This is a genomic window from Adlercreutzia sp. ZJ141 (assembly GCF_011038965.1).
Classification (GTDB): Bacteria; Actinomycetota; Coriobacteriia; order Coriobacteriales; family Eggerthellaceae; genus ZJ141.
Window position 1 is genome coordinate 1 of record NZ_JAAKEB010000010.1, and the last position, 57,671, is coordinate 57,671.

At 55.4% G+C, this 57,671-nt stretch carries 54 protein-coding genes and 1 riboswitch (1 of these 55 running past the window's edge); of the genes, 3 read left to right on the forward strand and 51 right to left on the reverse strand.

Features of this window, described 5'->3' with window-relative positions; all coding sequences use genetic code 11:
* Window positions 1–576 precede the first annotated feature (576 nt).
* The 8 genes from G7Y44_RS06160 to rpsB form a co-directional block, all read right to left on the reverse strand.
* Entirely contained in the window at window positions 577–957 is a 381-nt protein-coding gene (locus tag G7Y44_RS06160) for a desulfoferrodoxin family protein (protein WP_165248375.1), read from the reverse strand.
* 38 nt (window positions 958–995) lie between these two features.
* A complete protein-coding gene (gene lgt, locus G7Y44_RS06165) occupies window positions 996–1,829 on the reverse strand; it encodes a prolipoprotein diacylglyceryl transferase (protein ID WP_165043437.1) in 834 nt (277 codons plus the stop codon).
* An 11-nt stretch (window positions 1,830–1,840) separates the two neighbouring features.
* The gene (locus G7Y44_RS06170; RefSeq protein ID WP_165043439.1) at window positions 1,841–2,131 is read right to left on the reverse strand and encodes a hypothetical protein; all 291 of its coding nucleotides are present in this window, start codon (window positions 2,129–2,131) and stop codon (window positions 1,841–1,843) included.
* Window positions 2,132–2,198: 67 nt separating this feature from the next.
* On the reverse strand, window positions 2,199–2,429 hold the full coding sequence (locus G7Y44_RS06175) for a NifU family protein (protein WP_165043441.1): 231 nt from the start codon (window positions 2,427–2,429) through the stop codon (window positions 2,199–2,201).
* A 57-nt stretch (window positions 2,430–2,486) separates the two neighbouring features.
* Entirely contained in the window at window positions 2,487–3,854 is a 1,368-nt protein-coding gene (locus tag G7Y44_RS06180) for an LCP family protein (RefSeq protein WP_241158104.1), read from the reverse strand.
* A 141-nt stretch (window positions 3,855–3,995) separates the two neighbouring features.
* Window positions 3,996–5,276 (reverse strand): UDP-N-acetylglucosamine 1-carboxyvinyltransferase, encoded by a 1,281-nt coding sequence (gene murA / locus G7Y44_RS06185; protein ID WP_165248377.1) that lies wholly within the window; start codon window positions 5,274–5,276, stop codon window positions 3,996–3,998.
* 184 nt (window positions 5,277–5,460) lie between these two features.
* The gene (tsf, locus tag G7Y44_RS06190) at window positions 5,461–6,321 is read right to left on the reverse strand and encodes a translation elongation factor Ts (RefSeq protein ID WP_165043447.1); all 861 of its coding nucleotides are present in this window, start codon (window positions 6,319–6,321) and stop codon (window positions 5,461–5,463) included.
* 46 nt (window positions 6,322–6,367) lie between these two features.
* Complete coding sequence (gene rpsB, locus G7Y44_RS06195) at window positions 6,368–7,147, reverse strand: 30S ribosomal protein S2 (protein ID WP_165248379.1); 780 nt, start codon at window positions 7,145–7,147, stop codon at window positions 6,368–6,370.
* A gap of 407 nt (window positions 7,148–7,554) precedes the next feature.
* Between rpsB and yihA the strand changes: the two genes are divergently transcribed.
* Window positions 7,555–8,142 (forward strand): ribosome biogenesis GTP-binding protein YihA/YsxC, encoded by a 588-nt coding sequence (gene yihA / locus G7Y44_RS06200; RefSeq protein ID WP_165043451.1) that lies wholly within the window; start codon window positions 7,555–7,557, stop codon window positions 8,140–8,142.
* Window positions 8,143–8,304: 162 nt separating this feature from the next.
* Here yihA and G7Y44_RS06205 read toward each other — a convergent pair whose 3' ends face one another.
* From G7Y44_RS06205 to G7Y44_RS06325, 25 genes are all read right to left on the reverse strand, one after another.
* Complete coding sequence (locus G7Y44_RS06205) at window positions 8,305–9,471, reverse strand: C40 family peptidase (RefSeq protein WP_165043453.1); 1,167 nt, start codon at window positions 9,469–9,471, stop codon at window positions 8,305–8,307.
* 370 nt (window positions 9,472–9,841) lie between these two features.
* Window positions 9,842–10,996 carry a coiled-coil domain-containing protein gene (locus G7Y44_RS06210; RefSeq protein ID WP_165248381.1) on the reverse strand — a complete coding sequence of 385 codons (1,155 nt, stop codon included), beginning with the start codon at window positions 10,994–10,996 and terminating at the stop codon, window positions 9,842–9,844.
* 98 nt (window positions 10,997–11,094) lie between these two features.
* The gene (rnhA, locus tag G7Y44_RS06215) at window positions 11,095–11,574 is read right to left on the reverse strand and encodes a ribonuclease HI (RefSeq protein WP_165248383.1); all 480 of its coding nucleotides are present in this window, start codon (window positions 11,572–11,574) and stop codon (window positions 11,095–11,097) included.
* Window positions 11,575–11,576: 2 nt separating this feature from the next.
* The gene (locus G7Y44_RS06220; RefSeq protein WP_165248385.1) at window positions 11,577–13,628 is read right to left on the reverse strand and encodes a class I tRNA ligase family protein; all 2,052 of its coding nucleotides are present in this window, start codon (window positions 13,626–13,628) and stop codon (window positions 11,577–11,579) included.
* Window positions 13,609–14,721, reverse strand: a complete 1,113-nt coding sequence (sppA, locus tag G7Y44_RS06225) for a signal peptide peptidase SppA (protein ID WP_241159210.1) — start codon at window positions 14,719–14,721, stop codon at window positions 13,609–13,611. Before sppA ends, G7Y44_RS06220 begins: the two co-directional genes overlap by 20 nt.
* Window positions 14,722–14,729: 8 nt before the next feature.
* Window positions 14,730–16,772 carry a transcription termination factor Rho gene (gene rho, locus G7Y44_RS06230; protein ID WP_165248387.1) on the reverse strand — a complete coding sequence of 681 codons (2,043 nt, stop codon included), beginning with the start codon at window positions 16,770–16,772 and terminating at the stop codon, window positions 14,730–14,732.
* A gap of 49 nt (window positions 16,773–16,821) precedes the next feature.
* On the reverse strand, window positions 16,822–17,508 hold the full coding sequence (locus G7Y44_RS06235; protein WP_165043460.1) for a transaldolase family protein: 687 nt from the start codon (window positions 17,506–17,508) through the stop codon (window positions 16,822–16,824).
* A gap of 339 nt (window positions 17,509–17,847) precedes the next feature.
* Window positions 17,848–18,222, reverse strand: coding sequence for a phosphoribosyl-AMP cyclohydrolase (gene hisI / locus G7Y44_RS06240; protein ID WP_165248389.1), 375 nt, complete (start codon window positions 18,220–18,222; stop codon window positions 17,848–17,850).
* A 112-nt stretch (window positions 18,223–18,334) separates the two neighbouring features.
* Complete coding sequence (hisF, locus tag G7Y44_RS06245; RefSeq protein ID WP_165248391.1) at window positions 18,335–19,099, reverse strand: imidazole glycerol phosphate synthase subunit HisF; 765 nt, start codon at window positions 19,097–19,099, stop codon at window positions 18,335–18,337.
* The gene (gene hisA, locus G7Y44_RS06250) at window positions 19,093–19,836 is read right to left on the reverse strand and encodes a 1-(5-phosphoribosyl)-5-[(5-phosphoribosylamino)methylideneamino]imidazole-4-carboxamide isomerase (protein ID WP_165248393.1); all 744 of its coding nucleotides are present in this window, start codon (window positions 19,834–19,836) and stop codon (window positions 19,093–19,095) included. The genes hisF and hisA overlap by 7 nt, the downstream gene beginning before the upstream one ends.
* 5 nt (window positions 19,837–19,841) lie before the next feature.
* Window positions 19,842–20,501: an imidazole glycerol phosphate synthase subunit HisH gene (gene hisH / locus G7Y44_RS06255; RefSeq protein ID WP_165248395.1), complete on the reverse strand. Its 660-nt coding sequence runs from the start codon at window positions 20,499–20,501 to the stop codon at window positions 19,842–19,844.
* Window positions 20,502–20,648: 147 nt separating this feature from the next.
* Window positions 20,649–21,236 (reverse strand): imidazoleglycerol-phosphate dehydratase HisB, encoded by a 588-nt coding sequence (gene hisB, locus G7Y44_RS06260; RefSeq protein ID WP_165248397.1) that lies wholly within the window; start codon window positions 21,234–21,236, stop codon window positions 20,649–20,651.
* Complete coding sequence (hisC, locus tag G7Y44_RS06265) at window positions 21,233–22,345, reverse strand: histidinol-phosphate transaminase (protein WP_165248399.1); 1,113 nt, start codon at window positions 22,343–22,345, stop codon at window positions 21,233–21,235. The genes hisB and hisC overlap by 4 nt, the downstream gene beginning before the upstream one ends.
* 3 nt (window positions 22,346–22,348) lie before the next feature.
* Entirely contained in the window at window positions 22,349–23,674 is a 1,326-nt protein-coding gene (gene hisD, locus G7Y44_RS06270) for a histidinol dehydrogenase (protein ID WP_165248401.1), read from the reverse strand.
* Window positions 23,675–23,678: 4 nt separating this feature from the next.
* Window positions 23,679–25,394, reverse strand: a complete 1,716-nt coding sequence (gene hisZ, locus G7Y44_RS06275) for an ATP phosphoribosyltransferase regulatory subunit (RefSeq protein ID WP_241159211.1) — start codon at window positions 25,392–25,394, stop codon at window positions 23,679–23,681.
* Between the two features lie 322 nt (window positions 25,395–25,716).
* Entirely contained in the window at window positions 25,717–27,222 is a 1,506-nt protein-coding gene (locus tag G7Y44_RS06280) for an alanine/glycine:cation symporter family protein (RefSeq protein ID WP_165043476.1), read from the reverse strand.
* A gap of 81 nt (window positions 27,223–27,303) precedes the next feature.
* Window positions 27,304–28,881 (reverse strand): Asp-tRNA(Asn)/Glu-tRNA(Gln) amidotransferase subunit GatB, encoded by a 1,578-nt coding sequence (gatB, locus tag G7Y44_RS06285; RefSeq protein WP_165248403.1) that lies wholly within the window; start codon window positions 28,879–28,881, stop codon window positions 27,304–27,306.
* Window positions 28,878–30,422, reverse strand: a complete 1,545-nt coding sequence (gene gatA / locus G7Y44_RS06290) for an Asp-tRNA(Asn)/Glu-tRNA(Gln) amidotransferase subunit GatA (protein ID WP_165248405.1) — start codon at window positions 30,420–30,422, stop codon at window positions 28,878–28,880. Before gatA ends, gatB begins: the two co-directional genes overlap by 4 nt.
* Window positions 30,422–30,733 carry an Asp-tRNA(Asn)/Glu-tRNA(Gln) amidotransferase subunit GatC gene (gene gatC / locus G7Y44_RS06295; protein WP_165043777.1) on the reverse strand — a complete coding sequence of 104 codons (312 nt, stop codon included), beginning with the start codon at window positions 30,731–30,733 and terminating at the stop codon, window positions 30,422–30,424. Before gatC ends, gatA begins: the two co-directional genes overlap by 1 nt.
* A gap of 159 nt (window positions 30,734–30,892) precedes the next feature.
* Complete coding sequence (locus G7Y44_RS06300; protein ID WP_165248407.1) at window positions 30,893–31,147, reverse strand: Txe/YoeB family addiction module toxin; 255 nt, start codon at window positions 31,145–31,147, stop codon at window positions 30,893–30,895.
* Window positions 31,140–31,424, reverse strand: coding sequence for a type II toxin-antitoxin system Phd/YefM family antitoxin (locus G7Y44_RS06305; protein ID WP_371807465.1), 285 nt, complete (start codon window positions 31,422–31,424; stop codon window positions 31,140–31,142). Before G7Y44_RS06305 ends, G7Y44_RS06300 begins: the two co-directional genes overlap by 8 nt.
* A 753-nt stretch (window positions 31,425–32,177) precedes the next feature.
* Entirely contained in the window at window positions 32,178–33,389 is a 1,212-nt protein-coding gene (locus G7Y44_RS06310; RefSeq protein WP_371807466.1) for a DUF6591 domain-containing protein, read from the reverse strand.
* A 91-nt stretch (window positions 33,390–33,480) separates the two neighbouring features.
* Window positions 33,481–34,596 carry an SPFH domain-containing protein gene (locus tag G7Y44_RS06315; RefSeq protein ID WP_165248413.1) on the reverse strand — a complete coding sequence of 372 codons (1,116 nt, stop codon included), beginning with the start codon at window positions 34,594–34,596 and terminating at the stop codon, window positions 33,481–33,483.
* 21 nt (window positions 34,597–34,617) lie between these two features.
* The gene (locus G7Y44_RS06320) at window positions 34,618–35,256 is read right to left on the reverse strand and encodes a hypothetical protein (RefSeq protein WP_165248415.1); all 639 of its coding nucleotides are present in this window, start codon (window positions 35,254–35,256) and stop codon (window positions 34,618–34,620) included.
* Window positions 35,257–35,384: 128 nt separating this feature from the next.
* Window positions 35,385–35,600, reverse strand: coding sequence for a helix-turn-helix domain-containing protein (locus tag G7Y44_RS06325; protein WP_165248417.1), 216 nt, complete (start codon window positions 35,598–35,600; stop codon window positions 35,385–35,387).
* 123 nt (window positions 35,601–35,723) lie between these two features.
* Between G7Y44_RS06325 and G7Y44_RS06330 the strand changes: the two genes are divergently transcribed.
* Window positions 35,724–35,978: a helix-turn-helix domain-containing protein gene (locus G7Y44_RS06330; protein ID WP_165248419.1), complete on the forward strand. Its 255-nt coding sequence runs from the start codon at window positions 35,724–35,726 to the stop codon at window positions 35,976–35,978.
* A gap of 272 nt (window positions 35,979–36,250) precedes the next feature.
* Here the strand turns inward: G7Y44_RS06330 and G7Y44_RS06335 are convergent, their stop codons facing one another.
* From G7Y44_RS06335 to G7Y44_RS06350, 4 genes are all read right to left on the reverse strand, one after another.
* Window positions 36,251–36,691, reverse strand: a complete 441-nt coding sequence (locus G7Y44_RS06335; RefSeq protein ID WP_165248421.1) for a PaaI family thioesterase — start codon at window positions 36,689–36,691, stop codon at window positions 36,251–36,253.
* 35 nt (window positions 36,692–36,726) lie between these two features.
* The gene (locus G7Y44_RS06340; RefSeq protein ID WP_165248423.1) at window positions 36,727–37,875 is read right to left on the reverse strand and encodes an ATP-grasp domain-containing protein; all 1,149 of its coding nucleotides are present in this window, start codon (window positions 37,873–37,875) and stop codon (window positions 36,727–36,729) included.
* 14 nt (window positions 37,876–37,889) lie between these two features.
* Entirely contained in the window at window positions 37,890–39,068 is a 1,179-nt protein-coding gene (locus G7Y44_RS06345) for a phosphoribosylaminoimidazolecarboxamide formyltransferase (RefSeq protein WP_165248425.1), read from the reverse strand.
* A 173-nt stretch (window positions 39,069–39,241) separates the two neighbouring features.
* Entirely contained in the window at window positions 39,242–39,874 is a 633-nt protein-coding gene (locus tag G7Y44_RS06350) for an IMP cyclohydrolase (RefSeq protein ID WP_165248427.1), read from the reverse strand.
* Between the two features lie 87 nt (window positions 39,875–39,961).
* Window positions 39,962–40,047, reverse strand: a riboswitch (ZMP/ZTP riboswitch).
* Window positions 40,048–40,299: 252 nt separating this feature from the next.
* On the opposite strand from G7Y44_RS06350, the gene G7Y44_RS06355 reads away from it, so the two are divergent.
* Complete coding sequence (locus G7Y44_RS06355) at window positions 40,300–41,946, forward strand: aminotransferase class I/II-fold pyridoxal phosphate-dependent enzyme (protein WP_305793583.1); 1,647 nt, start codon at window positions 40,300–40,302, stop codon at window positions 41,944–41,946.
* A 29-nt stretch (window positions 41,947–41,975) separates the two neighbouring features.
* Here G7Y44_RS06355 and G7Y44_RS06360 read toward each other — a convergent pair whose 3' ends face one another.
* From G7Y44_RS06360 to atpB, 14 genes are all read right to left on the reverse strand, one after another.
* A complete protein-coding gene (locus G7Y44_RS06360) occupies window positions 41,976–42,965 on the reverse strand; it encodes an XdhC family protein (protein ID WP_165248428.1) in 990 nt (329 codons plus the stop codon).
* A gap of 125 nt (window positions 42,966–43,090) precedes the next feature.
* Window positions 43,091–43,705, reverse strand: coding sequence for a phosphoribosylglycinamide formyltransferase (gene purN, locus G7Y44_RS06365; protein ID WP_165248430.1), 615 nt, complete (start codon window positions 43,703–43,705; stop codon window positions 43,091–43,093).
* A complete protein-coding gene (purM, locus tag G7Y44_RS06370; protein ID WP_165248432.1) occupies window positions 43,689–44,777 on the reverse strand; it encodes a phosphoribosylformylglycinamidine cyclo-ligase in 1,089 nt (362 codons plus the stop codon). The genes purN and purM overlap by 17 nt, the downstream gene beginning before the upstream one ends.
* A 43-nt stretch (window positions 44,778–44,820) precedes the next feature.
* Entirely contained in the window at window positions 44,821–45,864 is a 1,044-nt protein-coding gene (srtB, locus tag G7Y44_RS06375) for a class B sortase (RefSeq protein WP_165248434.1), read from the reverse strand.
* A 655-nt stretch (window positions 45,865–46,519) separates the two neighbouring features.
* Window positions 46,520–47,464 (reverse strand): tRNA pseudouridine(38-40) synthase TruA, encoded by a 945-nt coding sequence (gene truA / locus G7Y44_RS06380; RefSeq protein ID WP_241159212.1) that lies wholly within the window; start codon window positions 47,462–47,464, stop codon window positions 46,520–46,522.
* Window positions 47,465–47,481: 17 nt separating this feature from the next.
* Window positions 47,482–50,937 carry a DNA polymerase III subunit alpha gene (gene dnaE, locus G7Y44_RS06385; protein WP_165248436.1) on the reverse strand — a complete coding sequence of 1,152 codons (3,456 nt, stop codon included), beginning with the start codon at window positions 50,935–50,937 and terminating at the stop codon, window positions 47,482–47,484.
* 245 nt (window positions 50,938–51,182) lie between these two features.
* On the reverse strand, window positions 51,183–51,593 hold the full coding sequence (atpC, locus tag G7Y44_RS06390; RefSeq protein WP_165248438.1) for an ATP synthase F1 subunit epsilon: 411 nt from the start codon (window positions 51,591–51,593) through the stop codon (window positions 51,183–51,185).
* Entirely contained in the window at window positions 51,593–53,038 is a 1,446-nt protein-coding gene (gene atpD / locus G7Y44_RS06395) for a F0F1 ATP synthase subunit beta (protein WP_165043502.1), read from the reverse strand. The genes atpC and atpD overlap by 1 nt, the downstream gene beginning before the upstream one ends.
* Window positions 53,039–53,932 (reverse strand): ATP synthase F1 subunit gamma, encoded by an 894-nt coding sequence (atpG, locus tag G7Y44_RS06400; RefSeq protein WP_165248440.1) that lies wholly within the window; start codon window positions 53,930–53,932, stop codon window positions 53,039–53,041.
* Between the two features lie 12 nt (window positions 53,933–53,944).
* A complete protein-coding gene (gene atpA, locus G7Y44_RS06405; RefSeq protein WP_165043506.1) occupies window positions 53,945–55,510 on the reverse strand; it encodes a F0F1 ATP synthase subunit alpha in 1,566 nt (521 codons plus the stop codon).
* Complete coding sequence (gene atpH / locus G7Y44_RS06410; RefSeq protein ID WP_165248442.1) at window positions 55,507–56,088, reverse strand: ATP synthase F1 subunit delta; 582 nt, start codon at window positions 56,086–56,088, stop codon at window positions 55,507–55,509. Before atpH ends, atpA begins: the two co-directional genes overlap by 4 nt.
* On the reverse strand, window positions 56,078–56,698 hold the full coding sequence (atpF, locus tag G7Y44_RS06415; protein WP_370514627.1) for a F0F1 ATP synthase subunit B: 621 nt from the start codon (window positions 56,696–56,698) through the stop codon (window positions 56,078–56,080). Before atpF ends, atpH begins: the two co-directional genes overlap by 11 nt.
* A gap of 47 nt (window positions 56,699–56,745) precedes the next feature.
* The gene (locus G7Y44_RS06420) at window positions 56,746–56,967 is read right to left on the reverse strand and encodes a F0F1 ATP synthase subunit C (RefSeq protein WP_165043510.1); all 222 of its coding nucleotides are present in this window, start codon (window positions 56,965–56,967) and stop codon (window positions 56,746–56,748) included.
* Between the two features lie 142 nt (window positions 56,968–57,109).
* On the reverse strand, window positions 57,110–57,671 hold the 3' portion of the coding sequence (gene atpB, locus G7Y44_RS06425) for a F0F1 ATP synthase subunit A (RefSeq protein WP_165043512.1). 236 nt of this gene lie beyond the right edge of the window; 562 of the gene's 798 nt are visible here — the last part of the coding sequence; the start codon falls outside the window, past its right edge — the gene reads right to left on this strand; its stop codon occupies window positions 57,110–57,112.

A 57,671-nucleotide genomic window follows, 5' to 3' on the forward strand; every position in this document is an offset into this window, starting at 1 on the left:
TCTTTGGTCTTATCAGGGCTTGTGTTTGCTTTCGAGGTCTCCCCCGAAGCGCAAGATAGAACTTTACCCTCCCTGCACCTCCCCGTCAAGGAAAAGTTTTGAAAGAACGCTACCACTCGCACACTTTATCTTGATTTGAGCGTTATACGGCCGTATTACCTGGGGATACGCTGCTCTTTGAAATGTTGGAGGAAATGTGAAGAATCGAATGCAATAGAACTGTGACTGACATGTACAACCAGAATTCCTGAATGCACACACGTATTCATCTCTACGCTTAATACTCTTATGAGTGCATGAATACGTGAGCCTGAATCTCTCGGATTTTAGAACCTGATAAAACACTCATGAGGGCCGACCACATAGCACGCGGTCGGCCCTCATATTCTCTTTAGACGGGGTGAGAAGTTTACGTTAGCTGGGTGCTACGTTTCCTTTTGATAATAGTCACCCCGTCAGCACCGTCATTCTAGCACGTGATTGAGTCGCGTGATTGAATTCTCCCCAGAAGTCCAAAAACGATAGGCCGAGTGGTCCAATTGAGTCAATTTGCGACAACCCAAACGCAAATGGCTTCTACACCTCGGCTACCCACAGACCGTGCAGGTTGCAGTACTCGTACACACGCAGTGCACGATCGCCCTCGGCCACAGCGAAATCAGCAACCGGCTCGCCATCGGAAGACAGCTCAACAATCTGCCAGCCCTTTTCAGTAACTAAGCAAACGAAGGTGATGTAGTGCTCCGCAGTCATGGGATGAGTAACCTCACCCACCTGTACGTGCACGGCATTGCCTTCGACCGTCACGACGGGAACGTGCTTTTCAGTAGCTGCATCGGTATCGTTAGCCTTGAGCTCGACCATCTTTTCGCCGCAGCACACCAGCGAAACGCCAGCATCAAACGGCTTCACGGCGATGTTGCCGCAATGCATACACTTGAAGAACTTCACATCCATGGTAACGCCTTTCTCTCGTCTATTGATCTTCCCATATGTTAGTTTGTTTGTATCATTTCAGGCAAACCCTGCTGCGGTTTCTTCATCACAAGCGCATACGCCAACACGCACGCACCCGCCACAATGAGCGGAACTGATAGAACCTGCCCCATGGTTAGCCAATCGCCCCACAAATACCCCAGTTGAGCGTCGGGTTGACGCACGAATTCGATTAAGAACCTGAAGCAACCGTACATAATGAGAAACACGCCCAAATACGTTCCGCGCGACTTCGGAGGATTTAACCGCGACAGTGCGAATAGCACCGCGAAGATAATCAGACCTTCGAGCACCGCCTCATATAGCTGCGACGGATGCCGTGGGATAGCTCCCGCCGCACCGCCAAACACCACGCCCCAAGCCGCATCAGTAGGAGCTCCCCACAGCTCGCCATTCACGAAGTTTGCGCAACGCCCGAAAAACAGCCCAATCGGTGCGCCGATAACACCCAAATCAGCAAGTGTGAGATACGGGATACCCGTGATCCGAGCCGTAACAACGCCCGACAGAAGCGCGCCGATAAGCCCACCATGAAAACTCATGCCCCCTTTGTTGAACGCGAGTATTTCTCCTGGATGCTGCCAGTAGTCGCCGTCACCATATACGACGACATACCCCAAGCGCCCTCCGACGATAACGCCCACCATGACCCCAAACACAATAGTGAGCAATGCATCTTCGTCAACGCGAATGCGCCAGCGCTTCGCCGTACACCAGATAATCAACGCAGCGAAAATGAACCCTAGAATGTATGCGATGCCGTACCATCGAACTGCAAAAGGCCCAATGACGAAAGCGACCGGATCGAGTGTCTGATACAAGTCGTTCAGCATAATCCCTCACATCAAAACAAGAAGCGGTTCGGGTTGCCCTGACGCGGTGATGCATCGGTTCGTTCGCTCACCGCTGGGCCATGCACCAAGAAGTGCTCGCATACCCGGCAGATTTCTTTCACCGACGCATCATAATCGCGCTCGGGGTTCAAAATAAGCGAGATATCTTCCGCCAGTACGTGAGTTGGTCTAAAACACGCTGCATAATGACAATCGGCCGGACACGGTTCACCCGGCACATTGTGCGGGCAGCGCGACATCATCTCGTCATCACATCCGCGCATCTCCCAACAAAGGGGCATAAAACCTCCCATCATGAAGGCGGCCTGGCCGCAATGCGTCCAGGCCGCCTTCTTTCCTCATAGTTGCTTACGCAGCGGGAACAACTCTCGTCACGCCCGGAATGCGCTCTTTCAGGATGCGCTCAACGCCGTTGGCGAGCGTCATCTGCGACATTGGGCAACCCTTGCAGGCACCCTGCAGCTCAACCGTCACCACACCATCCTCAGCGACATCGACAAGCTTCACGTCACCACCATCAGCCTGAAGTGAAGGGCGAATGAGGTCAAGTACCGCAGCCACATCATTCTTGTCAACCATGATCTGCTCCTATCTTCGATCGTAAACATTGCGAGCATTCTAACACAGCAACGAATACTAGCTCACCGGTGCCCAGTCGCTCCCAAGAACCACTAATACATCGGTGTTGAACTCATAGAACCCGGTGCCGTCTACCACACGCCCCATACCTAACGATTGCACGACCGATTCCGCAGCGTCAGCGTACGCTTCATCAAGGTAGATAACAAGCGTCTCTTTGTAAGCGTAGGTGTCGGTATTACCAGTTTCGGTGACATTGTAACCATAATTGGCCAGCGCTTTCGATATCTCAGCTGCACCACCAGTAACACCCGCTCCGTTGCGTACTGTAATGGTGAAGCTGCCCGGATCAACATTGACCGGTGCAGAATCCTCATTTACGAGCGTATCGCCCGCCTCCAGCCGTCCAATGAGCTCACTAGCATCGGACGATGAGGCTACATACAGCACGTTTCCGTCAATCTCACGTTCGTAACCGGGCACAATCGCGCCCTGAACGGATGCCGCATCAATCCCCCGCAACGCCGAAGCTATGTGCGCAGCATCTTTCGCCGACACATCCGTAGCAAACGCACCGTTAAGAGAATCAAGGCCAAGCAGAAACGACCAGGTACTGTCTGACATGGCCTGAATGGCAAGAGCGACCATGAACTCGCGTTGGTTTTTCATCTGCAAGTCGATCCCACCCGACAGGTTGGACGCCCGAAGCAAGGTGAGCGCTTGATCCTTCCCAATATGCTGCTCTCCTGCGGGAATGTACTTGTCTCCCGCAGCAGGATCATCGATTTCCTCTTCGAGATTCATCGTAACGCCACCAAGCAGATCAGTCAGGTTGATGATGCCCGAAGCGTCGGTGGTCACGTAGTGAGCGATACTAACACCAGCAAAATTGGCAACGGCGGTGATCAGATCGGCATCACCAAGTGCCGCCACCTCTCGCAGCTGATGAGTTTTTCCATCGCTTCCGGTAACCGTGGTATTTGCCGGAAGAGACACAACGCCAACTTCTCGCTTCCCTTCGCAGATTCGCACGAGGGCGAATGCATCAGATCCATCACCCAACGAAGGAGCGTCGCCTGAATCAAGATCGGCCGCCACCAACACGTAATATCCTTCGGCATCCTTCGCCGGCGCGACCAGGGCACGAGCGGCATCATCGGAGGGTAGCCCCATTTTCGAATCGAGAGAGGCATAGAACGCAGTCATACCCGCTAACCCCGCCACGCCAAAAACAAGCGCCACGCAAATGACAGCCACAGCAAGCATACGCACGAGAGAACGTCGCTTGACGTCGCGAGCGAATTCTCGACGAGTACGGCGGGCATTCACGCCATCGGCAGGCGCGACAACAATATTGCTGACATACCCCCGCGCCGCGCGTTTTTTTCGCCGTGTGCTTGAAAAGCCCACCGTGTCAGCGTTCATATGACGTCGTGACGTACTCCCTGCCTTTATCGTACGGGGCGCATGTGTTCCTAGTGTTGCCGTGCGAAGCCGCCGAGAAACGTCCTTCGCGTGAGCGGAGGTGATAGGATTGCGTTTCGTTACCATATGATACCGCCGCTATCACATGGGACCATTGTTGGCTACGCGACGCACCTGGGCCCCCAGCGTTGCAAGCTTGCCCGCATAGTCTTCGTAACCCCGATCGATATGCACGACCTTATGAACGCGAGTTTCTCCTTCCGCAACAATGCCCGCAAGCACAAGGGCTCCGCCAGCACGCAGGTCAGTCGATGACACATCAGCACCCTGCAGCCCCGACACACCGCGTACGAGCGCATGATGCCCGTCGATGGAGATATCGGCGCCCATGCGCTTCAACTCAGAAGCGAACATGAAACGGTTCTCGAACACGTTCTCAGTGATGACTGACATGCCATCGGCAAGAGAAGCAAGCAGCATAAACTGAGCTTGCAAATCGGTAGGAAAGCCTGGATGTGGAAGTGTCTGGATGTCGGTGGGACGCAGCGGCCTTGTGCGGGCAACCGAGATCCAATCGTCACCCGTTTCCACATCGCATCCCATAGCCGACAGTTTCATGAGCGCCACGCGCAGAAATGCCGGATCGATACTGCGCACGGTAAGAGGCCCGCCGGTCAGCGCGCCTCCTGCGAGGAACGTGCCAGCCTCAATGCGATCTCCTACCGTAACATGGTTGCACGGATGCATGCTCGCAAGAGAAACTCCGCAAACCTCGATGACCGACGTTCCGGCACCTCGCACGTGCGCACCCATATCATTGAGCATGTTTGCCAAGTCGACGATCTCGGGTTCGCATGCTGCATTTGCGATAACCGTGCGACCGTGCGCCACAACCGAAGCCATGAGCAGGTTTTCTGTCGCTCCCACGCTAGGAAAGTCGAGGATCACCTCGGTACCATGTAAGCCATGGGGTGTCGTCGCCTCGAGAAAGCCATGATCAACAGAGAATTCGACGCCAAGCGCAGTAAGCCCCGCTAAATGCATGTCGATCTTTCGTGCCCCGATCTGACAACCACCCGGCATAGCCACACGCGCACGTCCAAAACGGCCCACAAGAGGCCCGAGCACCGAAATACTCGCTCTCATCTTAGATACAAGCTCGTACGGTGTTTCCCATTTATCAACCTTCGATGTGTCAACAGCAAGTGCATGGTCTGTTCGCTCAACCGTGGCACCAAGCCGGCGAAGGACTTCGGACATGATTTCGATATCGGAGATGAGTGGAACGTTATGAATAGTGCTTTTACCCTGACCAAGCAACGCTGCGGCGATGAGCTTTAACGCGGAGTTCTTCGCGCCGGATACGTGCACTTCACCCGCAAGCGTGCCGTTGCCTTCAACGACGATGATCTCTTCCGACATACGCATCCCTTTCTCGTTATGCTGTCTTCCATTATAAAAAACGCGGCACCAGCACACGGCGAACGCCCGGCGCTTCACACGATGGGCAAAAGGATGCAACCGGAGTACTCACACAAGAAACCTCCCGCAGGGGGGGGAGGTTTCTTTAATTATGCGATATGAGTCGACTGGTTTAAGACACGCGTTATTCACCCAGCATGAAGCGCTTGAAGTCGACAATCTTCAGCGTACCGCCCAAGTTCTTGGCAACCTCGTCGACGTACTGAGCCACAGTCTGATCGCCATTCTTGACAAATGCCTGTTCGGCAAGGCAATTCTCCTTCAGGAACTTTTCCAGACGACCACTGGCCATCTTTTCCTGAATAGCCTCAGGCTTGCCAGATTCGGCGGCCTGTGCCATGTAGATGCTCTTCTCATGCTCGATGATTTCAGCAGGAACAGACTCACGGTTCGCAGCTACAGGATTCATGGCCACGGCCTGCATCGCGACATCGCGCCCACACCTGGCGAACTCAGCACTCGTAGGATCGATACCCTCGACGTCGAAGATAACGAGGGCAGCCTTCTTGCCATCGGTGTGAATGTAGGAAGCCACACCAGCGCCCTGCACGAAGGTAACGCGAGCAATCTGGATGTTCTCGCCAAGCACGTGAATAGCGTCGGTGAGGATAGCTTCCACCGTCTCGCCGTCGATCTCGGCAGCTTTCAGGGTGTCAACGTCGTTAGCCTGAGCGATGAGGGCGGCACGGGCGATACGCTCGGCATATGCCTTGAACTTATCGTTGATGGCCACGAAGTCGGTTTCGCAGTTAATCTCAACGATGGCACCGCAGGTACCCTTGTCGCAAACGACAGGCATGACGATGCCTTCGTTGGTAGCGCGGCCAGCCTTCTTCGCAACGGCAGCAAGGCCGCGGGTGCGAAGGATGTCGATAGCCTTCTCGATGTCGGCCTCGGCCTCGGTCAGCGCCTTCTTGCATTCCATCATGCCAGCGCCAGTGATCTCGCGAAGCTCTTTGACCATAGAAGCGGTGATAGCAGCCATGGGAATTCCTTTCTTAACAACGATGGAAAACTCAAATGAAAACGATTTACTCAGCAACAACCTCAGCGACAGGAGCTTCATCGGCAGCGGGCGCGGGAGCCTCGGCAGCTTCAGCGGTCTCCCCCATTTCATCGGCAGTTACCGGAGCAACACCGCCAGCCAACACAGCGTCAGCGATGAAGTCAGCCAGCAGACGCACCGAGCGAATGGCGTCGTCGTTAGCAGGGATGCCGTACTCGACATCATCGGGGTCACAGTTCGTATCGAGCGTGCCAACAACGGGCACACTCAAGCGACGAGCCTCACGTACGGCCAACTGCTCACGGTTCGTATCGATAACGAACACTGCATCGGGCGTACGCTTCATGTTGCGAATACCGTTCAGGTTTGCCTGCAGCTTAGCGAGCTCTTTATGCAGCAGGATTTGCTCCTTCTTGGGCAGCAGTGCCATGCGGCCGTCAGCATCCATGGCTTCGAGTTCTTCCATGTGCTGCACGCGACCGCGGATGGTGGTGAAATTGGTGAGCATACCGCCCAGCCAACGGGCATTCACATAGGGCATGCCGCAACGGTTGGCAGCGTCAGCAACGGCTTCCTGGGCCTGCTTCTTCGTGCCAACGAACAACACCGTGCCACCCTTGCGCGCGGTCTCAGAAACAAAGGTGTATGCCTCGTCAAGGCCGATGAGAGTTTGCTTGAGGTCGAGGATGTAGATGTCTCCGCGGTTGCCGAAGATATACGGCTTCATCTTGGGATTCCAACGGCGCGTCTGATGGCCGAAGTGGGCACCTGCTTCGAGCAGCGTGCTAATGCTGACTTTCGTCATAGCTCTCTCCATTCGTTAGTCCTCTGCCTGTGGTCATTCCTTAGGAGTCCGCAGCCTTTTTCGGGTGGCCACTGGCGGTCCAGGTCGCACAGACATGTGTGATATAGAAAACTTGTTTATCTTACCACCTAGTGCAAGAAACGCAAGGTGAATCTTTCCTTCCATTCTGTATTTCCTGTGGCGCTGTTTGAAGCTGTTCGGGTACCATGATTGAGCTGGTTTAAGGAAACACTGATTAAAGCCGTCTTGCCTTGCGCTGGCGAGGCGGATACCTGAGGGTTGAAGACCGAATGCGCGCTCTGACGTGCGTAAATGAGGTCTGAAATCCTCAGATACCGGTTCGTCAGTGCAAGGCTGGCGGAATTAATCAGTGTTTCCTTAAGTACCTTACCTTACAAGGAGCGGACATGAACTTCAACAACGTGACCTTTGAGCGGGCGTTCGGCGTGTCATCACAGCTGACACCCTCCACGCTGCCCGAGATCGCTTTCGCGGGACGCTCGAATGTGGGCAAGTCGTCACTCTTAAACAGGCTTTTCAACCGTAAGGGACTTGCGAAGGTATCACAAACGCCTGGAAAAACCGCCACTATCAACTTCTTCTCAACCGGCGATGCACGCTTCGTCGACTTACCGGGCTACGGTTACGCCAAGGTGGCAAAGTCGGAAAAGCACCGCTGGTCCGAACTGATCGAGGGGTATTTCAACCAAGACCGCGACATCGCGCTGGTGGTGTCGCTCATCGATATACGACACGCGCCCAGCGAGCTGGATGAGAACATGACCAGATTCCTGCAAGAAGCCGACTTGCCGTTCGCTATCGTGCTTACCAAAGCCGACAAGCTCAGCCGACAACAGCAGATGAAGCAGAAAGCGGCTATCAAACGCTGCTTGAATCTTGCCGCCGATGTACCCATCGTGGTGACCTCAAGCGAAAAGGGTACTGGTATTGATGAATTGCGAAGCCTGATCAAACGATGCGTCGGTGAACAGTAGCGCCGTGTGACTGCCGAAACCGAAGCGCAAGAAGGGCGCGCCACTGCAATGATGCAGTCGGTGTGCCCTTCTTAATGTTGAGCTACAAATAGATTAGGGACAATACCATAAAGCTAAGCAGAGACACCACTGCGTGAGTGAAATAACTCAGCCGAGCCGTTCCTAGTAATACGGGCGAACGTAGACCATGCCTGCCTGAACGGAGGCCACGCACACTGTCTGGCCAGGCATAGGGGCGTGGATCATCTGGCCACCACCAATGTAGATACCCGTATGTTGCGCACCGTTCGGTTCATGTATGACGCAGATATCACCCGGTTGTGGATTCGACACCCGTGGCAGATTAATCAGAGCACCGGTGTAATGAGGAACCGACACGCCAGCCTGCGCATAGCAGTACTGCACCAGACCCGAACAGTCAAACGAATTCGGTCCACCAGCACCAAACACATACGGGCTACCGATCTTGCCACGCGCCACGTTTACCACCGTGTTTGCAACCGAACCACTATATGAAGGAGCGCTCGCCGGTGGTGCCGACGGAGTTGATGGTGCACTCGGAGTGCTCGGCGTTGACGGGGTTGACGGCGCGCTGGGCGACCCACCACCATTACCGCCGCCAGACGCTGTGCCACCTGCTCCGTTATTCGTCGTTCCGGCTGCGGCTTCAGCAGCTGCTTGTGCGGCGGCGGCTTGTGCAGCCTGTTCTTCAGCCAAAAGCTCAGCCGCTTCATCGCTTAAATTGTTGTACGTTTCGGTCATAGCGGCAACCGTGGTTTCGGCTTCGGCCTTCACCGATGCGGCTTCCTCAGCCTTTTCCGCAGCGCGCTGCGACTGCTCAACGTATTCGGCTTGTTCCTGCTCGATTTCAGCACGAAGATCCTTCGATTGCTGCACCAATTCCGCATCATTTTCGTTCATGGTGTTCAGCAAACTCAGACCCGTTGCAAATTCCTGAAACGACGTGGCACCCAACAGCAAGTCGACGAAGTTCGCTTGCCCTGAGCGATACATGGTGCGAGCGCGCGAACCCAAGCGACTCTGCAGACCGGCAATTTCATCGCTTGCTTCATCGATGCGCGTTTGTGCCTCATTGGCACGTTGTTCAGCCTGCGATTGTTCATCGAGCGCGGCATAATAGTTATTCGATGCGCGATCGAGCTCTTGTTGCATAGAATTCAGTGACGCCAGCGCCGCAGCAGCTTCAGCCTGCGCTTCAGATGCGGGTGACGCGACGGCAGTTGCAGGAGCCAACAGGGCCGCAACCAAGCTGATACTACAGAGCACACCTAATGCGTACCGGCTTCGTTTGATGTGCGTTTGACGCATTCAGAAAACCTCCCCAAAACGTTTGAAATCGCAATGCACTTTCCCGAGGGTAACAAACAGCACCGCAAACGGGGAACCTTCTTCGCCAAAAGCCCACGAACGCGTCACGACCTCACAAGAGAATAACCACAACTGCGCGGCGCGCAAACACTACACGGACAACTGCCTAATCTGATTCAGCTAAGGAAACACTGGTTAAGGCTGTCTTGTCTTACGTTTGCAGGATGGATGGCTGGGGGGTTGAAAACCGAATGAGCGCGTATACGTGCGTAAATGAGGTTTGAGACCTCCAGGCACCACCCTGCAAGCGCAGGACTGGCAGAATCAATCAGTGCTTCCTTAAGGAAACACTGATTGATCGGATGCTTACTTACGGACGCACGTAGATATATGACGAGCTGTTCATCCATCCGTCAATCGACGTGCACACCACACCGATGCCCGGGCTTGAAGCATGGATCATCTGACCACCACCAACATAGATACCGCAATGGCTGGCGTTGATCACGATATCACCCGGCTGAGGATCAGACACCTGCGGATAGATGCTCATAATATTACCTGTACCACCCAGGCGCGAATAGCTGCCCGTCACGCAATACGCCACGAAACCCGAGCAGTCAAACTGACCAGGACTGCAAGCGCCGTACACATACTGCGCCTTACCGATCCAATACTGGGCGCGATCGAGAATACCGCCGCCAACGTACGGATCGTACGACACGTTGCCGCCACCATTCGGTGACCAGCCACCAACAGCGCCGCCCGCATTGCCACCGTTATTGCCGCCACCATTGCCAGCACCCTCGTTGCCACCGCCAGTATTCGCCGCACCATTATCGGTGGTTGCTTCAGCAGCTGCAGCCGCAGCTGCTGCTTGGGCAGCAGCTTGCGCCGCCTGCTCTTCGGCGAGTAGCGCTGCAGCTTCCTCACTTAAGCTCTCGTATGTAGCCTGCATGGATGAAACGGTTGTCTCAGATTCCTGTTTAATACGCTCGGCTTTCGACACAGCTTCGTCGGCCGCCGCGCGCTGCGCTTCGTACTCAGCCTGCTCGGCTTCGACAATCGCCCGCAAATCCTTCGACTCCTGCACAAGATCGGCGTCATTTTGGTTGAGAATGTTCAAAAGCGTCAAATTGTTGGAAAACTCCTGAAATGATGTGGCGCCCAGCAACAAGTCAATAAACGACGACGTACCGCTGCGATACATGCTGCACGCGCGGTTACCCAGACGATTCTGAAGCCCAGCAATTTTCTCGTTCGTCTCATCAATGCGCACCTGCGCCTCGTCGGCCTTCGCCTGCGCCTCGTCGCGATCATTCATAGCAACTTCGTAGTCATACGAAGCTTGACGCAGCTTCTCCTGCATGGAGTTCAATGACGCGAGTGCAGCATCAGCTTCCGCCTGCACTTCAGCCGCAGTATCGGCAAACGCAACCATAGGGCACAACAGCATCACGGCGAGCACGATACTGCACACACCCACAATCAGTCCATTTATTCGCGCTTTGGCATTGAATTGCATCCTGCAGCCTCCCTGCTCACGTCACATACACTGCGCAGTCGTCACACAACCGATTCATTGTACCAGACAAGCACAAGGCATCCCGCACGGCCCACTGCTTATCCGGAAAAACCCTCGTCTTCAAGCAGACTATCTCCATCAGCCGCCGCCGTGGCCAGCGCATCGCAGCGCTCGTTTTCGGTATGGCCTGCATGACCTCGCACCCACACGAACTCAACCTTGTGCGGCTTCTTCGCAGCAAGCAACCGTTGCCACAAATCGACGTTTTTTACCGGTTGTTTGCTCGCGCTTTTCCATCCTCGCTTCAGCCAACCGTCAACCCAGTGCTGATTGAATGCATTCACTACATACTGCGAATCGGAATGCAGTACAACAACACACGGACGTCGTAGCGCCTCAAGCGCGACGATCACCCCCAGAAGCTCCATGCGATTGTTCGTTGTACGCCGGTACCCTTGCGACAGCTCAAGTTCATGAACCTGACCTGTCGCATCGCGAAAGCGCAGCAGTGCGCCATAACCACCCCGGCCCGGGTTGCCCCGGGCCGATCCATCAGTATAGATATCAACATGCTGCATGATTAGCGATACTGACTCGGATGCTTCTTAAAGAAGTCGAAGCGCGGCGGCAGCTCGCGCACGCGATGACGGCCGTCTTCGATCTCACTGGCGCTACACAGCTCATCGTTGCCTTGGAAGTCATAATTCCAGCTGAAGAAATCGCCGAATTCGAAGCTCATGTAGTCGCAGATCTTCTCGCATCCCGACGGAACCACAGGATGCATAAGCAGCGTAGCCGTACGCAACAAGAAGAACGAGTCGAGCAGAACTTGACGGCGAAGCTCATTGTTGTCTTCGAGCTCAGCCGCACGAATGCCTTCGGTCCAATGCTTGTTAGCCCAGCGGATGAATTCATCCATGATCGACATGATGGTATGCAGCTCGACGCGGTGCATAGTGTCGTCATAGGCACGTAACACCTCGTTGACCTTGACTACCACCGCACTCGACGGAGCACCTAACGGCATGTAACCCTCGAAGTTCTTTTGTGCCTCGTAAAAGCAACTGCGCGCCAAACGGTTGAAGACGTTGGTGAGCAGCGCACCTTCCTTTAGCACCGGATCGGCGACACGTGGGTCGTCTCGTTTCTTCTCGTCGGGATCGAAGGGCTTCGGCTTGAAGCCAACCGATCTCTGATCGAGACCGAGAGCCAGAAAATGCGCACGCAATTGGTCAACCGTGTAATAATCGAGCAGTTGATCGGCTGTCGGCGGCTTGACCGCACCCGACGAAGACGCCTTTTTGTTCCCGAACAGGATATGATGGTTCGCAATAAGCTTCGTCTGACGGACGGGCGTATCGGTTTTACCAGGAGCGATGATATCACCGGGCTTCAGCGCCTCGATCATCGCAGGCTGGGCAACGCCGTAGAAGTACAGGTTATCCTGCCCGATGAACTGGTACACACACGCATCCTCATCACACCAGAAATCACGCCAGCTGCCGCGCGGCAAACCCATCTGGTCATTCACCGCCATGGTAAACGACATGGGTGCCCACAAACTTTCAGGCCAGCACCACACGGTCAGCCCCTCAAGCCCGTCGATAACCGGAGCACGCACACCCCATTCGATGTTGCCGGTAATGCGGAATGGCACGAGTGCTTTACCCGTACGGAAGCGAATACCAGCAGCGGCCAGCACGGTGCGGGCTGCGTCACGCGCATCAATGTCGGCAAACTCAATCTCGAAGCTCTGCTTACCCTTCTCGGCTTCGCGCAGCACATGTTCAGGCAAGCGGCTCGCTAGAGCTTCGTATGCTTCACGCGCATCGTTCTTGATAAAGATGATGGGGGCAGCCAAGAATTCCTTGATAGTTTGCGGCACCACTGCACGCACCGTAGGATCGGCTTCAAGGGCGGCCACATGCTGCTTTAAGAAATCAGAGAACGCCGGGAGGTTGAAGTACCAGTTGTCAACCGGACGCATCTCAGGTACCGTGCCAGTCAGTGACGACTTCGGCGCGATCAGATCTTCCGGCGCGTAGCTGTGCCCTAGATCACATTCGTCTGCGTACGCATGTTCCGACTTGCAGCCCTGTACAGGGCAACGCCCCTGCACTTGACGTCCGTTTAAGAACGTGTCGGCTTGGGTATCGTAGAATTGCAGTGTACTGCGACGCTCGAGCCAACCGTTTTCGTGCAGCTTCTGGATGAAGCGCTCGCTAATGAGCTGATGCACTTCGCCGCTGTGACCGATATTGGAACCCTCATAGATAGACAGGCTGATATCGTACGCATCGAGCGTCGCGTGTTGCGCGTCATGGTTACGCTGCACGTAATCGGCGATGGAGCCGCCAAACTCCCCTGCTTCGACCAGTTTTCGGTAGCCTTCGTTGATAGGCGAGCCGAAGCAGTCAGTACCGCAAATGAAGCGTACGTTCTCAGCACCGATTCGATCACGCAAAAAACGTGCGAATGCATCGGCGGGAACAAACACGCCGCCAATATGGCCGAAATGCAGGGGCTTATTCCCATACGGCATTCCTGCGGTGACCACGGCTCGCGCCGGCCACTCGCTTTTAATTACATCGCCCGCCTTGATGCTCGGTTCGTTATTCGGACAGGGTTCCATGTGATTCGAGCTCCTTTATAACCGCTGCAACGTCACCTTCATCGTAATTGTTTTGAGACAACAGCGACAACAAGTCGGTGAAGTCGCTTGAGTAACTGTCAAGCGAAACTGTGGTGTATTCAGCTATTCCTGCCAGCTCGGCAGCCTTCGCCACAGCATCTTCCTTCGTTCCAAAATCATCGGCCAAACCATTGTCAACCGCATCGATACCAGTGAACACCATTCCTGTGGCAAGCGCGCGTACCTCGTCAACTGGCATACCACGCCCTTCTGCCACCGTTTCGATGAATGTCTCATTGATCTGGTCAACCATGGCTTGATAGTAAGCGCGTTCCTCGTCGGTGAGTGGACGTGTGCCATAGCTAGAGTCCTTGCTGTCGGCTGAAGCGATGTTGTCGACGTTGATACCCAACTTGTCAAGCAGCCCCGAGTAATCCATGCTCTGCATGACGGTACCGATAGCACCGATCTCGGTGGTCTTCGCAACGTAGATGAAATCGGCCTGAGACGAGATCTCATAGGCAGCACTCGCGTTAAGGGACGCACTCGATACCACGACCGGCTTGCTGAAATCGCGCAGATAGGAAGCCATTTCCTCGCCAGCCGTCGCCGTGCCGCCACCAGAATCGACACGCAGCACAACAGCCTTAATATGGTCGTTTTCCTCGGCGCGATCAAGCTGTTCTTTCAACCCCTCAGGGCTGCATGTCGTGCCGTCGTACTGGATGGTGCCCGACATGTCGATAATTCCGATAGCGTCCTTCGTGAGATAGTCGACGTCGCTATCGGTGGTGCCAAGTGCCCCCATGCCCGAAAATGCCTGCCCCATCGATGACGACACCGCATTCGAGCATGACACCACGCTCACCATAAGAAAAACGAACATCAGAACAACCGCCACCAGCGCAACAATCCATCCGCGGCTCTTCGGTTGCACAGGCACCGGTGTCGGCACCTGTGCAGGAGCGGCGTAAGCCTGCTGCGCGTACGCCTGCTGGTAGGCGCTTGGCTGCTGCCACTGCGCGGCTTGCTGCGGTTGTTGCGGTTGTTGTGGTTGTTGCCACACACCCGGGTTTCCGTCTTGCTGCATCATGAACCCCCTTAGAACTCAACGATCCCCTCGCCCTTGCTATGCTGGGCTTTCTTCGCGGTGCGAATAAGGAATTCCTGATTGGTTTCGGTCTGTTTCAGCGACTTAATGAGCATATCCATAGCGCGTTCGGTGCTGCTCAGGTTTGCCAAAATGCGACGCACTGCCCAGATGAGTGGCGCCTCCTGCGGATCGAGCAACAGATCTTCCTTGCGCGTACCCGACGACACCGGATCGATAGCGGGGAAAATGCGACGATCAGCTAAGCTGCGGTCGAGCTTGAGCTCCATATTGCCGGTACCCTTAAACTCTTCGAAAATAACCTCATCCATTTTCGATCCCGTTTCGATGAGTGCCGAGGCGAGGATGGTCAAGCTGCCGCCATGTTCAATGTTGCGCGCCGCACCGAGAAAGCGTTTGGGTGGGTAGAGCGCCGTAGAATCGACACCGCCCGACAGGATACGACCGCTCGCCGGCTGCGCCAGGTTATACGCGCGCGCCAATCTGGTGAGTGAATCGAGCAGGATGACGACATCATGCCCTTCTTCAACCATGCGCTTCGCGCGCTCGATAACCAGCTCGGCTACAGCGATGTGGTTTTCGCTGGGCATATCAAACGTCGATGATATAACCTCCCCATGCACGGATCGCTGCATGTCGGTAACTTCTTCAGGACGCTCGTCAACAAGCAGACACATCAAATGCACTTCGGGGTTGTTCGCGGTAATGGACGCAGCGATGTCCTTCAAAATGGTGGTCTTACCCGCCTTCGGGGGCGATACGATAAGCCCGCGCTGGCCCTTGCCGATAGGTGCCGCAAGGTCGATGACGCGCGCGGTGATGGTGTTCTTCCCGTGTTCCATCCACAGACGCTCATCGGGATAAACTGGCGTCAGATCGGCGAAGCGTACGCGATTGCCGCATTCTTCGAGCGGCCGACCATTCACGGTGGCAATCTTCTGAATGGCAGCGTACTTCTCATTTTCACGAGCGGGGCGCGTCTGACCGGTAATCAGATCACCCTTACGCAAGCCGTTGCGACGGATGAGCGACAAACCCACATAGCAGTCGGTTTCACTGGGAAGATAGCCCTGTGTGCGGAGAAAGCCGTACCCATCAGCCATGATGTCGAGCACACCGCTGACTTCGATAAATCCTTCGGCCTTCATATTCGCTTCATACACAGCTTGAACGAGCTCAGCTTTCTTCAGCCCCGTGACGTCGAGTTCGAGTTCGGCTGCTTTGGCGCGCAGTTCGGCAACCTTCATCGCAGCAAGCTCTTCAAGCGTGACACTGGGCACGATCTCGCGACCCCTGTTGGTGCGGTCGCGCTTGCCGCGCCGCTGGTTCTGCGCGTTTTGCTTAGCGCCCCTACTACTCTGACCGCCCGAAGCGCCCTGGCTGCTTTGACGCTGCTGACCTTGGCCACCCGAACGCTGCGAGGAGGCGTCGCGGGACCCTCCTGTACGCACAGATCGGCGCGGCCGACGAACGTTGGTCTCACCTTCGACTTGCGCGAGCGCTTCGTCGGACGCAGGCTTATCAGGTGCGGTAAGTTTGTCCGATGCAGTAGATTCATCGGAGAGAGAGTTATCGGATACAGCCTGATCAGATGTGACAGATGTGGCAGATGTGGCAGCCTTATCGGAAGAAGACACCTCGCCCACACCGGTTGACTCATCAACGGAAACCCGCTTCTTACGCACAGTTCGCTTTGTGTGGGAAGCGTTTTCTTCGTCAGTCGATGAAGACGCAGGAGCAGACACTACCTCAGCATCGGCATCAGACACAACCCGCTTCGCACGAGACGAGCGGCTGGGTTTGGATGAAGCTGTAGGTACCTCGGCATCATCTGATGCGTCGCCTCCACGAGTAGCGACACGAGAAGACTCCTGAGTTTCGCCAGACGATGCAGCCCGACGGCGTTTGGGAGCTGCTTGCTCTGCGGTCGATTCGACGTCGTCGCGCTTGACAGTGCGACGACGAGTAGGACGCTTGATTACAGGAGTCTCCCCGGTTGCCGGTTTCTCGCTCGTTGATTCGTTTTCAGTCATTGATCAGTTGCTTCTTTCTGTTTTATTTCGATTGCCACGTCTGGACACTCTATGCGTTGAGCACCTTTTTCCAATCCTTCATAAAGGATTCGAGACCACGGTCGGTCAGCGGATGCTGCACCATTTTCTTCAGCACGCCAAACGGCACGGTGGCAATGTCGGCCCCCATAAGCGCGCATTGCGTCACGTGATTGGCACTTCGCACTGATGCAGCGATGATCTCGATCTGCTCACCACGCACCGTGTTGGCGGTAAAATCGTAGTTTCCGATGGCCCCAACAATGCTTTCTACTTGATCGAGGCCGTCTTCAGAAATATCGTCAAACCGGCCAATGAAGGGGCTGATGTAGCGCGCGCCGGCACGGGCGGCCAACAGCGCCTGGGGAACACTGAAGCACAGCGTCATGTTCACACGCACGCCTTGGTCGGCAAGCGCACGCGTGGCAGCTAAACCTTCGACCATGGTGGGAATTTTCACGACGATATTGGGAGCAATTTCTGCAAGCTCAAGACCATCGCGTACGATCTCGTCGCGCGTCATGGCGACCGATTCGGCCGATACTGGGCAATCCGGCCCAACGATCTCGCAGATACGCTTCATGTGAGCATGGAAGTCTTCCAGCTTGCCGCCGATCTTGGCATACAGCGACGGATTGGTGGTAACGCCCGCAAGCGCACCCCAGCTTGCAGCTTCTTCGATCTCGTTCAGATCAGCGGTGTCCAGAAAGAACTTCACCTGTGGCCTCCTTGATGATTTCAGAAATCCGCCCCACGGCGCACCGCAGCAGGGGCAACCCACCAATGACACTGTTCACCATGAAGCTGCACAGGGATTCGAGGATTGCGGCGCCATTTGTTCACGCGGGTAAAGCTGAATGTACGCGGGGGATTTGACTCGCTCATACTAACGCATCAAACGCAAGCGCGCAAGAACACAACCAAGCAATATGCACAACTGGCTACCAGGGAGTTGCCTGAAAGTTGGTTGGACGTTGACCGCAATCACAATTCGCACACCGTAAAGCAAGAGGGCGGCCGATTTTCACCAAAGCTGATTACAAGCTGCTCAAATGCGTTATCGCTTCACAGATTCTGTGGACATCTTCTTTTGCTCGTGCGGCAGGCTGCGGAAAAAGCAGGTACGTGCACCGGTATGGCAGGCGGGGCCGGCGGGTTTTACGATCGCCAGTAGACAATCAGCGTCGCAATCGTAACGTATGTCGACCACACGCTGCGTGTTTCCGCTGGTCGCTCCTTTGTGCCACAACTCTTTGCGACTGCGACTCCAAAACACCGTCTCGCCACATTCAAGCGTGAGCGCCAAGCTTTCCCGACTCATCCACGCCATCATGAGCACCGTGCCATCATGTGCATCCTGCACGATGCAGGGAATAAGCCCTCGCTTGTCGAAGATAAGTTCGTCGATGCGCTCGATATCGGGTATATCCATGCTCGATGCTCCTTCTCTTGCAACCGATCGCGCCGATTTCCACGCAGACGAAACACGCTGTGGCTTTCGGTACGTGGCAACCGCCGCCAGCCCATACGCCACCTGTATGTTGTTACAGGCGCACGGGAATGCCTTGTTTGGCCATGTATTCTTTCACCTGACGAACGGACAACTCGCCGAAATGGAACACGCTCGCGGCCAGTACGGCATCAGCTTCGCCGTCGATAATACCCTCGGCAAAGTGTTCGATGGTGCCGACGCCACCGCTCGCAATAACAGGAATATCGACCGCACGTGCCACCGCGCGAGTAAGCGCACAATCGAAACCGTCGCGACTGCCATCTCGGTCCATACTGGTGAGCAAGATTTCGCCCGCACCGCGTTTGGCAGCCTCGCGCGCCCATTCGATGACGTCGATGCCGGTCGCGGTGCGCCCGCCGGAAACGTAAACCTCCCACTTATTGAACCCGCCGCGCACCTTCTTCGCATCAATGGCAACCAGTATCGCCTGCGTACCAAACGCACGTGCTGCTTCCGAGATGAGCTTGGGGTTTTTCACAGCAGCAGAGTTCACCGACACCTTGTCGGCACCTGCCGCTATCATGGTTCGGATGTCGGCCACACTACGGAACCCCCCACCCACACAATACGGCAGATGCAGCTGCTCACTCGCACGACTAGCAAGATCCACCGTAGTAGCGCGATCGTCACTGGTGGCACAAATGTCGAGAAAGATAACTTCGTCGGCTTTCTGTAAGTCATAGGCACGAGCCAACTCAATAGGATCGCCCGCATCGCGCAGGTTTACGAAGTTCACACCCTTCACCACACGACCATCTTTGCAGTCCATGCAAGGGATTACTCGTTTAGTTAGCATCTTGTTCCTTCCGCCGCCATGCACGCCGCGACGCCTTCCTCCACCGTAAGCGAGCCCTCGTAGATGGCGCGTCCGGCAATAACGCCCTCAATGGCGTGCGCCGCTGGGGCAAGCGAACGAATATCATCGACGCTTGCAACGCCACCTGAGGCCACCACAGGGTGCCCGAATGCCTCATACATCGCCACGTACGCCTGCGGGTCGAGCCCGGTACGCATGCCATCACGAGCGATGTCGGTGTACACCAGATGACAATAACCCTCGTCCGCCATGCGTCGAGCCAGCTCGCAAGCTGCAATGCCCGACCCTTCACACCAACCCGAAACCGCCACGTCGCCGCCTTTCGCGTCGATGCCCGCCACGAGCGCATCGCCACCAAACTCGCGCACTGCCTCACGGGCGAACGCCGGATCGCGCACGAGCGCCGTACCTAAGACCACACGCGTAACCCCCGCTTTCATGAGCCGCTCGATGGCAGCCATACTGCGAACGCCGCCACCAACCTCCACGTTTAAGTTGGTTTCCTTCAAAATACGTTCGATAACTTCCACGTTGTCAGGGGTACCCGACCGCGCGCCATCAAGATCAACCACGTGAAGCCATGTGGCACCTTGACCGGCAAACGCACGCGCCTGCGACACAGGATCATCGTTATATACCGTCACGGCGTTGTAGTCGCCTTTCGCCAAGCGAACAGCTTTGCCGTCTAAGATGTCGATTGCAGGAAGCAGGAACATGACAATCACGCCTCTTTCACGATGCGGACGAAGTTACGCAGCACACACGTACCCGCATCTGAGCTCTTTTCGGGATGAAACTGCACGCCAAACGCGACGTCGCGATAACGCACCACCGACGGGATAGCTATGCTGTGCGAAGCGATGGCTACCGTGGCCTCGGTAGCTGGCGCGGCGTAGCTGTGTGTGAAGTAGAAGTATTCACCGGGTTTCACACCCGCAAGCAGTTCGCAGTTAAAATCGCTGCCACGCACTGGCTCGATGGAGTTCCATCCCACATGTGGGATCTTGTAGTTGCGACCGTCTTCACCCACGCGCGGCATAGCGTCGACCACGCCAGGAAGTATACCCAAACCGCGGTGCGCACCACCCGATGTATCACCAGGATGCGTTTCTGTTCCTTCCTCGAACATGAGATGCATGCCTAAGCAAATACCCAAAAAAGGTACGCCCGCCAGCACGCGCTCGCGCACCACTTCCATCTGGCCCAAGCTTTCCATAGTTGAAGCCGTATCGGCAAACGCCCCCACACCGGGCAAGACAATGCCGTGCGCCGCCCCAATGACGTCGGGATTATCGGTTATACGAGCGTCAGCACCCGCAGCTACCAGACCACGCTCGACGCTTTTCAGGTTTCCCTTCTTGTAATCAACGACAGCTATCACGTTATTCCTCTCATAGCACACGGCACATAACCTACGACCGCAAACTCTACCCAGCCCGCCACACGGTTCCTCCAGTAATGACTCGTATGGCAACCAACATCCACGCGGCCTTACAGCGTGCTCTCATCGGCGCATCCCATGCGGCTCCTACAATGCACCTTTCGTACTAGGCAGCACTCCTTCGATGCGCGAGTCGATAGCACACGCCTGCGCCATGGCGCGCGCGACAGCCTTGAACGCCGCCTCGATAATGTGATGTGCGTTTTCACCCGCAAAGCTGCGAACATGCAGCGTTACGCCAGCATTCGTTGCGAACGCAATGAAGAACTCCTTGGCAAGCGAGGTGTCGAACGACCCCAACATACCCGACGGCACATCAAGTGCCCAATGCAGTTGGCCGCGGCCCGATATGTCGACAGCAGCCATCACACACACCTCATCCATAGGCAGAATGATAGAGCCGAAGCGCGTGATGCCGCGCTTGTCACCGAGCGCACAGGAAAACAATTGCCCTAACACGATACCCGCATCTTCCACCGTGTGGTGAGCGTCAACCTGTAAATCGCCTATCACCTGCGCATCTAAGTCGAACAAGCTATGACGCGCGAAAGCGGTAAGCATATGATCAAAAAAACCCACGCCGGTATTCACGTTCGATGCACCCGATCCATCGAGTGAAAGACGCATGCGAATATCGGTTTCCTTCGTCGTACGAGTCAGTTCAGCAGTCCTCATACTCGTCTCCTTGCCTGCCGCGTGAGCATGAACGTCTTCAACTCGCGCACAAACGCGTCATTTTGCTCGGGAGTTCCCATGCTCACTCGTAAGCAGCCTTCAAGCATCGGTGAACGCGAGAAATCACGAACGAGAATCCCTTTGCCATAAAGCACCTGCCACGCCTCGGCAGCCGCTTCGCTCGCAGGACTACCATCGTCATTAAGCAAACGCACTAAAATGTAGTTCGAATCGGACGGGTACGCCTTCACACCGGGCACAACGCGCAGAGCGACCTGCATGCGCTCGCGCTCGGCGATAAGCATTTGAATACCTGGCTCAAACTTCGCACGATTCGCGTACACCACCCGCGCGATAGCCTGTGACACCGCATCGACCGAATAGGGTTGGCGCACCTTAATCAGTTCGCGGATAACCTGCGCATCCCCCAACACGTAACCTATGCGGACGCCTGCCAGGCAAAACGCTTTCGAGAATGTGCGCAGAATAACAAGGTTGCGATGCCGCTCCAGATGCATGCGCACCGTACGACGCGAAAACTCGAAGTACGCCTCGTCGGCGACCACCAGTGCGTCGGTCGATTCGAGCAACTGCGCGATGAATTCTTCACGAGCCAGCCGACCGGTAGGGTTGTTTGGCGTGGTAACGACCACATAATCAATGTCGCCGCGCACCACACGATCGAGCACTGCCTGCTCGTCGATGGAGAAGTCGGCGGCACGCGGTATGTCTACGACTTCAGTGCCCACAAGCCGCGCGTTCGCGGCGTACACAGAAAATGTGGGCGGCAAGTTGATCATAGTGCGGTGCGGTCCGCCCCACGCGAGTGCGATATCAAACAAAAGCTCATCGCCGCCGTTACCCAACAGCACCTGCTCGCGATCAAGCCCGTTCGCCTCGGCAATGAGATCACGCAGATCGTTGGCCAGCGGATCGGGATAGCGGTTGAAGGGGACGCGCTTCACCTCGCGCATGATGTCGTGCAAAAGGTCGTGATCAAGGGAAAGCGGACTCTCGTTCGCCGACATCATGGCACGCGCCGGCAGATACTTCGGATCGTAGGGCACCAATCCCAAAAGCTGCGGCGCCGATTCTCGAACCCTGTCCATAACCTATTCGCCGCCTTTGGATGAGTTTCCGAAGATATCGCCGGTTTCTGCTAAGTTCTTCCGCAACTCGACACTGCGTGCATGGGCCCACAGCCCCTCATGCGTGGCGATGGTAACCACGTCGGCGCCATCGTTTAGAATCGCCTCCGGTGTGTACTGAATAATGCTCGACTTCTTCACGAAATCATTGGTGGAAAGCGGGCTGGAATAACGTGCGGTACCGCCTGTGGGAAGTGTGTGGTTAGGACCGGCAATGTAGTCGCCAATAGCCTCGGCCGTCCATTCGCCCAAGAAAATGGCACCGGCGTTACGGATACTGCCGAGCAGCCCCATGGCACCGGCGACGTGTAGTTCCAAATGCTCGGGCGCAATGACGTTTACCACCTGCACCGCCTGCTTCATGTCGTTGCACACGACGATAAGTCCCTTGTCGCGCAAGCTCGCCGTAGTGATGTCGGCACGAGTGGTGTCTTTCATGTGCTCTTCGATGGCCCGTTCAACCCTGGTTGCGTACGCCTCACTGAACGTAACCAAATAACACGCCGCCAGCGGATCGTGCTCGGCCTGAGCCATAAGATCGATGGCTACCATGCGCGGGTCGGCGGACTCGTCGGCCACCACGCACACTTCGGAAGGACCCGCGATCATATCGATACCAACGTCGCCCGACACCAGCTTTTTCGCCGCCGCCACAAACGCATTACCTGGACCGGTGATCTTACATACCGGCTCGATCGATTCGGTGCCATACGCCAGCGCGGCGATAGCCTGCGCACCACCCACGCTGTAGATTTCCGTGACACCAGCCAACCGGCATGCTTCGAGCACGCCAGCATCAAGCTCGCCAGTCTTGGTGGGTGGCGTGACACACACGATGCGTTTCACGCCGGCAACCGCTGCAGGCAACGCGTTCATCAGTACCGATGAAGGATACAGCGCTCGACCGCCCGGCACGTAGATACCCACGGAGTCAAGCGGGGTCACCTGCGCACCCACGATGGCACCGTCCGCACGCGACGCAAACCAGCTCTGCTCAACCTGACGAGCATGGAACTCGCGGATCTGCTTCGCGGCATGTGCGAGCGCTTTCACCGTCTGCTCAGGCAGGCGGTTTGCGGCAGACATCACCTGTTCAGCAGGCACGTGGAAGTCGCTCATACGCACGCCGTCGAACTTCTCCGTCAAGTCGCGCAGGGCAGCATCACCTCTGGTTCGCACGTCCTCGATGATGGTAGTGGCCGCCGCAAGCGCGTTCGCGTTGAACGCACCCGTCCGATCGATCTGCGAGCTTTCAAACCGCTCGCCCGGTTGCAGCACAACTCGGCGCATATTGTTACTTCCCTTCTCCGCCAGCAATGACGGTCGTGTTCCATTTCCCCGCGTCTACACCGGCTTGCAGCTTAGAAGCAAGCTGCGCGACACGTGTATCGGTGCGAAACGCGCTCACGTTCGCGAAGAAACGCGCGGTTGACGAAAGCACCTCGTCGGTGATGACCAGGTTGTTTTCCCGCAGTGTGGTGCCTGTTGCCGTAATGTCGACAATACATTCAGCCATACCCGTGAGCGGGGCGAGCTCAATGTTGCCGTGAAGTTTCACGATTTCCACCTGCGTACCACGCCGCGCGAAATGCGCCGCTGTGATACGCGGGTACTTCGTAGCTACGCGCAGCGACCCCAGCCTGCGGTAATGCTCGGCGTTGGCCTCAGCCGCACCAGCTGGCTCAGCCACAATGAAACGACACGCACCGAACTTGAGGTCGACTAACTCCACAATATCCGGATCAGTTTCGAGCAGCGAATCCTCGCCACAGATACCGCAGTCAGCAGCACCCGACTCCACAAATGCCGGTGCGTCAGACGGGCGCACGATTACGTACTCGACTCCCGGATTGCGAATGATCAGTTGACGTCCCGGGTTGTCAAGCCCCGTCACATCAAGCCCACAGGCCTCAAGACACGCGACAGCATCGGCGTGAAGCGAGCCCTTCGGCACAGCGATGCGCAGTGGGCGTTCTTCACGTACGACAACGTTGCGCTCACAGCACGAAGCCAGCGCGTTTTCCAGATAGAATGCAAACCCTGCGGCAGGACGGCTCTCGCCATAGGCACCGAGCGTGCTGTCGTAGCGACCACCGCCGCCAAGGGGGGTGCCGAGCACCGGTGCATACGCCTTGAAGATGATGCCCGTATAGTAGTCAAACGAGCTCATCACCGAGAAATCAACCAACACGCGATCGGCCAAGCCTGCTGCATCAAGCGCGTCGAGCACGCCCTCTAAGCTAACAAGGCCGCCTTCGCAACCAAGGGGACGCACCAAGTCACGCACGCGGGAAATAGCCTCACGCCCACCCCGAATGCGGGGAAGCTCGCGGATGGCGTTGGCAAACACCGGGGAAGCACCAGACGCTGATGCCACCGATTCGACCGTCAATGCGTCGAGATCAACAAAGTTCGATGCGTGATACGCCGCAAGTACATCGTCTTTCCACTGCGCGGTAGCTGATGTGGCCGCCAGAAGTGCCTGCAGCACACCCACCGTCGCGATAGCAATGCGATAATCGCCCACTCCTACCGCCTCGAGCGATTCCGCCAGAAGCTCAACGACTTCAGCATCGGCCGCTACGCCCGCCTCGCCGATAAGTTCGACGCCGAGCTGTGTGGTTTCGCGGGCCTCAGCCTGCATCTGCCCTTCTGCTTCACGGAACACACGTTGAGTGTAGCGGAAACGGAAGGGACCAGGCTGTCCCGCAAGCCGCGTCGCACACATGCGCGCAACCTGCAACGTGACGTCAGGACGCATGGCAAGCAAGTCGCCCCGAGAGTCAAAGAATTTGAACGGTGTACCGGGCAGACGCCCCCCCGACCGCATGACGTCCATAATCTCAAGCGTGGGGGTCTCAATGGGGGCATATCCCCGACTGGCGAGCAGCTGCTGCACATCGCGTGTCGCCCGCTCACGAAGAAGCGCCTCGTCAACCAGCACATCACGAAAACCCGACGGAGTCACGTAATTCATATCGCGCGTTTCCTTACTTTGCATGGTTTCCATCCGCATGTCCTGTTCCAAATTTTGATATTTTAGCGGCTCTATCTCATCCGCATGTTAGAGAAGTCGCATCGCCACAAACTGAACGCGAAGCGCACGCATGTATGACACGAATGCATACGTATCGTGTTACATCCAGCGCCGCACAGTGTCTCACTCTATGTCTAAGCGCAGACTCCCTCTTGCAGAGCCATACTCTATCACAGTAGAGTAATAAAGCAACAAGAAACAGAGAAACGCCGGGAAGGGAACTCTTTTGCCCCCTTTCCGGCGTTTGAGCTATCTTCGCGATTCGTTCAAACCATACACGAAGCAAAATGAAACGCTACTCGCCTGCTTCCAGCACTTCTTCGACATACTCAACCACGGGCTGCTCGCCAACATGTTCAAGCTCAGCTTCCGGCACGTGCCAGCATTCGGTGGCGGGCAATCCCGGAATCGTTGATGCTACAAACACCGGATCTTTTCCGGCCTTGCGCTGCTCCTCGTAGTCCTTCAGGATGGCGATCGCCCACTTACCTAAAAGGAGGATGGCGATCAAGTTTACAATAGCCATGAATCCCATGAAGATATCAGCTAAGTTCCATGCCAGATCAAAACTCATGACCGCACCAAAGTAGATGACAACGAGGCATACAACACGGAACACCAGCAGTGCAGGCTTGTTCTTCGTAATGAACTTGAAGTTGCTCTCGGCATAGAAATAGTTACCAATAAGACTGGAGAACGCAAATGCGAACACCGCAAACGTAATGAAATGGATACCAATAGCGCCGATGGAGTTATTCACAGCCATCTGTACCAGCGGCATACCATTAAGTTCGGTTGCGGCAGCAGGATCCTGCACGTAGAACACCATAACCATCATGGCCGAACACGTGCAGATGAGCAACGTGTCAATGTACACCGACAAGCTCTGCACCAAGCCCTGCTTGGCTGGATGCGACACGCTAGCCGTAGCAGCGGCGTTCGGAGCCGAACCCATGCCGGCCTCGTTCGAGTACAGGCCGCGCTTGATACCGAGCATGACTACCGATCCAGCGAAACCACCGGCAACGCTTTGGAAATCGAACGCCGAGGCGAAAATGGTGCCGAACACGACGGGTAGCCAGCTGATGTTCGCGAGGGTGGTCCATACGGCAAGAATAATGTAGGCAATCGCCATGACAGGCACGATAACCGACGTGATGACCGAAATGCGCTTCGCGCCACCGAAAATAACGAGCGCTGTCAGCACCGCAAGGGCAACACCTGAGAACACCGCAGCACCGTTGGTCAGATAGTCGGGGAAGTAGTACTCAAGCGTCGAAGTGGCATTGTATGACTGTAAGCCGTTGAAACCAAAAGCGAAGCACAATATGAGCAGTACTGAGAACAGCACGCCAGCCCAGCGCTTGCCCAGCGCTTGCTCGATGTAGTACGCCGGACCACCACGGAACTCACCTTCCTCGCCGCGTACCTTCCACGTCTGCGCGAGCGTAGACTCAACGAACGCCGACGCAGATCCGATAATAGACATGAGCCACATCCAGAATACGGCACCCGGACCACCCGTGGCAATGGCTGTTGCCACACCGGCGATGTTGCCTGTGCCCACGCGCGAGGCGGTAGATACCATGAGCGCCTGGAACGACGAGGTGGAGCGCTCGCCTTCCACGTGCTTTTTCTCCGTGAGCTGTGTGAACATGTCCTTGATGAAGCGAATTTGCACACCGCGAGTACGGATGGTGAAGTAAATGCCCACAAATACGAGCAGCGCCACCAGAATATAGGTGTACATAAAGCCGTCGATTTCACCCGTCACATCAACGAGCATTTGGTTCCAATCCATGAAACCCTCCTTGTCCTTCCCTCCCCGTTTGTTACCCTACCACGAGGCCGCCTTCACCCGATGGCGGCCTCGACAGTTACCTTATTCGGCAAGCTTGCGCGCAAGCACCTGGTTGATAAGCTTCGGGTTACCTTGACCACGCATGGCTTTCATACACTGGCCCACGAAAAAGCCGATGATCTTGGTGTTGCCCCCCTTGTAGCTGGCAACCTCGTTGGGGTTGGCGGCGAGTACCTCCTCAACCACAGCCTCGATGGCACCAGCGTCGGACACCTGCTTCATACCGCGCTCTTCCACAACGACGTCGGGGTCCTTGTCTTCTTCGAGCACAGCCGCGAACACTTCTTTCGCCTGCTTGGAGGATATCGCATCAGATACCAGCAGCTTCGCAAGACCGACGGCGCGCACAGGCGTCAACGGCGAATTCGTCACGTTGAAGCCCTCATGCGCGTTCACATACGCCGAAACGTCGTTGATGACCAGATTCGCAACCGGCTTCGCCAGCGTGGCCGCCTCGGAGCCAGCTGCTGTCATGCACGACTCAAAGAACGCCGACATATGCGCATCTGCTGCCAACTGCCGCGCATCGTACGCCGATAGACCATAGGCGCCCTCAAAACGTGTCGCTTTCTGGTCAGGCAGCTCGGGTAGCTTGGCGCGCACGTTGTCAATAAACTCGTCAGACAGATCAAACGGCACCATGTCAGGTTCGGGAAACAGGCGATAGTCATCGGCGGTTTCCTTCACGCGCATGACAATGGTCCGCTTCGTCGATGGGTCCCAATGACGCGTTTCCTGGTAGATCTGGCCGCCTTCTTCTAGCACCTCGGCTTGACGACAAATCTCGTATGCCAGTCCGTCGTGAAGGTTCTTGAAGCTGTTCATGTTCTTGAGTTCGGTCTTCACACCGAATTTCTCGGTTCCGCGGCGGCGCAGCGAAACGTTGCCGTCGCAGCGCAGGCTTCCTTCTTCCATGGAGCAGTCGGAAATGCCAATGGCCAGGTAAATCTGACGCAACTTCTGCATGAACAAGCGCGCTTCCTCAGGTGTGCGAAGGTCGGGCTCGGTAACCAGCTCGATCAGCGGTGTGCCTGCGCGGTTGTAGTCCACGAGCGAATGCGTAGCGCCCGCGATGCGACCTTCGCCGCCGCCGATGTGCACCATCTTACCCGCGTCCTCTTCCATGTGGATGCGCGTGATGCCCACATGCGCGGTGTATCCGTCGTCGGTGCGCATGATGTTGTCGCAGGATTCACCCACGGCAAGGTCGTTTAAACGGTAGCGCTCGCGAGCAGCTGCGCCATCGACGGCAAGATCCAAATGACCGCGCATACAGAACGCAACCGGACCTTGAGTGGTCTGGAAGTTCTTCGACATGTCGGGATACATATAACCTTTGCGGTAGAACATCGAACGTTTTTCGATATCGCAATTCGTGGCCAAACCTGCCAACACGATGGATTCAATGGCCGCCTTATTGGGCACGGGAAGAGCACCAGGCAACCCCAAGCACACCGGGCAGGTGTGCGTATTCGGCTCGGCACCAAACTCTAGCTTACAGCCACAGAACATCTTTGTGGTAAGCGTGGTTAGTTCGGCATGAATCTCAAGGCCGATGACCGCCTCCCACGTCTCGAACACCTCTTCGAGCTTTTTCATCGCGCACCACCTGCCTTTTCAACCTTTTCGGCCTGCAGCTGACCGTCGCCTTCTGTGTCACCTTCCGCAAATGCTGGTGCCACCGGAGCACGCCCGTACGCAAGCTCGAGTGCTGCCGCAGCGCGTAGCATATTTTCGTCTTTGAACTGCGGAGATATGAGTTGAACACCAATGGGTAAGCCGGTGTCGGCGCCCAATCCTACCGGCATACTCATGCCGCCATTACCCGCAATATTAATGGATATGGTGAACATATCAGACAGGTGCATTTCGGTGGGATCCGATATTTCACCGAACTTGAATGCAGTACGCGGTGCCACCGGCGCCAAAATGACGTCACATTTCTCGTACGCTTCCGCATAATCGCGCGTGATGAGGGTGCGTACCTTTTGTGCCGCGTAGTAGTATTTCTCGTACACGCCAGAAGAAAGCAGGTAGCTTCCCAACATAATGCGGCGCTTCGCTTCCAAGCCAAAGCCTGCGGCGCGGCTAGTTTCGTACTGCGCTCCGAGATCCTTGCTGTTTCCATCGCAGTAACCGTAGCGTACCGAATCGAAGCGAGCAAGGTTACTGAAAGCCTCGCACGGGCCAAGCACATAATAGGCACTCATGGCCGCTTGCGCGTGCGGCAGGTCGATCTCAACGATGTCGGCGCCCGCATCGCGCAGAGCACCAATAGCTTCCTCGGTCTTCGCCTTCACCTCGGCCGTTAAACCGCGTGCCTCCATAAATGCGGGTACCACACCAATGCGCATGCCGCGTACCCCTTCGGCGAGGTTCGCCGTGAAGTCGGTGGTGATGTCCTGACTGGTGCAGTCGAGCGGATCGCGGCCAGAGAGCGCGTTTAAGGCAAGCGCCGCATCTTCGACGCTTCGTGCGAACGGGCCCACCTGGTCGAGCGAACTGCCGAATGCCACCACGCCATAGCGCGAAACTACGCCGTAGGTAGGCTTCACCGCCACCACGCCGCAGAAGCTGCCCGGCTGACGAATCGAACCACCCGTGTCAGACCCCAACGTGATGGTTGCCAAACCGGCAGCAACCGACGCCGCGCTTCCACCAGACGAACCACCGGGAACGCGCTCGAGATCCCACGGGTTGCACGTGCGGCCAAATGCGCTCGTTTCCGTTGACGAACCAAACGCGAACTCGTCCATGTTCAGCTTACCTAAGGGAATACCACCCGCATCAATAATATTTTGCACGCATGTTGCCGTATAGGGAGACACATAGCCTTCCAACATGCGCGACGAACACGTGGTGTGTGTGCCTATAAGATTCATGTTGTCCTTGAAAGCAACCGGCACGCCCGCCAGCGGGCCGCATGACGCAAGGTCGTTTGCTGCCACTGCCGCATCAATGCGCGCGGCAGCCTCGTACGCCAGCGCTTCGGTGGTTTCCAGAAATGCATGCACACTGGCGTCGTTTGCTTCGATACACGCAAACGACTGTTCGGCTATCTCGCGAGCGCTGAACTGCTTTGTGGCAAGGCCAGCCTGTAATTCACGCACGCCCATCGATGCGAAGGAGGTCTGCGTCATTACCGATCGCCCCCTTCACCAAGAATCGAGGGGATTAAGAAGCAGCCATCTTGCTGCTTCGGCGCATTCGCCAGCGCCTCTTGCTGAGTAAAGCCGGTCGTTTCCACATCGTCACGCATGACGTTCACGAGGCCCCCGATGGGATGAAATGTGGGTTCAACACCCTCAAGATCGTACTCTAGTATGGGGCTAAGGCTTTCGATGATGGCGTTGAGGTCAGCTGTCATCTGCGTCACCTCGCCATCGTCGAGACCGATGCGCGCGTACTCGGCGATATCGCGCACCTGACGCTCGGAAAGATGCTGGGCCATAGGTTCTGCTTTCTCTCTATCGAATGCCGCCGCGCCTGTAAGCGCATTGAAGCGGCGTAGACGTAACTTGCCTATGATAGCAGAACCAGCCCACAAAAGCTTGCCCAGCATGAATGCGCTCGGGAGTTATCCCCCGCCAACCCTTAGCCGTTAAGCCCCCTAGTAATGATCCTTGCAGGAGAGAATGCAAAGACTGTCGTCGGCAACGGTGTATACCAGCCTATTGGCAGCATCGATGCGACGAGACCAGCAGCCGCTAAGCCCGAACTTCAGCGGCTCCGGTTTGCCTATGCCCTCAAAAGGGGATCGTTCGATATCGCGAATAAGTACGTTGATGCGCTTCAGGGTCTTCTTGTCCCGGGTCTGCCAGTAGAGATAGTCGCTCCAGGCATCGTCGGTGAATACCTTACGCATCGATCAGCTCTCGTTCCTGACCTTCGCCTTCGCGTATCTGATTAAGGCCGCGAACTATCTTGTCGTGAAGATAAGCGTTTTCGTATATGTAGATAGTCTCCATGAGCGCATCGTAGTCGCGAGCGCTCATGACCACGACGTTCTCCGACTCGTCTTTATTTGCCACAAGGAGGGCCTCGGCGTTATCACGGCAGCGCCTCATCTCGGATTTAAGATCATTACGAAACGAACTGTAAGTTAAAGTACGCATGGTGCAACTCCCGTCCGATAACTTCATTTAAGGCAATAGTATAAGTTGTACAACATATTGTCAATAATTGCAAACAGGAGAAACTTTGAGACTTTCTGCTTTAGCTACATTGCCCATGGACCAGCCAGCTACAAAGGAGCATTAGGAAAACGGTAGCATTCTCTTAATGCACTGCGTTACTACTGCCAAGTTTAGCGATCTTTTGTCCCAAGAGATGCTGGATTGCCCGCGAAAGGAGCCCGAAAGAGATATTCAGATACAGTCAGGTATGTTTAAGCAAAGAAAGGCTTGCCTTCGGCCACTTTTTTCACGAAATGCGCGATTGAGCAAAGTTAGCCGTGGCTTCGGGAACTTTTTTTACGAAATGTACGATTTGAAGCGGAAAAACGGATAGGAAACGGTCACTGCTCTTCTCTTCTTGAGACTGCCTTTGCGTTTTCCCTAATCAGAGGCGACCGCTGTTTTTCCTGAAGATTCGACGAGCTTTACCGACTCCACCACATCGTACATTTCGTAAAAAAAGTTCCCGAAGCCACGGCTAACTTTGCTCAATCGCGCATTTCTCGGATTTTTTACCAATTCCCAAAAAGTGAATTAGTAATCGTACCATCTTCTCCTAAGTCAGGTTCGCAGTGTCCAGAACTTGCTCAACGCATTATTTACGCGCTACCTCGAACCGCATCAGTAAAGAAACCTTCAGTCACAGAATACTGCTACGCCACCTCGCATGGCGGCGTAGCAGATACTGAAATCAACGAAGCGACACGAACAATAACAGATCTACACAGTAACCGCAGCCTCAGCAAGCTTTGCCGAAACCCTACCCGTAACCTCGGTATAGTACGCAAGTTCTTCGCTGTTTAAGTCATCTTGATTGATTGCATCGATCTTGCACGCCATGTCAGCATAGTCGCTCATCCATTTTGTGTACTCGGTGAGCAAGCTCGCAGTGTCGGTGGACTCGTTATACGCTTGCATGAACTGAATATACCCATCCATGAACGATTCATAGCTATCCAAAGCCTCTTTGAAAGCGGGATCGATTCCCTCACTATCAGTTTGAGCCGAAACGTCAGGCGTCGTTTGCGAATCGTCTACAACACCGCCATTCAAAGAGTCCGAAGAAGACTCCACCGCTTGTATGCTAACTCGCATGGTTTGGAAACCCTCGTACTCCACCCTTAAGGAATTTCCACTTGCATCACTTGCCTGGTATGATTCGTCATTCTTGCTGTAATCGACATCGAAGCCAAGCTCGATGCAAGCATCAACATAGGCACTGTATTCTTCCAGAGACATCTCGCCAACATACGCTTCGAAATAGTCGGATGAGTCAGAAGACACCATTCCCTTGCTCTTGCCAGGATCGGGAAGTAAGGTTGCAAGACCGCTTGTTGGCCACACAAGAGCTCCGCTAACTTTGGACGCTTCAAGATCGATGTCGATCTGGCCTTTATCGAAGCTGTGATACGCAAGTTCGAGAAGATAGCCTTCGGCATTGTACGCTCGATAGCTTTCGCTCGCTTCTTGAGCATCAACCACGAAACCTCTTTCTTTGCATTTTGCAACGTAATCGTCGTAGTCAGCTTTACTTACGTTATCTTCAACTCGAATACTAAGCGAATCATCCATTTCGAAAACACTTGCGCATTCGCGATCCATACTTGGCAACATTTGCGCAAGTGGACCAGTCGGCCATGGTTCAGCCGATGCGCTGCTATCTTCTCCGCATGTCGACAAAGCAAACATCACAACCAATAAGACGATGACACCCATCACAATCTTAGGCAGTTTTCTTTTCTTTCTCACCACTTCAGGCTGTGGAGTTCCTGCTGTATTGCTTTGCTCATAAACGAATCTTGCTTCCTGCTGAGCAACAACACTTCCGCATATCGGGCAACTACTTGAACTATCCGGAACCTGTGCACCACAACTATTACAAACTTTCACCGAACAACACCCCTTCCTTTTCGTTTTACCTTGCGAACGCATGTCATAGAAACTGATTACTTACCCTTTCGAACGTGACACTATGAAGTTCGTGACGGATTAAACCGTCCACCTCTCGCTCACAAACCTCCAATCAAAAACCCAAGATTTCTTTTTTCTTTGTGTCAAATTCCTCTTTCGTCAGAATGCCAGCATCGACCAGCCCCTTGATTTTCTTAAGAGCTTCCACTTGTTCATCAAGAGACATTGCATGCCGAAACGGCATTTCTCCTTGCGCAGACACACCACTAGCAAGGTTCATTCCAAGCAACATGCCCCCACCGTCTCCCAAGCCGAAATCTTGAACTCCCTGGGAAATCTTCTGCTGAGCCGCTATGCTTGATGCACGCTGAGACGCATCTTCGTACGCTTTAACGTTCATCCTATTTGACGAGAACTGCCGTACAAGTTCTTTCGATTCGGGTGAGAACTCGATGTTCTCGATAGCAACTTTCACAACTTCGAACCCGAAACGAATAGGCCAGCTTCCCGCGTTATCGGAATCAGATGCAACTCGATTCGATATTTCCTTTGCCTGAGCAGGCAATTGAGAAATCCGATAGGCTCCCGACAGTGAATTGAGTGCAACAATGAATGACTGCAAGAATTCTGCGAGCACCTGCTTGCGCGCCGACGGAAAATCGAAGGAATAGCGAAACACATTTGCCGGAACGAAGTTCTTTAGAAACAAAACAGGATCAACAACGCGAACCGAAAACGTCCCGTACGAGTAAACCTCAAGATCGCATTGGTAATACAAATCGTTGTAAACCTGTGCGCCGCGAGTTCCAAACGGAATATGTCTGATTTCTCGCAAGTTCACGAACGCCACACGCTTTTCCGAAACAGAAATACCTCCATACCCAACCCTGTCAGCAACCTGGTTTATGAGTGAAACAACATTTGGGCTGCTAAATAAACTCTCTTCTCCATCCATGTAGACATAGCCCCCCGGTTCTGTCACTACCGTCTCTATGCCCGCTTGGCTAAACACGAACGCAGCCGTGTTTTCGGGAACGAATATACGCGACCCGTTTGAAATAACGCCATCGGACCCATTGCGGTTTGTCCCTCTACCATTGTTTCTGTTCTTGAGTATCCCTGGAGTGACAACGGTATGTTCGTCAAACGGAGACGCTGTATAGATGTCTCGCCATTGATCCGCCAAAGACCCACCGACTGCATCGGACACAGCTCTCAAAACGCCCACGATTGCTCCTTTCAGCTGCAGCTAGATGGCTTGCTCGGTATCGCAGTATTGGCAAACGACCCGCTCTCCCTGAAATCCCGTTATGGGAGCCATACATCCGAAGCACTTTCGGGTAACGCGAGTAACACTCGATTCAGATGGTCGTTGTGCGGGCGAGGCGCTAACCGCAGCGCTTCTCGGTTCCTGCGCTGAAGCCGACTGTTGGCTCACCATCGGCTGAGACGGGGAACTTGCCGGAGCGCTTCTCAAGCTCAGAACCACTCGAGTCACCGCATCGCGCCATTCAATCGCGTTCCTTCGCTCTTTTTCCGCCGCAGAAGTGAACAGATCTTTCAAAGACGGCGAATCCTCATCGTCGTCCGACTGCCCGAGAGAGAATGATTCAACCCCATGGGCAAAATGAATCCGCAACTGCCTGTCATCTCCCGACGGCTTGTCATAAGCAACTTGTGGTATGCCGTTGACAACGTTTACCTGATCAAGCGGAAACCGAGTGACGTCCCTCACACCACCGAACGCACCTTTTCGCAAGAAGATGAGAGCATAGTTCGTAAGCACCAACTCGCCTTCTCTAGAATCAAACAATGTGCTCTGCCCACGAGAAACGTTGGAATCTCGCTTCAAAATAGCCTCATTCGGCAGCAGGCTTAGTTCGCTCATCCATAAATCCTTTCCCGTTTTGACCGTCTATCAACACCTTTTTATGTATAAAACGTTGAGAAGCGCAGTAATAGCATCCACTCACATGACAACTGCCGCACGGTGGAATATCGAGATCAGGCGATTATCTACAGCCCGATCTCTGTCACACCTACCAACCCTAAAAGCGTGTCGCAGGTGCATCCGTAGGCGAGCGCCATACGTTTAAGTACGAGCGCATCAGGCTCGCTCCTTCCTTGCTCGAAGTCCATGAGCGCCTCGAGCGGCACGCCAACCACCCGTGCCGCCGCTACGGGAGAAAGCCCGGCCTGGATGCGACAACGCTCATAGCTTTCCAAAACCATACTCATTCTCGCTTTCTGTAATTATTTGGAACGATTATAAACAACTTTATAAATTGGTGATACAGACAACTGCTTTTCTCTCCTTTCGGGTAGGATTTTCAGATGCAATCGGAAAGGTTCAGTATGGACGAAAGACAGCTCATCGGCGCTCGCATCGCATTTGCCCGCAAAGCATCGCGGCTTAGCCAGGTTGAGCTTGGACGAAAGATCAAGGTTTCGGGCCAGACTGTTTCCAACTGGGAAACCGCGCGCTGCCTGCCAAACGCGAGCGACATTGCCGTCTTGGCAAAAACGCTTGGCTGCTCATCCGACTTTTTACTCGGGCTTTCCGACGCCTTCTCGTTCCCTTCATCGGGCCGCCCCATGCGTCGAACATAAGGATTGCACCAGACGCAACAGCGTAAGAACACAAGAAAGCGTCGGAGTTCAAACGCCAGACACTCGGCGAACTCGTAGTTTCCTTATTAGAAGTTGTAATTCTCGCGAAATTGAATGCGAATACGATTCGGTCTTCTTCAAGAAGAGGCTGCCTTCTTTCCGAAACAACCAGAAAAGCATTGTGGGTCCGCAACAATACAGACCCACAATGCTTTTCTTCTCGGTGCCGCTCTGCCAAAAATACAATGTACGCCCAACGTGCGACATTGTGCCTATTCTTTTGCTTGTACCTCCGAGGCGGCTTCGTGTTCGGCTTGTCGCTGCTCAAGGTAAGCTTTTGACACTACTTTTGTCATGATGACGCCACCCGACATAATGTCGCCCTCATCGTCATACGCAGCCACGTTCCAGAATTGCTTCGTGCCACCTCGACAAGGCTCTTCATGGTCGAGCTCAGCTACGCCCAACACATCACCATCGCGGCCGCTCTTATGATGGCGCACTTCGACCGTCACGCCGAATGGAAGCTCGGTGTCTGGATCGGCACGCAACTCCGCAGCGCGACTAGCCACAGTTTCCAACAACGAGATAGTGGCTCCCCCATGCAGAAAACCGTACGGCTGACGCCATTCATCGGTGATAGAGAACACCGCTTCTGTGCAGTCGGATTCTTCTTTCGTGAAACGAATGCCCATAGTCTCAACGAGCGGCATCGCGACCCTTTCCTTCCGTTTACCTTCCCGAGTTTCTAGCCTACGAATTCATGCAGATCGACGTGCAGTAAGTAATCCAGCTCACCAGCCGTTTCCTCATTGGTTTCAAGGAACACAAACGCGTACGACCCCGTTTTCGCACCATCAAACTCAAGTACTCGCAGCGGATGACTAAAGTGCGCCATCAAACCCGCCAAATCGAACGGTTCATAGCCGCTGCATCCGTCCGGCACGCCCAACAACGACATGCAGTACGTCTTACCACGGCGTGACTCGAAGATGCGAGGGAAGCTGGGGGCTTCATCATCCAGAAACGCCTGATACGTGCGATATCCGTACGCATACCAGGCAATATCGGTACCAGAGAGCCCCGCGAAGCGAAGTGGGTTGAACTCAATGGGACTCACGTGGCCATCCTTCACGCGCACCTCGACATGCATGGGGAAGTTGCGCGCTCCCACCACTTCGTTCACGCGGGCAAGCCATGCCAAAAACATCGGTGCTGTCTCTTCAATGATAGAAGGCGAGGTCACATACATGCGATCACTCGTATCTTCTGGGCTGGCGAAGTCGTGGCGCAGCACATTCACCAGATGTGGCGCGCCGTCTTCATCGTAGTACGCATCGAGCGCGTACTCTTGCCCGTCTAAATAGCCCTCCAGCACGAACTCGTTTACACCCACCACGCTTTCTGGGTAGCGTTGTTGCCACACCGAGGCGTTCTCAGCGATGTCAACGAGTGCCACCTCCCAATCAGCGCGGCTGCTTACCACGTGCACGCCCATGCTACAAAAGCCCACGCTCGGCTTCAGCACAAACGGCACAGGTAGCGTATCGAAATCAAGCGCTCGCAGCTCATCAACGGAGCACTTGCGGAAGAATAGCTGCGGATCCAGCTCTGCGAGCGCGCGTCGCGTAGCGGCTTTATCTTTGAACAGGGCAACGGGTGCATTTACCGGAGCATCCGGCGCATGCTCAGCAATCCATGCGAGCGCGTTTTCCGAGTTAGTATACACGCGCTCGCCGGCAGTCAAACGGCGGATTGCTTCTGTCGCATCTACCAGATTGAGCGTGCGTTCGCCGGCAATCGACCGAACAAACGCATTGCCCAGCACCGGGTGCTGCGACTCGGCACACCAATCAAGCAGCACATCAGATGCGTAAGGGGCTTCGAGTATGATCATGAAGAGCCACCCTATCAGTGATGGAACAAGCGCATACCAGTAAAGGCGATAACCATGCCGTACTTGTTGGCGGTTTCGATAACGTTGTCGTCGCGAATGGAGCCACCCGGCTCTGCAACGTAAGCCACACCGCTCTTACGAGCACGCTCGATGTTATCACCAAACGGGAAGAACGCGTCGGAGCCCACCGATACATCGGTCTGCGTAGAAACCCACGCCTGCTTCTCTTCACGCGTCAGTGGCTCGGGCTTTACCTTGAATACCTGCTGCCACTCGCCCTCGCGCAACACATCTTCGTATTCGTCGGAAATGTACACGTCAATGGCGTTGTCGCGATTCGGCCGACGTATGCCGTCGACAAACTGCAGACCAAGAACCTTCGGATGCTGGCGCAGATACCACGTATCGGCCTTGTTACCAGCAAGACGTGTGCAATGGATACGACTCTGCTGGCCTGCGCCCACACCAATAGCCTGACCATCTTTCACGTAGCATACAGAGTTCGACTGCGTATATTTCAGCGTGATGAGCGCCACCACCAGATCGATCTTGGCGGATTCAGGCAGCTCCTTGTTCTCGGTTACCAGATTTCCCAGCAGGTCGGCATCAATGCGGAAGTTGTTGTGTCCCTGCTCAAAAGTGATACCGAACACATCTTTGTACTCCTGTTCGGCCGGTACGTAGTTCGAATCGATGCGAACTACGTTGTACTTACCCGACTTCTTAGTCTTCAGGATTTCGAGCGCCTCGTCGGTGTAGCCCGGTGCGATAATACCGTCCGACACCTCAGCCTTCAGGTAACGTGCGGTATCAGCGTCGCACACATCGGAAAGTGCTGCCCAGTCGCCGTACGAGCACAGACGATCGGCACCACGCGCGCGAATGTACGCACAGGCGATGGGGCTGAGCGGAGCATCATCTTCAACGAAATAGATCTGACGGTCGACGTCGGACAACGGCAAACCAACTGCCGCACCCGCCGGACTCACGTGCTTAAACGACGCAGCCGCAGGCAAGCCCGTCGCCTCCTTCAACTCGCGCACCAGCTGCCACGAATTGAAGGCGTCTAAGAAGTTGATATAGCCAGGCTTGCCATTCAACACCTCAACGGGCAGGTCGGACCCGTCCTTCATAAAGATGCGCGATGGCTTCTGGTTTGGGTTGCACCCGTACTTGAGTTCCAGTTCGTTCATGGGTTCTCCTTTGTTGTTTGACTGATCGAAATGACGCGGAGCGGAATGTGGGACGGCGTTCCGCGCGCAGTTCCACAGCGACTGAAAATGTCCTGTGGACATTTTCATCAAGCGAGGACTGTTTGAGCACGGAATGCCGCCTCACATTCCGCGCTCCACCATTGTCGTCTTCTCTAATCTCCCAGATTCTTGTTGTACAGCGTCACAACGCCATTCACGTTGGCATAGAGGCTTACTTTGTTGTCGGCGTTCAGGGCAGCCCACACCTCATCAGCCTCGGGCAGCTTGACGAGCACCGGCTCGCCTGCGAACGTGGGCAGCGGATTGCCGTCACCCTGATACGTGCTGATGAAGTAGCCGCACCCTTCGTCCACTCCTTCGTAGGCGAAGAACTCGCGAACGCAACGGCCGCCCTCGTGCTTTAAGATGGACAACTCAAACGTGCCATCAGGATTGACGATGGCACTAATGCGCGGGGTGAAGTTGGGTGCGTCGGGTTCGTACTCGCGTGCCATGCAGCCATCGCGGAAACTACCCACTTCCACGATCGTGTCGGTCTGGTCGCCATTGGTAACCACGAGCGCGTCACCCATAGCGCGCACCGGATGGTAGATGATCAGACTCGGATCAGCCAAAAGCGCAGGGTCGTGTGCTTCGGTGCGAATACCGTCCTCGGTTTCCACGAACACGCGGTTACGGCTGTTCACGCTGCGGCCCATGATGAAGTAATACACGCGATCGGCGCCAACAACGATACCACGCCCAGGATACGGGTTTCCTCGAAGAATGTCGGCTAGGTTTTCCATGCTCGGTCTTCCTTCCTCACGATACGTCGCTGATACGGCTCTTAGCAGGTCTGCCCATGAAAAAGGCAAGCCTCCCTGAGAGCGGGTTCAGCTTGCCCAGACGGTCGGCATGTATGATGCGCACCACTCCCCCGTGGTCGTCCACGATGATTCCGTCAGTCACAGCGCGCCGCTTGCACGCGTGCAGTGTAGCACATTCGGCGTCAAACAGCGGAGGCAAGCTGCTGATAAGGCGGCGAATGTCACGAAGGTCAACGGTTCAAATGCTGATCAAATATTGGCTCGACCGAATTCCTGCAAAAATGAACTATTTTCTAGAATTGAACCTTTTCTCAAACCCACATGCTATGATTCCTCAAACGTTGAACTTCTAGACAAACATTGAACTATCAACGAAAAGTAATTGAACTTGACGGAGGTAACCGATGACAACATCATCGTTCTCAGACCGGCTTCGCCAGGCAATGGATGCCCGCGGGCTTCGCCAAGCTGACATAGTACACAAAGCAGAGCGAAGCGGCGTGAAGTTGGGAAAGAGTCACATGAGCCAGTACGTCAGTGGCAAAACCGTTCCACGTGCCGACACCATGGCCTTTCTCGCACGAACGCTTGACGTAACCCCCGAATGGCTCGCTACTGGTACTGTCACCACGAACGATGCACCTGACAGCAAAACAGCCGACACGTCCGCCGCAAGTACGAGCACAGAAGCGCTGTTGTGCTCGAACACCGAAATACCCACTCGCACAAGCGAAAACGCAGATACGAAAGCACAAGCCAATAACGACACGTCCGCTTGCCGAGCAGAACCAACATCCAGCAATAACGACAACACCCTCACAGCAAGGAGCACAACCATGCGCGAATTCAAGAAGTCATCGAAGCTCAACGACGTTCTTTACGACGTGCGCGGCCCCGCACTCGACGAAGCACACCGCATGGAGAAAGCCGGCGCGCACATTTTGAAACTCAACATTGGAAACCCCGCCCCATTCGGTTTTCGCACACCCGACGAAGTGGTGTACGACATGGCGAGCCAGCTGACCGACTGCGAAGGCTATTCCGACTCTAAAGGCCTGTTCAGCGCCCGCAAAGCTATCATGCAGTACGCACAACTGAAGCACATTCCCAATGTGGGCATGGATGACATCTACACAGGCAATGGTGCAAGCGAACTGATTAACCTGTGCATGTCGGCGCTACTGAACGACGGTGATGAGATTCTTATCCCCTCCCCCGACTACCCGCTGTGGACGGCCTCGGCCACGCTCGCCGGCGGCAAGGTGGTGCATTACCTGTGTGACGAGCAGTCGGAATGGTATCCCGACCTGCAAGACATCCGTAGTAAAGTAACCGACCGCACCAAAGCCATCGTCATCATCAATCCCAATAATCCCACCGGTGCGTTGTACCCACGCGAAGTACTGCAGGGCATTGTAGACATTGCCCGTGAGCATCAGCTAATCATTTTCTCCGATGAAATCTACGATCGATTGGTCATGGATGGCCTCGAGCATGTATCTATTGCTTCAATGGCACCCGATTTGTTCTGCGTGACGTTCAGTGGCCTGTCGAAGTCGCACATGATCGCCGGCTACCGCATCGGCTGGATGATCCTCTCGGGAAACAAGCGCGTTGCGCGCGACTACATCGAAGGCATCGACATGCTGTCGAACATGCGTCTGTGCTCGAACGTTCCCGCGCAGTCCATTGTGCAGACCGCACTCGGTGGGCACCAGAGCGTAAACGACTACATTGTTCCTGGTGGACGCGTATATGAGCAGCGCGAATTCGTATACAACGCCTTAAAGAGCATTCCCGGTGTGAGCGTGGTGAAGCCGAAAGCCGCATTCTATATCTTCCCCAAACTCGATGTGAAGAAGTTCAACATCACCGATGACGAACGGTTTGCGTTTGACTTGCTGCACGACAAGAAGATCCTCATCACGAAGGGTACCGGGTTCAATTGGCACGAACCCGATCACTTCCGCATCGTGTACCTGCCGCGCATCGAGGTGTTAAGCGAAGCAATGACAGACCTCGCCGACTTCCTGTCGTACTATCGGCAGTAGCGGCAGTAGCGTATGACGGCGCGCGAGATCTACCGGCCGAGATTGGCTTCGTGGCGATCTCGCGCCTCTTTGCTGTAGCGTTGACGGTAGCGCACGTCAACCAATTCGGCCACGATGGAAATAGCCAGTTCGGCAGGGGTTTTCGCGCCAAACTTCAACCCGATGGGCCGCTTGATACGTCGCCACCCTTCTTCCGTGCCACCCTTAGCAAGAACCAGATCGTGCACACGCTCGTTCTTGCCCGCACAACCCATCATACCCACGTAACTGACCTGATGCTTAAGCGCCCACACACACGCTTCAGGGTCGAACATGTGTCCACGCGTGAGCACACACACGTAATCGGCAGAATCGGCGGCATAATCGTCAAGCGTGTCGAACGTACCTCCAGGAAGCAGAATACGCCGCGCTAACGGAAAGCGCGTCTCGTTCAGGTACGCCGGATCGTAATCAACCACCGTCACCGCAAAGCCCACATGATCAGCAAGCGCCGCAACCTCACTCGATGCATCGGAGGCACCCAGCAACCACACGCGAACCTGGTCGAACAGCGCCACACTTGCCCAGGTGAGTCCCTCGAACTGATCGTTGTGCATTGACGGGCCGCGCGTTACATCTTTCATCTGGAACTTGTCGCGCTCGGAGTACGCGCGCGAGGTCACGATTTCCTTCGCGTCGTTGCAGAAGAACACAAGTGGTTCGCCATCCGCCGATCCCACGTCGCCGTATTTCTTCGTAACCTCATTGTCGACGTTTTCCTGCGCCTGCGTATCGTCGTAAACAAGCTTGAACCCGAGCCACGCGAGATCGCCCTCGTCCATAGCTCGCAACGCCCGCTGAAACGTCGGAATGTCCACCTGTGTGAGACTCTTAGCCAAGCGTTCGATGCAAGCAGTACTCAGATGTTCCTTGCCCGCCAGCGCCTCATCGGAAAAGCACGGGAAATCAGCTGGATCGAAATGCGGGGTGCATCCCGCCCGAAGATCGGCGATAACACCTTCGAGAACTTCCCTTTTCATAGCGAGTTCCTTCCCTTTCGTGCATCCCTAGACGACTTATTTCATGCACCTCACAAAGCGAACACACGTCAGCGAGAGGACCGCAGCGTCGAGCAACTCCGCCTGCCCCGTTAGGGCAGACGGAACTAAAAGATGTGAACGATGCGGTTGTCGTCCATAGTCATGCGCCCTTCGGCAATAGCGCGCAGTACCTGGGGATACAGCACATGCTCAACCTCATGAATGGCTGCCTCCAGATCGTCAATCGACCAACCTTCGCGCACTTCAACCGCTCGCTGAGCCACAATGGGGCCTTTATCGTAGTCCTCGTTTGCGAGATGAACCGTCACGCCTGTCACCTTCACGCCCGCTGCATACGCATCAGCAATAGCATGCGCCCCTTTAAACGACGGCAGCAGTGCCGGATGCAGGTTAAGCACGCGGTCAGGAAACGCACTCAGCATCACCGGCGTAAGCTTGCGCATGTAGCCCGCCATCACCACGTACTCAGCACCCGCTTCCTTCATCTCCCGCGCGATGCGCTCGTCAGCAGCATGTGCATCGGCATACACCTCGCGGTTGAGCGCCGTGCAGGAAAGGCCCGCTGCCTTCGCGCGCTCGATACCGTATGCATCAGGACGCGACGACACCACATGCACGATCTCAACAGGCAAGGCGTCCTTTGCAATGGCGTCAATGATGGCTTGTAGGTTCGTACCGCTACCCGAAAGCAGTACACCGATCTTAAGCCTGGAATCCATACAGCCCCCCAGCATTTGCGTAACGCACCTTGCCTTCACCAGCCACAATGCGGCCCACACGATAGAACGTTTCGTTTTGCCGCGCGAGTGCCGCCTCAACATCTGTTACCTTGTTAGGATCGCAGATAAAGATCATTCCCGTGCCCATATTGAAGGTCTTCAGTGCTTCCTCATCGGTTAGTCCAGCCGCCGCGCATGCATAATGAACAATAGGAGGAACAGGCCACGACCCAAGGCAGACCTCAGCATCCACATTGCCCGGAAGCGCACGGTTTAGGTTCTCGGTGATGCCGCCGCCGGTGATGTGCGCCAGGGCGCGAATGCCGCCCGGAACCTCTTGCATGACCGAACGAACAGGTTTCACGTAAATGCGCGTGGGGATAAGCAGCGCATCAGCCACGCTCATACCGCCAAGTTCGTCGCACGGAGCTGTCTGCTCATCGAAGGTCTTACCATCAAGACACACACGACGCGCCAACGAATAGCCGTTTGAATGCAAGCCGGTCGATGGTAGCGCAATGAGAACATCGCCCTCGCACACACTGAGCGGATCGAGCATTTTCGGGCGATCGACAATACCCACGCAGAAACCCGATAGATCATAATCATCCGGGTCCATCACGCCAGGATGCTCAGCCATTTCGCCACCAATCAGCGCACAGCCCGACTGTCGGCAACCTTCACCGATGCCGCCAACAATCTGCGCCATAGCTTCCGCCTTCAGCTTGCCAACCGCCACGTAGTCGAGGAAGAACAGTGGCTCGGCTCCTGTTGCCAGAATGTCGTTTACACACATGGCAACTAAATCGATACCTACGGTGTCGTGTTTACCTAAAAGCTGGGCGACTTTCAGCTTCGTTCCCACACCATCGGTGCCGCTTACCAGAAGCGGATCGGCCATGTCCTTCGCCGCAGCAATGCTGAACAAGCCACCAAAGCCACCGATGTCGCCCACTACTTCAGGCCGATACGTACTATGCACCGTATCCTTAATGGCGTCGACCGCACGAGCACCCTCAACAATGTCGACGCCCGCCTGAGCATAGGTCATGCCCTGCTGGTTTTCTGTCATGTCCTTCTCGCTTTCCCTGGTTTTATCGGCGTATCGTACGCGCTTACGCCGCCACATCCTGCGCAGCCCCCGATATAGCCTCTTCATCGGCGGCACTTACCGCGTCTGCTGCATTGATGTCCTCTGCATTGCCATACGCATTCTGATCAGTTGCAACAGTGCTCTCCGTCACATAGGCGAACAGTACCCAACGTCCGTTGCTTGCAAGATTGTCGCACGTGGAGAGCGTGAACGCCTTCTTCATATCGGACGCCTCAACAATATCGTCAGCTGAAACCACCGACCGGTCTATCTTGTCCTGAAGGTAGCGCTCGAATTCGTCCGGCGACGAAAACTCCGTCTGTGCCAACGGCTCGGTTCCCGAACAATGAACAAGCGAACACGTGAGCAGACGATAGTTTCCCTGCGGCGTAAGAATGTAGACCGTTCGAGACGCGTCAAACGCACCTTGATCCTCGAGGCCAGCGATGTCGGAGAACATAGACCCGTCGTTCATGTTGTGCCCATATACCACGTTGTTATCATCGGAGAAGTCGGCTGCGTTCTCGGCGGAAAGGAAGATGCAGCCGAACACGGCAAGCCATCCTTCCGAGCCCGTGAAATCGTGTGTAAGGTAGTAGTCATTATCTGAGCGATGCACGATAGGATAGTTGATGTTAGTGTTGGGAATGTAGATCCAACCCACCACGTCGGGATTGATCGCACGCAGCGCATCCCAGTCAACCTGTAAGTCAGACAACGACATCGCCGCCACATCGCTCGGTGGCATGAAGCCCTCGTTTGCAATGTCGTTGTAGGTCTGCCGACCCTGCCAATAGCTGAAAAGGATGGTACCCAGCGCCAGTAAAGAAACCAGCAGCACAACAAGCGCCAGCACAATCACCACACGCAGTACCTTCGAGCCGCGCTTTTTCTGAGGGGGCATACTCATACCGCCACCCGATACAGTGGCAGGCATCATACCAGAAGCGGACTTCCGAGCAGCGCTGCCGTAATTCGCTCTACCGTATTGCGAAGCGTCCATGTTTAGGTTTTGGCGCACAGGGCGGGCGAAATCTTGCGAATTCTGATGAGAACGGTTGTCCATCGCTACCTTTCAACATGCACACGTTGCGCTCAGTGCGGCTTTTCAAAACGAAACTATCATAGCAAACGCCCCCAAAGCGGGGGCGCGAGCCTGCAAAATCGCACGAACCGCCATACGGGCGGAGGACCAGTTTGCGTTGACTGACTGGTTCGCCAACCAGCCGGTCAATTCGCCAACTGGCTATTTCTTCATTTCCTCAAAGAAACCCTTTGCAATAAACGCAACAATAACGAGAACGATAATGGCAACGACTATCCAAACCGCCATCATGGGCACCTGAATACCGAAAAGAGTCATGGCAATCTCCCCTTTTTTACATACCTAATTACACATCAACTGTGAATCTATCATAAATTTCCTGGTGCAGGGTATCGCAAGCGTGAAATTTATGCAAGCGTGCCACCGACAATTGTCGGCAAAGGTAACCTTTCCGAAATAGTTTTAGGCAAAGCGCGATGCACAGACAGCGGTAAGGTGTCCGTTTTCATCCTGAAAAAGACACAAACGACCATCGCGACTCTCGTATACGCTGCTGAACAAAGCGGGTTGGCCTGATGCACTTGACGCGCTTTCGGTATTCGAAGCAGCCACGTTGCGATCTGCCGATGCCGCGCTCCTGTTACCCGCTGCATCTCGCGCGCTGGCGACAGCGACTCTATTTGTAGCTGACATGCCAGAACACCAGACCTTGCGCGGGCGCATTCTCTCCCGCTGCCGAACGATCGCGCGCTGCAAGCACGCGCTTAACCCATTCTGGTTCTCGCTGTCCACGCCCCACCGCAACAAGCGTGCCCACAATCGTGCGCACCATGGAATGCAGGAACGCGTTTCCCACTACCGTGATACAAAGACAGCGCTCCCCCATGATCAACTCTTCGGAAAACGAGATCTCGTTCACGTTACGGCACGTCGGTTTACCAACTGCCGAAGCAGCGAGACAGAAACTCTTGAAATCGTGCTCACCAATAAGACAACGCGATGCGAGTTCCATTGCGCACACATCGAGCCCCTTCGGCTGATGCCAACAGAAGTCGCGCATGAATAGCGGTTTCGTCTCATCAAGGCAGATGAAGTAGCGGTACTCGCGGCAGATGGCGTCGAAACGGGCTGAGAATCCCGGTTCGCGAAGGGCAACCGACCTTACCGTAATGTCATCATGCACGAGCGCATTTAATGACCTGCACAGGCTATTGAACGTTCGATCACGCAGTTCACCGGCAAGAAGATCGAAACTCACCACCTGCCTGCGGGCGTGCACGCCCGCATCGGTGCGCCCCGCACACGTTGTTTCCACCTTGCGACGAAAGAGCGTTTGTAGCGCCGATTCCAACTCGCCTTGCACGGTAAGCTGGCCCGGCTGCCGCGCGAACCCACAGAATGCTGCACCTTTATAGGCGACAGTCAGGGACAGCGTTATTGTCTGCTCTTCTGGCGATACTGCGTCGCTCTGTAGCGCTTTGTCCGCATCCGTCACATCATGCGCGTGTCGTGCCGCATCAGCCGCCGCCGCGCCAGCGCCAGCACCGTCCGCACTTCCACCAACACCAGCGCTGCCCATACAGTCGCCAGCGTCCACGTAAGCCTTCCCGTTAACCACCATCACGCCCGCCTTCAATGCTAGGCAACTATCGCGGCATGACCGAACAACTCCTGCAGTTCGGAACGCATAACCCGATTCGACGCGTCAACCGATACCGGTAATTCAGCACGCAGCTTTGATCCGTTGTTTTGCTGCACAAACAGCACCACGCCATCGCGCCCCGGATACGACTGTAAGATACGGTTCAAACGCAGCGTCTTCGCCTGATCAAACGTTGAACAGGGGACTCGTAATTCCAGGCGCGAGGGACGCTCATCTGACTCGTTGAGCTCGATAATCTCAAGCTCAAACGCCATGATCTGATTACCGCGATCGCTATGCTCGAACTTGCCCTTAATCTTCACGATCGAGTCTTCCTGGATAGCCTCTGAGAAGTCGTCGTATTTGAAGCAGATGCATTCGACGCTGCCCGTGGTGTCCTCAAGCTCGAAAGTAGCCATTTTGGTGCCACGCTTTGTGAGCTTCACCACAACGTTTGAGATCATGCCCACAAACACCGCATTAGGAATCTCCTTTGTGCGCTCAGCCAAGTCGCCGAGCTGCCACTTTGTCATGCGCGAAATAGCATGCTCATATGGCCGCAGGGGATGGTCGGATACGTAGATCTTCATGATCTCCTTCTCGAAGGTGAGCAGCTGCCGCTTCGACCACTCCACACCATCGGGCGGCGGCACTTCCTCCTTGAATGAGTCGTCGACCTCCGCGAACATGCTGAACATGTCCATCTGACCCGAATCTCGGTCTTTCTGACGCTTCGCCGCACCCTCGAGCAACGGTGTTTCATCGACGAAATACATAAGTTGCTTTCGTGTGTAACCAGTCGAATCAAACGCGCCACCCTTTATGAGCGCTTCGAGGGTCTTTCGGTTGTAACACTTTGCATCCAAGCGGCTCACAAAGTCATGTAAGCTGGTAAAGGGGCCGTTTTCCTCTCGTTCAGCGATGATAGCGTCAGCGACGTTTTTACCCACGCCACGCACGCCAACCAGGCCGAAGCGAATACCTTCGTCAACCGGCGTGAACTCAGCGTTCGATGAGTTAATGTCGGGCGGCAGCACCGGCGTACCGTTGCGGTTGCAGCTGGCGATGTAACGAATGAGGCGATCGGTGTTTCCCATGTAGCTGGATAACACAGCAGCCATGAAGTCGTTCGGATAGTGCGCCTTCAAGTATGCCGTACGCATAACCAAAATGGCATACGCTGCCGAATGCGATTTATTGAACGCGTACTTCGCGAATTTTTCCGCATCGTTCCAAATTTGCTGGGCGATCTTGATGTCGTAGTTGTTTGCAACCGCTCCGGCATCCCAGTCGCCCTGCAGCTGTTTCATCACGTCGAGCTTCTTCTTGCCCATTGCCTTGCGCAGCTTGTCTGCCTTACCGGCAGAAAAGCCACTCATAGCCATGGAAATCTGCATGATCTGCTCTTGGTAGACCATGGTGCCGTATGTTTCTTCCAAAATGGGCTTCAAGCGTTCATCGTAGTAGTGAATAGCTGTTTTACCACTAGCTACCTTCACGTAGTCATCGACCATGCCGGATTCCAGAGGACCCGGACGATTCAACGCGATAGAGGCCACCACGTCGGAGAATCGACTCGGGGGAAGTCGACTGAACAAACTCACATATAACGCGCCTTCAACCTGGAACAGGCCGTCCATGTTACCCGAACGCATGAGCTCGAAGGCTTTTGGATCGTCGGTGGGAATTTCTTCAGGCACGATCTTTTCGCCGAAGCGTGCTTCGATGTTGCGGCATGCGCGCGACAACACACCCAAGGTGCGAAGCCCCAGAAAGTCCATCTTCAACAACCCTAGATCGGGTGTGTAGTGACCATCGTACTGGGTAATAATTCCGCCGCCCTTCGTGTCACGCTTCATGGGAACATGATCACTCATGGGGTCGCGGCAGATGATGGTGGCACATGCGTGCACGCCCTCACCGCGCACGTGCCCTTCGATTGATTTAGCGGCGTCAATAACCGCTTTCACTTCGCTTTCAGCGGCGTAGGCCTTCTTCAGGTCGGGATTAGTGTCGAGCGCCTTATCGATAGTGATGCCAAGCTCATCACCGATCATCTTGCAGATGCGGTCACCCACCGCATACGGATATCCCAACACGCGCGCCGCATCACGCACAGCATTTTTCGCCTGCAGCTTACCGAAGGTGATAACGCCAGCCACATGATCTTCGCCGTACACGTCTTTAATATGTTCGATAACTTCACCGCGACGCTCATCTTCGAAGTCGACGTCAATATCGGGCATCTCAACACGCTCTGGGCTCAAAAAACGTTCGAACAGCAGGCCGTTTGATAGCGGGTCAAGGTCAGTGATACCCATGGCGTACGCCACAATGGCTCCTGCAGCAGAACCGCGGCCGGGACCAACGCCGATACCCTGACTACGTGCCCATTCGATATATTCCTGCACAATGAGGAAGTACGCCGGGAAACCTTGCTGGATGATGACGCTCATTTCGTAATCAGCGCGCTCCTGCGCCTCGGGAGGCACCGGCGAACCATAGCGCTTAACTATGCCCTCGTTCACGCGTTTCCGAAACCAGCTTTCCTCGGTTTCACCCTCAGGCAAAGGAAAACGCGGAAGGATGGAATCTCGCTCAAGCACAACGTTGCACTTTTCCGCTACCTCGACCGTCGTATCACACGCCTCAGGGAAGTCGGCAAGCGCATCGCGCATTTCTTCCTCAGTCTTCATGTAGAACTGGTCGTTAGCAAACTTCATGCGGTTGACTTCATCAACCGTAGCGCCCGTGCCGACACACAGCATGATGTCCTGCGCGCGAGCATCTTCTTGCAGTAGGTAATGGAAATCGTTCGTGGCGATGGTTTTGAGCCCTGCAGCACGCGCGACATCAGTGAGCATATGATTGAGCTCGGTTTGAGTGAAGCCAGCATCGGTGCGTATGCCCTGGTTTTGCAGCTCAATGTAGAAGTCACCTGGATCAAAGCAGCTCGCGAACTTACGAGCCCATTCCACCGCATCATCAAATTGTCGGTTGTCGAGCAGCTTCGGAATAATACCAGCAACGCACGCACTCGAACCGATAATGCCGTGCCCATACTTTTGCAGCATGCTGAATGTGGTGCGCGGCTTGTAGTAAAAGTTGTCAACGTGGCTTTCCGACACGAGCTTCAGCAAGTTATGGTAGCCTTCGTTCGTTTTTGCAAGAAGCAACAGGTGGTACAGGCGCGGCTTCACATCCTTGCGAAGCTCTTCATCGGTGGTGAAATAAACTTCGCATCCGTAGATGGGTTTTACTGCCTTGCCCGTTTCCTTTTCGACAGCAGTACATGCATCGCAGAGCTCAACGACGCCACTCATGACACCGTGGTCGGTAAGGGCGACGGCTGGCATGTCGAGATCGGCTGCTCGGCGCACCATGTCCTTAATGTGCGTAAGCCCGTCAAGCAGCGAATACTCAGTGTGGTTATGCAAGTGAACGAATGCCATAGTGTATGCCTCGAATGCGTACGTTATGCGCCGGGGTACGTATTGGGAGAAGATGAGCGCAAGGTTGTTTTCACGGTTTCTTTCACATTCATTCTAACAGCTTCCCCGAAGTTTGATGTGTCGAACCCCGCGAACAAACCGTGGGTTTTTTATGAAACGTATGTTCGAGTTCCTCTCTACAAAAAGGTCCCGCAGCTTTCGGCTGCGGGACCCTCACATAGGTACTGGTTTTGCGACACGTCGCCTTACGCCGCTTCGGCCGCCTTAATGCGCACATTGCACCACGCAATGTCAGCGGGCAGCATAGTCTTTGCCAACTCGGCTTCAGGCTTACCGGCGGCTTCATCCTGCAGCTCAGCAAGGTGATCACGCACCGCCTGCACGTCGATGTCCTCAACGGCCACCGCACGGTCGGCCAAAATGATGACTTTCTCCCCCGTCACTTCAACGTAACCGCCCTGCAAAGCGAACGCGCGAGGATTCGAGCCATCCTCGTTCTTCAGACGTACGACACCATCGGCCAAAACAGACACGGTGGGCGCATGGCCGGGCAAAAAGCCCATCTCACCCTCGACGCCCGGCACGATAACCATATAGGCTTCAGATGAGAACAACCGCTTTGCCGGTGTGACAATGTCGCATGCGAGAGCGGCCATTATTCGCCAGCTTTCTGCATCTCGTCGTACGCTGCATACACGTCCTCGATGGCCCCTTTGTACACGAAGCACTGCTCGGGAATGTGGTCGCACTTGCCGTCGAGAATCTCGGCGAAGGAGCGCACGGTGTCCTCAATCTTCACGTACTTACCCGGGTTGCCAGTGAACACCTCAGCAACATGGAAGGGCTGACCCAAGAACTTCTGGATCTTACGGGCGCGGTTAACGGTGAGTTTCTGCTCTTCTGACAGCTCGTCCATACCCAGAATGGCAATGATGTCCTGCAGGTCCTTGTAGTTTTGCAGGATCTGCTGCACACCAACGGCTACGCGGTAGTGCTCTTCACCAACAATCTCGGGATCGAGCGCGCGTGACGTGGAGTCGAGCGGATCCACCGCCGGGTAAATGCCCAGCTCAGCAATGGAGCGGGACAGAACCGTCTTGGCGTCCAAGTGGGTAAACGTCGTTGCCGGAGCCGGGTCGGTCAAGTCGTCGGCGGGCACGTAAACGGCCTGAACCGACGTAATGGACCCAACGTTGGTCGACGTGATGCGCTCCTGCAGGTCACCCATCTCAGTTGCCAGAGTGGGCTGGTAACCTACAGCGGATGGCATACGTCCAAGCAGAGCGGATACCTCAGAACCAGCCTGCGTGAAGCGGAAGATGTTGTCAATGAACAGCAGCACGTCCTGACCCTGATCGCGGAAGTATTCCGCCTCGGTCAGACCCGCCAGACCGACGCGCAGACGCGCTCCCGGCGGCTCGTTCATCTGTCCGTAGACCAAGCAGGTCTTCTCGATAACACCCGACTCGCTCATTTCTAGGAACAAGTCGGTACCCTCACGGGTACGCTCGCCAACGCCGGTGAACACCGACGTACCACCATGCTCCTGAGCCAGGTTGTTAATGAGCTCCTGAATACACACGGTCTTGCCAACGCCAGCGCCACCGAACAGGCCCGTTTTACCACCCTTAACGTAGGGCTCGATCAGGTCGATAACCTTAATGCCGGTCTCAAAGATCTCCGTCGTCGTGGTGAGCGTTGCGTACTCGGGAGACGGATGGTGGATGGGCATCCACTCGGTAATCTCCGGCATGGGCTTGCCATCAACAGGCTCGCCAATAACGTTCCAGATGCGACCGAGCGTATTCTGCCCAACAGGCATCATGATAGGAGAACCGGTGTCCTCCACCTCGATGCCGCGGGTCAGACCGTCGGTGGACGACATGGCGACAGTACGCACCAAGTCGCCCGGAAGATGCGTTTGCACCTCCAAGATAGTGTTGACCTCCCCAACGGGGGTCATGGCATTGACCGTAAGGGCGTTGTAGATAGCCGGCATCTGGTCCGGCGGAAACTCAACGTCCACAACAGCGCCAACGATTCGGACGATACGTCCCTTCGCACGCTGCTCGGCCGATGCGCTTGCATTCGTTTCAGCCATTTATTCCTCCAAAGCCGCAGCGCCGCCCACGATCTCCGAAATCTCGGTTGTGATGGCGCCCTGGCGGACACGGTTATATAGTCTGGTCAGCGTTTCGACCATTTCGTTGGCGTTGTCGGTCGCCGACTTCATGGCAGCGCGGCGAGCCGCCTGCTCAGCGGCAGCCGAATCGACAAGCGCATGGAAAATCGTCGTGCGAACATATGCGGGAAGCAACATGTCCAGCACAGCCTCAGCGCTCGGCTCGAACTCGACGTCACCGGGAAGAGAGGCCTCGCCAGAGGTGCCTTCGGCATCGCCTTGCAGGTCGTCGGCGTTGACCGGCAGCACCTGCTCGACACGAAGCACCTGCTCCGCCGCATTCTTCGCATGGTTGTACACAAGCACAACCTCGTCGATTTCGTTATTCACGTAACCGTCGATAGCGAAGGTGGCGATAGCAGACGCCTCTTCAACCGTAGGATCAGCAGAGAGATCCTTAAACTCCAAGACCGGCTTGACGTTGCGATAGTTAAAGTATCCAGCGGATTTCTTACCGCACGCCACGATCTGGCAAGAGGCCCCTGCAGCTTGATTCTCTCTCATAAGGCCCTCGGCGCGGCGCAGCACGTTGCTGTTGAACCCGCCCGCAAGGCCACGGTCCGACACGACAACCACGATAAGCACGTTCTTTATTTCCTCGTGCTTGCGGAGCAAGGCGCTCTGCCCGCCCTGCACGCGAGAGGCGACGCTTCCCAGCATTTCCATCATCGATTCGGAGTACGGGGTCGCAGCCTCCACGCGTTCCGTTGACTTGCGGATCTTCGCCGCAGCCACCATTTCCATGGTGCGCGTGATCTGCTTCGTCGACGATACGGAGCTGATGCGTCTTTCAATGTCGTGAAGGTTGGGCATGTTCTACCTGCCTTACGCCGTAACCGAGAACGTCTGCTTGAACGAGTCAAGCGCGGCGTTCAGGTCGGCTTCAATTGCGTCGGTGAACTTCTTCTCCTTCACAATGCTCTCCAGCACCTGTGGTGCCGAGGCACGCAGGTACGCGAGCATCTCCGTGCGGAAGCGCACGACGTCGCCAAGCGGAATATCATCGAGATATCCCTTGTTGCCAGCATAGATGGCCGCCGCCTGTTCGGATGCGGGCATGGGCATATAGCGACCCTGCTTCAGCAGCTCGGTCATGTGTGCACCGCGGTTCAGCTGATCCTGTGTTGCCTTGTCCAAGTCGCTGCCGAACTGGGTGAACGCCTGCAGCTCGCGATACGACGCGAGGTCGAGACGCAGTGAGCCAGCAACCTGCTTCATAGCCTTGATCTGCGCAGATCCTCCAACGCGGGACACCGAGATGCCCACGTCGACTGCAGGACGCTGACCCTGGAAGAACAGGTCGGTTTGCAGGAAGATCTGACCGTCGGTGATGGAGATGACGTTCGTGGGAATGTATGCGGAAACGTCGCCTGCCTGCGTCTCAATGATGGGCAGAGCGGTCATGGAACCCGCGCCGTTCTCATCGGACATCTTCACAGCACGCTCGAGCAAGCGGCTATGCAGGTAGAAAACGTCACCCGGATATGCTTCGCGTCCCGGCGGACGACGCAGCGTCAGTGACATCTGGCGATATGCGACGGCCTGCTTCGACAGGTCGTCGTAGATGCAGAGCACGTGGCGTCCGGGGTTATCGGCACCTGCGGGTTTGCCGTCCTCGCCGTTGTACATAAAGTACTCGCCGATAGCAGCGCCAGCCATAGGCGCGATGTACTGCAGCGGGGCAGAGTCGGACGCCGTAGCGGAAACGACGATGGTGTAATCCATCGCGCCGTGACGCTCGAGTGTTTCGACGATCTGCGCGACCGTGGAGGCCTTCTGGCCGATTGCCACGTAGATGCAGATCATATCCTGACCCTTTTGGTTAATGATAGCGTCAACCGCAATAGCGGTCTTGCCCGTTTGACGGTCGCCAATGATCAACTCGCGTTGGCCTCGCCCGATGGGAATCATCGAGTCGATAGCCAAGATGCCAGTCTGCATCGGCTCATGCACCGGCTTACGGGCGATAACGCCAGGAGCCTTGAATTCGACAGGACGCATGCCGTCAGCCTTGATAGGGCCTTTGCCGTCGATAGGAATACCCAGCGGATTCACCACGCGGCCAAGCATTTCCTTGCCCGACGGAACCTCGACGATGCGACCGGTGGTGCGCACCTGGTCATTCTCCTTGATCGCGGTGACATCGCCAAGGAGCACGGCACCAACCTCATCCTCTTCGAGGTTCTGAGCCAGGCCGTACACGGTCTTGCCTTCGCCGCTGACAAACTCCAGCAGCTCACCTGCCATCGCGTCCTTCAGGCCATCAATGCGGGCAATGCCGTCGCCGATCTGAATGACGGTGCCAACCTCACGGGACTCGACACTGGTGCTCAGCGCATCAAGTTGCCTGCGCAGAGCCTCGTCAATGGACTGTGCGGTGATTTCTGTCACGAGCGTTCACCTCCATCTGTTGTGTCTTTGAGGACGGTACGCGCATTCTCTAACTGCGTGAGAATACTGGCATCGATCCTCTTGCCGTTTGCGTTCATGAGTATGCCGCCCAACAGGGATGGGTCGATATGCTCACGCAGCACGACCTTGGTTCCCAAATCGGTTTCGGCTTTCCGTACGATAACCTCTCGCAGGTGGTCATCGAGCTCTACGACCGTAGTCACATCGACAACGGTCATGTTCAGCTTGGCTTCGAGCTGTTGCCCATACGCCTCGCTCACGCGGGGAAGCAGATCCGTGTCGCCGCGCTCTGCCATAACGGCGAGAACATCAACGAGCACAGGATTGGCCGTGGCGAACACGCCACGAACCACCTCCGCACGCTGCTCTGCGGTATACGAGCTGTCGCCGATCGCGCTTGCAAGATCCATGTTCGACCGCATGATCCGCACAATGCTCTCAAGCTGATCGCGCACTTCGAGCACGTCGTTTTGGCCACCTGCCTCGTACACGCCATCCAAAAGGACAGCAGCGTACGTGGCTACCTGCTCTTTAACGATCTGGCGATTAATCGGCATTGAAACTGCCCGCCTCGTTCACATAGCGTTCGATGATCGCGCGATGCTCATCGTCGCTCAAATCCTGGCCGATCAAACGCGACGCCACCGCGATAGAGGTGTCTGCAACCGAACTCTGCAGCTCGGCGATCGCAGCCTTCTTCTCGCTCTCGATGGCAACGCGAGCTTTCTCAACCATGACCTCCGCCTCGCCTTGCGCCTTGGCCGTGATGTCGGCTTTCACCGACTCGCCGGTCTTCTTCGCATCAGCGATAATCTGCGCAGACTGGCTTTTCGCTTCCTCGAGCTGCTTGCGATACTCCTCGAGCAGGCGCTCGCTTTCAATGCGCGCCGCCTCCGACTTCTCAAGCGCATCCTTCACAGCAGCCTCGCGCTTCTCGATGATGTTGTCCACCACCGGCCAGCCAAACTTGGCCAACACGACGGCAATCACCAGGAAGGCGATGAGCATCGGAATGAACTCGTTCATGTCGGGAAGGATGAGGGCGATGCCCGTCTTCCCCCCTTCTTCGGAGGCAAACGCAGCCACCGGAAGAATAAACGAAGAGGCCGCGGACAAAGCAGCAGTGAAGCCGAGCGTACCCAGTATCTTCTTTGCTTTTGCTTTCACGTGCTCTCCTTTTCGGTTTCTTTAGAACGTATCTGCGCTCAAGCCGACTAGAAGATGAACGCGGCAACCAAGCCGATCAGGGCGAGCGCCTCTGCGAGAGCGCCGAAGATCAGGGCGTTGGTGAACAGCTTGCCGGCGAGCTCGGGCTGACGGGCGGAGCCGACGCACAGGCCGTAGCCGCACAGACCCAGACCAATGCCGGGGCCGATGGTGCCAAGGCCATAGCCGACAACCTTCAAGGCCGCGATGACGAGAGTGGTTTCTGCCATTGTTTCCTCCTTTTACCGTTTCCGGGCCCTTCCCAGAAACACCAGTACCTATGTTCATCCGGCGGGAGTATGCCGGGACAAACCAAAATCAACGTACCCACGAGGGGCATGCGGCGCAAAGCGTCACGTAAAGACAAACCTCTTAATGCTCCGACGTAGCCAGACCAATGTAGACAGCCGACAGAATAGTAAACACATAAGCCTGCAAGAATGCAACCAGGCACTCCAGCACGTACATGGCAATAAGGAACAGCATCCAGATGATAGAGGGAAGCGCCAGCACGGCGTTAGCTGCGTAGATGGCATCCTGAATAAACACCGTGGTTAACAGCGCGAAGATACCAAGCACCATGTGTCCCGCGAACATATTGCCGTAAAGTCGGACGGCCAACGTGAGCAGGCGAATGACCAGCGAGATAAACTCAAAGAACCAAATGATAGGAACCATTGGCTTCGGCAGGCCCGACGGGGCAATGGACTTGATGTAGCCCAAGCCGCCCTTGGCTTTGATGCCGTAGTAATTAAAGTACACGAACGCGATGAATGATAACGCCCAGGTGACACCCAACGTGCCCGTTGCAGCCTTCGCACCCGGAATCAAACCAATCACATTCGCGGTGAGAATGAAAAAGAAGAGTGTGGCCAAAAACGGTATGTGCTTCTTGTATCCATGCCCGATGGCGCCTTCACCCATGTTCCGCTTC

What these genes read in the sequence shown, in the direction of transcription:
- G7Y44_RS06160 (WP_165248375.1), bottom strand. Translation starts at nt 957, where the DNA reads ATGGATGTGAAGTTCTTCAAGTGTATGCATTGCGGCAACATCGCCGTG.
- lgt (WP_165043437.1), bottom strand. Translation starts at nt 1,829, where the DNA reads ATGCTGAACGACTTGTATCAGACACTCGATCCGGTCGCTTTCGTCATT.
- G7Y44_RS06170 (WP_165043439.1), bottom strand. Translation starts at nt 2,131, where the DNA reads ATGCCCCTTTGTTGGGAGATGCGCGGATGTGATGACGAGATGATGTCG.
- G7Y44_RS06175 (WP_165043441.1), bottom strand. Translation starts at nt 2,429, where the DNA reads ATGGTTGACAAGAATGATGTGGCTGCGGTACTTGACCTCATTCGCCCT.
- G7Y44_RS06180 (WP_241158104.1), bottom strand. Translation starts at nt 3,854, where the DNA reads ATGAACGCTGACACGGTGGGCTTTTCAAGCACACGGCGAAAAAAACGC.
- murA (WP_165248377.1), bottom strand. Translation starts at nt 5,276, where the DNA reads ATGTCGGAAGAGATCATCGTCGTTGAAGGCAACGGCACGCTTGCGGGT.
- tsf (WP_165043447.1), bottom strand. Translation starts at nt 6,321, where the DNA reads ATGGCTGCTATCACCGCTTCTATGGTCAAAGAGCTTCGCGAGATCACT.
- rpsB (WP_165248379.1), bottom strand. Translation starts at nt 7,147, where the DNA reads ATGACGAAAGTCAGCATTAGCACGCTGCTCGAAGCAGGTGCCCACTTC.
- yihA (WP_165043451.1), top strand. Translation starts at nt 7,555, where the DNA reads ATGAACTTCAACAACGTGACCTTTGAGCGGGCGTTCGGCGTGTCATCA.
- G7Y44_RS06205 (WP_165043453.1), bottom strand. Translation starts at nt 9,471, where the DNA reads ATGCGTCAAACGCACATCAAACGAAGCCGGTACGCATTAGGTGTGCTC.
- G7Y44_RS06210 (WP_165248381.1), bottom strand. Translation starts at nt 10,996, where the DNA reads ATGCAATTCAATGCCAAAGCGCGAATAAATGGACTGATTGTGGGTGTG.
- rnhA (WP_165248383.1), bottom strand. Translation starts at nt 11,574, where the DNA reads ATGCAGCATGTTGATATCTATACTGATGGATCGGCCCGGGGCAACCCG.
- G7Y44_RS06220 (WP_165248385.1), bottom strand. Translation starts at nt 13,628, where the DNA reads ATGGAACCCTGTCCGAATAACGAACCGAGCATCAAGGCGGGCGATGTA.
- sppA (WP_241159210.1), bottom strand. Translation starts at nt 14,721, where the DNA reads ATGATGCAGCAAGACGGAAACCCGGGTGTGTGGCAACAACCACAACAA.
- rho (WP_165248387.1), bottom strand. Translation starts at nt 16,772, where the DNA reads ATGACTGAAAACGAATCAACGAGCGAGAAACCGGCAACCGGGGAGACT.
- hisI (WP_165248389.1), bottom strand. Translation starts at nt 18,222, where the DNA reads ATGGATATACCCGATATCGAGCGCATCGACGAACTTATCTTCGACAAG.
- hisF (WP_165248391.1), bottom strand. Translation starts at nt 19,099, where the DNA reads ATGCTAACTAAACGAGTAATCCCTTGCATGGACTGCAAAGATGGTCGT.
- hisA (WP_165248393.1), bottom strand. Translation starts at nt 19,836, where the DNA reads ATGTTCCTGCTTCCTGCAATCGACATCTTAGACGGCAAAGCTGTTCGC.
- hisB (WP_165248397.1), bottom strand. Translation starts at nt 21,236, where the DNA reads ATGAGGACTGCTGAACTGACTCGTACGACGAAGGAAACCGATATTCGC.
- hisC (WP_165248399.1), bottom strand. Translation starts at nt 22,345, where the DNA reads ATGGACAGGGTTCGAGAATCGGCGCCGCAGCTTTTGGGATTGGTGCCC.
- hisD (WP_165248401.1), bottom strand. Translation starts at nt 23,674, where the DNA reads ATGCGCCGAGTTGTGCTGCAACCGGGCGAGCGGTTTGAAAGCTCGCAG.
- hisZ (WP_241159211.1), bottom strand. Translation starts at nt 25,394, where the DNA reads ATGGAAACCATGCAAAGTAAGGAAACGCGCGATATGAATTACGTGACT.
- G7Y44_RS06280 (WP_165043476.1), bottom strand. Translation starts at nt 27,222, where the DNA reads ATGGATTGGAACCAAATGCTCGTTGATGTGACGGGTGAAATCGACGGC.
- gatB (WP_165248403.1), bottom strand. Translation starts at nt 28,881, where the DNA reads ATGAAAAAGCTCGAAGAGGTGTTCGAGACGTGGGAGGCGGTCATCGGC.
- gatA (WP_165248405.1), bottom strand. Translation starts at nt 30,422, where the DNA reads ATGACGCAGACCTCCTTCGCATCGATGGGCGTGCGTGAATTACAGGCT.
- gatC (WP_165043777.1), bottom strand. Translation starts at nt 30,733, where the DNA reads ATGGCCCAGCATCTTTCCGAGCGTCAGGTGCGCGATATCGCCGAGTAC.
- G7Y44_RS06300 (WP_165248407.1), bottom strand. Translation starts at nt 31,147, where the DNA reads ATGCGTAAGGTATTCACCGACGATGCCTGGAGCGACTATCTCTACTGG.
- G7Y44_RS06305 (WP_371807465.1), bottom strand. Translation starts at nt 31,424, where the DNA reads ATGAAGTTATCGGACGGGAGTTGCACCATGCGTACTTTAACTTACAGT.
- G7Y44_RS06310 (WP_371807466.1), bottom strand. Translation starts at nt 33,389, where the DNA reads ATGCGTTCGCAAGGTAAAACGAAAAGGAAGGGGTGTTGTTCGGTGAAA.
- G7Y44_RS06320 (WP_165248415.1), bottom strand. Translation starts at nt 35,256, where the DNA reads ATGAGCGAACTAAGCCTGCTGCCGAATGAGGCTATTTTGAAGCGAGAT.
- G7Y44_RS06325 (WP_165248417.1), bottom strand. Translation starts at nt 35,600, where the DNA reads ATGGTTTTGGAAAGCTATGAGCGTTGTCGCATCCAGGCCGGGCTTTCT.
- G7Y44_RS06330 (WP_165248419.1), top strand. Translation starts at nt 35,724, where the DNA reads ATGGACGAAAGACAGCTCATCGGCGCTCGCATCGCATTTGCCCGCAAA.
- G7Y44_RS06335 (WP_165248421.1), bottom strand. Translation starts at nt 36,691, where the DNA reads ATGCCGCTCGTTGAGACTATGGGCATTCGTTTCACGAAAGAAGAATCC.
- G7Y44_RS06340 (WP_165248423.1), bottom strand. Translation starts at nt 37,875, where the DNA reads ATGATCATACTCGAAGCCCCTTACGCATCTGATGTGCTGCTTGATTGG.
- G7Y44_RS06345 (WP_165248425.1), bottom strand. Translation starts at nt 39,068, where the DNA reads ATGAACGAACTGGAACTCAAGTACGGGTGCAACCCAAACCAGAAGCCA.
- G7Y44_RS06350 (WP_165248427.1), bottom strand. Translation starts at nt 39,874, where the DNA reads ATGGAAAACCTAGCCGACATTCTTCGAGGAAACCCGTATCCTGGGCGT.
- G7Y44_RS06355 (WP_305793583.1), top strand. Translation starts at nt 40,300, where the DNA reads ATGACAACATCATCGTTCTCAGACCGGCTTCGCCAGGCAATGGATGCC.
- G7Y44_RS06360 (WP_165248428.1), bottom strand. Translation starts at nt 42,965, where the DNA reads ATGAAAAGGGAAGTTCTCGAAGGTGTTATCGCCGATCTTCGGGCGGGA.
- purN (WP_165248430.1), bottom strand. Translation starts at nt 43,705, where the DNA reads ATGGATTCCAGGCTTAAGATCGGTGTACTGCTTTCGGGTAGCGGTACG.
- purM (WP_165248432.1), bottom strand. Translation starts at nt 44,777, where the DNA reads ATGACAGAAAACCAGCAGGGCATGACCTATGCTCAGGCGGGCGTCGAC.
- srtB (WP_165248434.1), bottom strand. Translation starts at nt 45,864, where the DNA reads ATGGACAACCGTTCTCATCAGAATTCGCAAGATTTCGCCCGCCCTGTG.
- truA (WP_241159212.1), bottom strand. Translation starts at nt 47,464, where the DNA reads ATGGTGGTTAACGGGAAGGCTTACGTGGACGCTGGCGACTGTATGGGC.
- dnaE (WP_165248436.1), bottom strand. Translation starts at nt 50,937, where the DNA reads ATGGCATTCGTTCACTTGCATAACCACACTGAGTATTCGCTGCTTGAC.
- atpC (WP_165248438.1), bottom strand. Translation starts at nt 51,593, where the DNA reads ATGGCCGCTCTCGCATGCGACATTGTCACACCGGCAAAGCGGTTGTTC.
- atpD (WP_165043502.1), bottom strand. Translation starts at nt 53,038, where the DNA reads ATGGCTGAAACGAATGCAAGCGCATCGGCCGAGCAGCGTGCGAAGGGA.
- atpG (WP_165248440.1), bottom strand. Translation starts at nt 53,932, where the DNA reads ATGCCCAACCTTCACGACATTGAAAGACGCATCAGCTCCGTATCGTCG.
- atpH (WP_165248442.1), bottom strand. Translation starts at nt 56,088, where the DNA reads ATGCCGATTAATCGCCAGATCGTTAAAGAGCAGGTAGCCACGTACGCT.
- G7Y44_RS06420 (WP_165043510.1), bottom strand. Translation starts at nt 56,967, where the DNA reads ATGGCAGAAACCACTCTCGTCATCGCGGCCTTGAAGGTTGTCGGCTAT.